Here is a 57,671-nt window from a genome sequence, read left to right as displayed (position 1 = left end):
ACGCGGCAGTTCAAGTCGTTGCCGTTGATGCGCAGGGTGTCGTTGGCTTTGTCGCCAACATCGGCATCGGTTTCATCGGAGCCCTTCACATAGGTACCGATACCGCCGTTCCAGATCAAATCCACCTTGGATTTGAGCATCGCACGGATCAATTCGTTCGGCGACAGGCGGGTTTCCTGGATGCCAAACACCTGCTGCATTTCCGGGGTAATAACGATTGATTTAGCACTGCGGCTAAAGATACCGCCACCGGCAGAGATCAGCTCCTGACTGTAATCTTCCCAGCTGGAGCGTGGCAGGGCGAACAGCCGTTTGCGCTCGGCGAAGGAGGCTTCAGCGTCTGGATTGGGGTCAACAAAGATATGCAGATGGTTAAAGGCACCCACCAGCTGAATCTTGTCGGAGAGCAGCATGCCGTTACCGAACACATCACCGGCCATATCACCGATACCGACCACGCTGAACAGATCCCGCTGGGTATCCACATCCAGGTTCTTGAAGTGGCGCTTAACTGACTCCCAGGCGCCGCGTGCAGTAATGCCCATTTTCTTGTGGTCGTAACCGTTGGCACCGCCAGAGGCAAAGGCATCGCCCAGCCAGTGGCCGTACTCCAGGGAAATCTCATTAGCGATATCCGAGAAAGTCGCCGTGCCTTTATCGGCGGCTACCACCAAATAGGCGTCATCGTCATCGTGACGAACGACATTTTCCGGCGGCACCACAGCGCTGCCCACCAGGTTGTCGGTAACATCCAGCAGCGCGCGGATAAAGATTTGATAGCAGGCGATGCCCTCTTTCTGCACAACGTCGCGGCTGGCATTCTCCGGCATGCGCTTACAGACAAAACCGCCTTTTGCGCCAACAGGGACGATCACGGCGTTCTTAACCTGCTGCGCTTTCACCAAGCCCAGCACTTCGGTGCGGTAATCTTCAAAGCGGTCAGACCAACGTAGGCCGCCACGGGCGACTTTACCGCCGCGCAGGTGGACACCTTCAACCCGTGGCGAGCAGACAAAAATTTCAAACATTGGCCGCGGCTTGGGCATGCCGGTGACTTTGGAAGGCTCAAGTTTGTAAGCAATATAGTCTTTAAAGCGTCCGCCCTCGCCGAGCTGGTAATAGTTGGTACGCAGCGTGGCTAGAATCAGCTCCATAAAGCGACGCAGCAGTTGGTCATCATTAAGGCTGGCAACGCCTTCCAGGCGCTCGTTTATGCTCGCTATGCATGCGTCCGTGGCGTGGTCCTGCTGCTCAGGATCAAAACGCAGGCGGAATAGCTCAACCAACTCGCGCGTAATGGCCGGGTAGTTGGCCAGCGTCGCGGCAATGTAGTCCTGAGACATGCCAAAGCGGATCTGCTTCAAATAGCGCGCATAGCCGCGCAGCATCGCCACTTCGCGCCAATCCAGCCCTGCGCCGATAATCAGGCGGTTAAAGGCATCGTTATCGGCTTCGCCTGTCCAGATGCGTTTGAAGGCTTCGGTAAATACGTCGCGCATATCACCCAAGCTGACATCCGCACCGCTGTGTTCAAGCTCGAAGTCGTGAATCCAGTAGCGCTGCTCAGGGGAGTTGATATCGTAGGGGCGTTCGCCAATCACACGTAGGCCGAGATTTTCCATCATCGGCAGCACGTCGGAAAGCGGAATCTGGGTGCCGCGATGGAACAGCTTTAGATTAACGCCACCGCCCTCCTCTTCCAACGGACGGTAGAGCGACAGCGATAAGTCGTCGCCGTTGTTCAGCGTTAACAAGTGCTGGACATCAAACACCGCGGTGCGTGCGGAAAAATCTTCACGATAGCTCGCTGAGAATGCTTCGCGGAAGTGATCCATCAGGTGGTTGGCACGCTCTTCGCCAAACCCTTCCACCATGGCGTTGTGCAGGTCGTCGCTCCAGCTACGCGCCAGCCGCGCCACCTTGCTCTCCAGGCGCTTAAGATCGTAATCGCTGGGCGCATCGCCGTTGAAGCGCAGAATCAGCTGAATGCGTGCCAGTACCGACTCGGATAGGTAGGTATTGAAATCGCCAAAGTGGGCATCCAGCTCATCGCACAACACGTTTTGAATTCGCTGGCGCAGATCCGTCGAGAATACGTCGCGGGGCACAAACACCAAGCAGGAGTAGAACTTGCCGCTGATATCGGCGCGGATAAACAGCCGCACCTGGCGGCGCTCGCGGATATTGAGAATACCCAGCGAAGTGCTCGCCAATGATTCGGTGTCGATTTGAAACAGGTCATCGCGGGGGTAAACTTCCAGCACCTGCAGCAACTGCTTGCCGTTGTGGCCCTGAGGATTAAACCCTGCGATATCCATCACCGCTTTTAGTTTGCGACGTAGCAGCGGAATATTACGCGGCGATTCGTTATAAACCGTTGAGGTGAACAGACCAAAGAAGCGCCGTTCTCCGATCACATTGCCATCGTCATCGTAACGATCAACGGTAATGTAGTCAGGATAGGTAGGGCGATGCACGCGGGAGTGATGGGCACTCTTGGCAAACGACAGTAGCTGCGGCACCAACACATAGTCGTTGTGCTCATCCACGCCCTCTTCGGTACGAATCCGCTCGCAGTAGCGCGGCTGATCCAGGCGGAATACGCCCAGTACGCTATCGGCATCGCGCTGCAGTTCGTTACCTACCAGTAGGTACTCGTCGTAGCCTAGGAAGGTGAAGTTATCCTTGAGCAGCCACTCTAAGAAAGCAATCGCCTCTTCGTGGTCATCGGGGTCAATCTGCGGCGGGCAATTTTTCTCGAGCTCTTGAATCGACGCGGTAATTTGCGCGCACATAGCATCGTAATCGCCCACGGCGGTGCGCACATCACGCAGTACGTCGTTCAGGTTGCTTTCGATTTTCTCAAGCAACTCCACATTAGTGTGTCGATCAACTTCAATAACAATCAGCGACTCGCGGGCTTCCGGCGCGTTCTCATCGCGAGGAGAGGTCTGCGCCTGTAACTGGTGGCGGTCATCACGAGCAACCGCCAGCACGGCGTTTTGAATCGCGTGTACCGTTAAGCCGCGACGGTTGAGCTCGATACGCACCGAGTCGACCAAAAACGGCATATCCTCATGCAGCACGGCCACAAAGGTATGCGTTGACTGCCAGCCGTGCTCTTCAAAATCTGGATTAAAAACGCGCACTTTAGGTTTTTTGGGGTCGTGGTGCTGTAAAAACTGCCAGATTGACAGCGTTGCACCATACAGGTCGTCCAGGCGACGATCGACGAGATCCTCCACCGGCACGGTGGCATAAAAGTGTCGAGCAAAGGCGTCAATGGTCGCGGCTCGAGCAGGCTCCAGACGCGCATATAATCGCTCCTGAAGCTGCTTCAAAAGATCCTGACGACTCTCTTCAATCGCAACGTAGTGCATCCATCACCTCGACTGCCTAGGCCATTAATCGGCCAAAAAACGAAGGACAATAGGCCTTTAGGCCAACATAGCGTCTAGCTTACGCTACCTATCGTCGCGTCCCTAATCACATGACATGTTGTTCATGGCGCATACCGTTTACGCATTAGGCCGTTAGAACATTAACTTTTTGCTTAAACGTCCCGCCTCGTTAACAACACCCCGCATTCACAGTGATCGGTAAACGGGAACTGGTCAAATAGCGCAAAGCGCTCTATCCGATGAGTGTTGGTCAGTATGGTCAAGTTTTCAGCCAATGTGGCCGGGTTGCATGAAATATAGACGATCTGAGCATACTCGCTGAGCTGTTCACAGCTCTGTTCATCTAGCCCGGCGCGGGGCGGGTCTACCAGCACGGTGGAAAAATCGTAATCATCCAGTCCCATTTCCGCCACGCGACGTCCGGCCTTTTCGCCCTTCAGCGCCTGCGAAAACTCTTCTGCGGACATGCGACCAATCTGCGCGTTCGCGACCCCATTGGCTTCTAAGTTGACGTTGGCACTGGCGACCGACGTGCGGGAAATTTCCGTGGCCAACACGCGGCGGAAATTCTCGGCGAGCGCAATGGTGAAATTGCCGTTTCCGCAGTAGAGCTCGACCAGATCTTTCTTTGCGCCTTCATCTTGCTGCTTAGCGGTCACTTCCCGCGCCCAGCTGAGCATTTTTTGGCAGATATGCGCATTGGGCTGGGTAAAGCTGTTTTCGACCTGCTGATAGTGCAACGTGCGGCCATCTACCTCTAGGCGCTCCCAGACATGGTCACGGGTCAGCACAATGCGCTGCTTGCGGGAACGACCAATGATCATGATGCCGAGTTCAGCTTCTAGCGTGCGCGCTTCGCGTTCCCACTCGTCACCTAAGGGGCGATGATAAATCAGTGTGACCAGCGCTTCGCCAGAGAGCGTGGTTAAAAATTCCACCTGAAACAGCTTGCGGCGCAGCTCGTCAGACGCGAGACAGGCCTCACGCAGCTGTGGCATGAGCTGATTGATTCGCTCGCTGGCCACGGCGTACTGATCCAGCCGAATGACGCGCTTATTTTTCGGGTTCTCAGGATCGACCTCAAACATGGCATAGAAGAGATCGTTCTCTTCATGCCAAATGCGAAACTCGCAACGCTGGCGGTAGTAGCCGGGCGGCGATTCAAACACCTCCAGTACCGGTGGCTGGAAAGGCGCAAAGGTACTTTCCAGATAGTCGCGCTTGGCGGCCAACTGCTCGGCATAACGTTCAGGTTCTACGACGGGGATAGCCAAGGCTGCTCCTCTTGAATGGGTTCAGAAATAGTAGCGACAAATAATGTTCATTAACGCACGTTTAGCAATTGGGGCGCTTTAAACCCATAGCGCGCTAAACCAGCGGTCAGATTCGCAGCGGGCGCAGTTGTATAACAGCGACCATCGTGGTGATCGCTGGATAGCTCATCAACCACTTGCGCCACACGCCGAGCGATAGCATCACCAGAATCAATCCAATGTAAAGGCGCAGGGGCAAGCTGCTCTAGCCAGGGTTTCAAAAGCGGAAAATGGGTGCAGCCGAGCACCACGGTATCTAGTTTGGGATGCTCGACAGGAGTAGTGACGGCTTGCCATAACGGCGCCAATGCCGCCTGCATACGTTCTGTATTGGGCGTGATGCCAGCCAGATAGGCTTCTGCTTCCACCACTAAGGCATCGGCGGCAACGCGCGTGATGGCACAGTCACTGGCGAAGCTATCAATTAAGCGCTGGGTATAGGGCCGCGCTACCGTGGCCCTGGTGGCCAATAAACCGATATGCCGCGTTTGGCTAATCGCAGCCGCAGGTTTGATAGCAGGCACAGTACCTACCACGGGAATAGCTAACTGTTGGCGCAGATGCTCCAACGCCAAGGTGCTTGCGGTGTTGCAGGCGACAACCAGCACGCTCGGTTGGCAAGCGTCGACGGCGGCCTGACAGACCGCCACGATGCGCTCGGTTAGCGCGGCGTCTTCGCGCAGCCCATAAGGCAGCCAAGCATTATCGCAGGCGTAGCACATAGCAGCATCAGGGTAGTGTTGACGCAGCGATTGTGCCACCGACAGGCCGCCGACACCGGAATCAAAAATTAATACGGGGCCTTTCATGGCTCTCTTTGCATCACTATCCTGCTTCATTCATCAGCGCCGGGCTGGTCGATGGTTAAACTGACACCCAATAAAAACGGGGCCGCCAGTTTAGCATGCCCCGCCTATGAATTTATTGATTGTCGCTACCCGCTTAAGTCGTTTTTCCTGGCTATACCGCGGGCACATCAGCCCCTCGCAGTTCGGCGTAGAGTTCGGGGTAGGCTTGCTGCAGGCGCTCTAACTCTTGTTCCGCACCGGCGGGAAGCGCCTCGCGAAGCTTTTCCATATCTTCTTGACTAAAGTGCTCATCAATTAGTGGGAACAGCCCTTCACGCTCGTGCCGCAAGTAGGCCCGATGCGCCTCTAAATAATCTTTTAGATCTTCAGCAAAACGATCCATGGGCAGCACATTGTCCATCAGAATCATGTCGATATCGCTGGAGAGACGCTGCAAGCGAGGCTTTAACTCACGATAATCATTGGCCATCTGTTCGGTAAGCGCACTATGGTCGGGCGCTTTAGCCTGTAACCGCTCAACGCAGACCTTTTCCAGCGGGGCGGCAAAACCATCCATGTAGGATAAAATGTAATCGACTACCTCACGCATCAGCTTGAAGTTGGGCCGCTCTCCCTGTACTAACGTTTTTTGCTTCAGCTGTAGCACATGAAGCATCCGAGCCATGTTGGCATGATCTAGACGCAGTTGGTTTAACATTGAGCCGTCTCCTTTATCGTGTCATGCCTGCCGTTTTGCCTGATTAAGCTGAAGGCATGCAATCATAGGGGCATAGCAACTAACAGGCGTTACCATTAACAATGCCTCTATGGCGTTATCCTAGCAAGCGCATCTTTCTGTTAGGTTACGCCAAAGGTAGTTCGACAAGCTGCGCTTTACCACCCTTAACCCGCAGGGTGACCGCACCGGCCAAGGTGTGAGGTGAATGCGGTGCGGGCGTCAACCCCGCTGGTTTTGGATGTACTGTGCCACGACTGCCAGTGGTGCCCCACCGCACGATCCCACGAAGTACGACCGGCTCCAAAGCACCGGCTTGGTGTAGGCACCCCGCAGGTCGTTGAACTCCGCTCGCATCCGACGAGACGTTACCGCCTTCAAGGAGTTGACCAGCTTCGTAAGCTGCACCTTGGGGGTGTACTCGACCAGCAGGTGTACATGATCACTTTCACCATGACACTCACGAAGCTCGGCCTCGAAGTCAGCGCAAACTTCGCCAGCAATTTGCTGGAAGGCTTCATGGTGAAGCTCACCGAGAATCTTACGGCGGTATTTCGTCACGAAGACAATGTGGACGTGGAGCAGGTAGGCGCTGTGACGCGCCTTGTTGATCTTGTGCATACTGATGGTTGAACTTCGCTAAAATAAACTATTATGGTGGTTTATCAATCACCACACACTGAGTTGACCATGAAGGTCTTGAAAGCCTACCGATTCAAGCTGAAGCCAACACCGGAAGCAGAAGCGCTGCTCTACCGGATGGCGGGGTGTGGCCGGTTGGCGTACAATAAGTCTCTTGAAATAATGCTCGACATCGCGCAGAAAGACTTGGCCTTTGAGGGTGATCGTAAGTCGTTGTACAAGACTCTCAATGACCTTCCCCCGAAGGAGCGGATCACTCTGGCTAAGAGCTTCCCAAGCGCAGCGGGCCTGAACAAGCAACTGACGCAGTGGAAAAAGGCGCCAGAACTGACCTTTCTGAAAGAGGCCTACACGGACAACCTTCAGCAGCGTCAACGCGACCTGCGAGACAAGGCCATCAAGGATTGGTGTACGGGGAAGCGGGGATTCCCGGTTTTCAGGACGAAGCGCATCGCGCATCACTCGACCATGCGCTTCGTCAACTTCCCCAAGTATTGCGCCCTCGATCAACGCCGCATCAAACTGCCCAACAAGCTGGGCTGGGTGCGGATGTACCAGTCACACGTCATCGAAGGCGAGCCACGCAACGCGACCGTCTCACTCGATGCATGTGGTAACTGGCACGTAGCTATCATGTGCGCAGTCGACGTCAAGCCTCCCCGCGCGCCTGATCAAGGCGCGGTCGGCATCGACATGGGCATTGCCAAGAACATGACGCTGAGTGACGGTACGGCGTTCGCCGGGGTGCACAGCTTCGCTACCTTAAAGGGTCACCTGGCGACTTCCCAACGCCAACTGAAGCACAAGGAACGCGGTTCCGCTAACTGGAAAAAACAGAAGCGCAAGATTGCGCGTATTCACCAGCGTATTGCCGATATACGGCGCGACTACCAACACAAGGCCACAACGACGATCAGCAAGAACCACGCCATGGTCGCCGTCGAAGACCTCCGAGTCGCCAACCTGTCGAAGTCTGCGAGGGGCACGATTGCCCAACCGGGACGTCATGTCCGGCAAAAGTCAGGGCTGAATCGCTCAATCCTCGACCAAGGCTGGTACGAGATTCGTCGCCAGCTTGAGTACAAGATGGCATGGACCGGGGGCCTATTTGTGGCGGTACCACCGCACCACACGAGCCAGACTTGCCCAGCCTGCTTGTACAAGTCGCCGGACAACCGCCAGACACAGGCCCGTTTCCTGTGTACGCATTGCGGGTATGTCGAAAACGCCGATGTCGTAGGAGCTATCAACGTGCTTCACCGAGGCCTCGACCTTCTCGAAGCCTCGAACCAGTAAAACCTGATCAGGGCGGGACGACGCCCGTAGCGCCTGTGCAGTGAGTGGTGCAGTAGGGCCGCCAGCAGCAGGAACCAGACCACCGGGCGACCAGTGGTCACCCGAGAGGGAATCCTCTTCCTGAGTCGCGCCAGCGCGAAGGAGGGGAGGATGTCAAAGACACTTGTAACCAATAAGTAGTTCTACGCCCCGATTGACAACGGAAGTTTACATGGACCTTTTTGATAGCGCCCACGCAGCACCTTCAGAAGACGCCCCGCTAGCCTTTCGTATGCGCCCACGCCAATTGGACGATTACGTAGGCCAACAGGCGTTGGTGGGGCCGGATAAACCGCTACGCCGTATGGCGGAATCTGGTGTTGTGCGTTCGATGATTCTATGGGGGCCGCCGGGGGTGGGCAAGACCACGCTGGCAGAGCTTTTAGCCCGCGCCTCTCAAGCCCAACTGGAGCACCTCAGCGCGGTGATGGCTGGGGTGAAAGAGATTCGTGCCGTCGTAGAACGTGCCCAGCAAATGTCATCCACGGTCATCCTCTTTTTAGATGAGATTCACCGTCTCAACAAGAGTCAGCAGGATGCCCTACTGCCCCATGTGGAGTCGGGGCTGCTCACGCTGATTGGTGCCACTACCGAAAACCCATCGTTTGAGGTCAACTCGGCGCTGCTCTCCCGTGCACGGGTTTACGTATTGAAATCGCTCACTCAGGATGAGTTGATTACAGTGATGCGCCAAGCGCTTAACGACGCTGAACGCGGGCTGGGAAAACGCGATATTCACGTTGAAGACGAAGTGTTAAGCGCGCTAGCCCATGCCAGCGCAGGTGATGCTCGCCGGGCGCTTGGGTTATTAGAAACCGCGTGTGATTTCGCCACCCAGGAAGCGGGCCGTGAAGTACTCCATAAGGACGTACTGGCGGATGTGATTGGCCACCAAGCCAGCGCTTTCGATAAGCAGGGTGACGCCTACTACGACCTGCTCTCGGCCATCCACAAATCCATCCGCTCTTCACGGCCTAATGCCGCGCTGCTGTATATGGCGCGCTTCATGCAGGGTGGCGGCGACCCGCTGGACGTGGTGCGCCGACTGACGGCCATTGCCTCAGAGGATGTCGGCAATGCCGACCCTCGCGCCCTGCCGCTGGTGATTGCTGCTTGGGACGCCTACCTGCGCCTGGGGGATTACGAAGGCCAGCGAGCGATTGCCCATGCAGCGATTCATTTGGCGGTGGCGCCCAAAAGCAATCGTATCGACCGAGCCTGGAGTGATGCCAAGCGCTACGTGCGTGAGCAACCTCAGGTGGAAGTGCCAACCTACCTGCGCAATGCGCCCACCAAACTCATGGAGCAGTTGGGCCATGGTGAAGGCTATCGCTATGCCCACAACGAGCCAGACGGCTATCCGGCGGGTAGCGTCCATGACTGCTGGCCTGAAGAGCTACCTAAAGCCACCTTCTTTAAGCCGAGCCCTTTCGGTCAGGAGAAGCGCTTTGGAGAAATAATGGCGTGGCGTGAAAGCCGTGATCAGGAAGCAGATGAGGCGCCCTAGGGCGCCTGACGGTTATTGCCTAACGACCAATCTCTATAAACAACTTACCGCTGACTGTCCCGCTCGGTGCCTTGATCACTGCTGATCGCGCAATGAATTGGGCTCCTACAACACCCAACACTTGTACCCAACCAATGTAGGAGCCCGACTTGTCGGGCGATCAGGCTATCTAGAAGCAATGACCCTCGGCACCCCGACCACTCTGCTGATCGCGCAATGAATTGCGCTCCTACAATGTACCACTAACCTTCTTCGTTAAAGCTCTTCGCGGATAACGTCAGTGCCTTCGGGAATCTCGAAGTCAAACATGCTCTGGTCGATGTTGCCGTTGCTGGTAATGTTGCTGAAGGTAATAGCCGTGCGCTGCCCGGTGCTGTCCATCATCCACAGCTCGGTCAATGTGTCAGCATCGAATACCATGCTTAACTCTTCGAAAAGCGTATCGGCTGAGATAGGCACCAACGTAAAAACGTCTTCGCCGTCATCTTGCTCGTAGAACACCTCATAGCTCTCGGTTAACTCATCCACGCTGCCCGACAGCAGCAGCGCGGGCGTGTGGGTGACGCGATCATCCATCGCTTGAACGGTGACTTGTTCAAGGTCGGGATCATACATATACACATCGTCGCCATCCGACACGACGGTTTGCGAATACGGCGCTTCCACTTCCCAACGCAGCAACCCAGGGCGCGAAAGCCACATCTCGCCACGCGCGCTCTGTAGACGCTCGCCACTGCCATCAAGAATCTGCTGCTCAAAAGTAGCCTGATAGCTCTCAAGCGGATCCAGGCGCTCAGTTAACCGTTCAGCGGCATCATCCGCCCATACCGGCGCACCAAAGGTCAAACCCAAGGCGCTTGCGGCAAATGCCAGTGATGAAGGTCGTCCTTTTAGCGTATCGCGCATATGATCTCCCTAGGCAATCGTTGCCAGATAACGGTTGCTCAATAATTAAAGGTAAAAACAAAGAAAAAAAAATCGAATGTGTAACGTCAGTTTAACCGTCCGACCGCTCATGTATGACTGCTCATGTACAACTGTTCATGTAGGACTAAGACGTGAAAAACGCCGCAGGGTTTCACCCGCGGCGCGACTTCCACGCTTATTGCATAATTGTGCCCCTTACCAAGGGTTAATGGCCTACCGGAGGTGGCGCAAGCACTTCCCGGGCGCCGTTGGAACCCATTGAGGTCACTACACCAGCGCCCTCCATGGCCTCAACCAAGCGAGCGGCCCGGTTGTAGCCGATCTTGAAGCGGCGCTGGACAGCAGAAATCGAAGCTTTGCGTGTTTCAGTGACAAACTGGATAGCTTCATCATAAAGCGCATCCTGTTCGGCATCGTCACTATCGCCCCCTTCGGCTTCAAGGCCGGTCAAGGCATCGGCTGAGACGCCCCCTGAGAGGATCTCTTCGATGTACTCCGGTGTGCCCCGACGCTTCCAGTCATCGACCACCCGGTGCACTTCATCATCATCCACAAAGGCACCGTGGATACGATTAGGCGGCCCAGAGCCGGCAGGCAGATAGAGCATATCACCGTGCCCGAGCAGACTTTCAGCACCGCCCTGGTCAAGAATCGTGCGCGAATCGATGCGCGATGACACCTGAAAGGCCATCCGCGAAGGAATATTGGCCTTGATCAAGCCAGTCACAACGTCCACCGAGGGGCGCTGGGTAGCCAGAATCAAATGGATACCCGCGGCGCGGGCCTTTTGTGCCAGGCGGGCAATCAGCTCTTCGACCTTTTTGCCGACGATCATAAACATGTCGGCAAATTCGTCGATCACCACCACGATATAGGGCAGCTTCTCCAATACCGGGTGCGGCTGATGCACTTCCCATGGCTGTGGCTCCCACAACGGATCTGCCACTTGGGCACCAGCGCGCTCCGCTTCATCCAGGCGGCCATTAAAGCCTGCGATATTACGCACACCCATGGCCGCCATCAGCTTATAGCGGCGCTCCATCTCGGCCACACACCAGCGCAGGCTGTTGGCCGCCTCTTTCATATCGGTGACCACGGGCGCCAGCAAATGAGGGATACCATCGTAGACCGACAGCTCCAGCATTTTGGGGTCGACCATGATGAGCTTCAGCTCGCTGGGCTTCGCCTTGAGCAGCATCGAGATCAGCATGGCGTTAACGCCCACTGACTTACCCGACCCGGTGGTGCCGGCTACCAACAAGTGAGGCATCTTACCCAGGTTGGCCACCACGGGGCTGCCGCCAATATCCTGGCCCAGCGCCATGGTCAGCGGTGAGGTTTCCTGCTGGTAGCGATCAGAGTCGATCACTTCGCGCAGGCGGATCATGGCGCGGTTGGGGTTGGGTATTTCAATCCCTACCGTGGGTCGCCCAGGAATAACCTCCACCACCCGCACACTCTTCACCATCAGTGAGCGCGCCAAGTCTTTGGCAAGATTGCTGATCTTGGAGACCTTCACGCCCGCAGCAGGCTTGATTTCAAAGCGGGTAATCACCGGCCCAGGCCAAGTATCGACGACTTCCGCCTTAACACCGTATTCGCGCAGCCGCACTTCAAGCAGTTCCGCCATATCGGCCAACTGTTCATCGCTGTAATTGGGCTGATGCGGTTCAGCAGGTGTCAGCAGTTGCAGGCTCGGCACATCGCCTTCGGGCTCGTCCAGGGTCTCAAAGGCAGGCCGCTGGCTCTGCAAATGCTCCACGGTCCACAGCGCGGGGCCTTCGTCAGATTCTTGCGCTTGAACATCGGGCGAGAAAGTGGGCTCTTGGCGTGCAGCTGGCGTAGGCACTGGCGCTGGTTCGCTTGGCTCCTCTGGCTGGTATAACTCGTCGTCCATCTCTTCGTCGTCCCACACTGGCTCCGGGACGACTTCAGCCACACGCTCAGGCTTACGTGCAGGCTCAGGCTCCATGGCGCGCCTAGGAATAGCTTCAGGTGACTCGCTGAGCGTCGGCTCACTGCGGCGTTCAGCAGGCGCTGATTGAGTATGCGTTTTCTCATCAGGCGCTTCGTCGTTGACAAAGAAGTTACTTGCAGCAGGTGCCGGCGACTCTTCCTGACGCGAGGCGTGTAGCGGGAAGGAGACGTCGGCCTCCTTGGGCTCATCGTTTTCCTTGGGAACGGGCTCAGGCGCTTTTGCCGGCTCCTCTGCCTGGACAAAGGCATTTTCTCGCGGCGCTGGGGGTGCCGACACCTCCGCCTCTTCTGCGGCTTTATCTACTGGTGGCACTGACGCCTTTGCAGGCGCCGCCACTGCTGGCTCCTCGGTAGCGGCCGGTGATTTAGCAGGCACGTGCTTATTGCTTGAAAAAGCCGCAGTTTCCCAGGGAATCGAGGTGTCGGTGGTCTCGCTGCTGTATTCCGTAGCGGCTGAATGGTCGGTGACACTGTTATCAAGCGGCATTGAGAAACCTGGCTCGCGCCGTTCTCGACCCGTGGCGCTTTTACCTACACCTACCGATTCAGCAGTCGGCTTAGCTTCAGTCGACTTAACGTCAGCAGGTTTATCCTCAACATATGAAGCTTTGGGCGCTAGCTCGGGTTTGACTTGAGACTTCGCCGTGGGCGCGGGTTTCGCGGCCGCTCGCTGCGCTGCGCGCATGCGGCTTGCCTGCCGACGAGCCGATAGCCAGCCACCCAGCCGGCATATGCGCTTACCGAGCTCATCCGCCACCTGCAGCCACGACATGCCGCTAAATAACGGAAAGCCGCTTAAAATGAGTGCTGCGGCGATTAAGCCAACGCCGCCACTCCCTACTAAAGGCCTTAGCGCACCGACCAAGCCTTCCCCTAAAATGCCGCCAGAGGCGTAGGGCAGCATACTGTCAGGATGATAAAAGTGCAGCGCACCTAACATGGTGGTGCCAAAAATAAGGAGTACTAAGCCACCCGCGTGCACAGCAATCGCGACCGGGTCGAGTTCAAAACGTACCTGGCGCGATCGAATCAGCCACCAGGCGGCAAAACCAAACATCCCCGGCCACCACAGCGCACTGGCCCCTAGCAGTGAATAGAGAACATCGGCTAACCAGGCCCCCACCTGCCCCATCCAGTTACGTATGTCCGTTTCCGGCCCTTGGTAAGACCAGCCTGGATCAGAGGGGTGGTAACTAAATAAGGCTAATAATAAAAACACACACAGCGCTAGCAGTAACACCACTACGCCTTCGCGCACGGAGCCTTGTAAGCGCAGGCCAAAACGGCGAGCCTTATCCTTTGCGGCGTTAACACGCGCAGAAGAAGCCGATGGTGGTGTTTGACGCGCGCTACGCTGCGTTCGCTTGTTAACTGCTTTATTCACTTTCAAGCGACTCTCCCTTTACACCTCAATGGCGTCTTTAATCCACTTGCGAGTTTGCATGATACCGAGCATCCTTCCGCCGTCACAGAGCTGTTATCTAAGCGCTCGGTACAAGAGCTCAGCACAAGAACTCATCTCAAGAGCTTAGTAAAAGCACGTAGCAACAGGAGCAAGTAATGCTACCTTGGCTTTCCTCGCCATATCCCAACTTTCCAACCACCGCTACGGCCCTGGATTCCCCCAACGGCCTGCTGGCAGCCGGTGGAGAGCTTTCCCCCGTTTGGCTGGTAGAAGCCTACCGGCGGGGAATCTTTCCGTGGTTCAGCGATGACGACCCCATTTTATGGTGGAGTCCAGACCCGCGCATGATACTCCTACCCGAGCAATTTAAGCAGCGTCGTAGCCTGACCAAGCGATTACGCCATGGTGGCTTCCATATCACCCTGGATCAACACTTCGATCAGGTTATTCAGGCCTGTGCCGCCCCCCGCGACGAAGAAGGCGGCACCTGGATCACTGCCGAAATGCGCGACGCTTACAGCCAGCTAAATGCACTCGGCATTGCCCATAGCATTGAAGTCCATCAAAACGGACAGTTGGTAGGTGGCCTGTATGGTATCGCAATGGGGCCGGTGTTTTTTGGCGAATCGATGTTCTCCCGCACACCAGACGCCTCCAAGGTAGCGCTAGCCCACCTAGCCAGGGCTATGCGCGAGCATGATGGTAAGCTCATCGACTGCCAAATGCATACCCCTCACTTGGCCAGCCTGGGCGCTATTACAGTCGCTCGCGAGGCATTCATCAACTATCTTAAAAACTGGTTACCCGATAAGGCGTTTACGTTACCCTCATCACCCGTTGAAATACCGGCTGTTCCTGCATCGCTGTGGCTGAAGGCGATTGCTACTGAGGATAACGATTAGAGATGAACTCATTCTGTTTCACCCAGGAGGCAAGCTGTGAGTAGTAACACTCCGCGTCGCCCGGTGCGGGATTTGCGCTTCTTCCTTACCGTGCCTCATTCTTGCAGCTATTTACCCGACAGAGAGGCGACGACGCTGTTCCTCGACCCTCAGGAGTCACCTGTGCCTGGCGTCTATGACTCGCTGGCACTGCTAGGGTTTCGTCGCAGCGGGCGTCATCTATACCGTCCTCACTGCGAAGGATGCAACGCCTGCCGCTCGGTGCGTATTCCGGTTGAGCAGTTTGAGTCTAATCGCACACAGCGTAAAATCTGGCGTCGCAATGCCGATATTAGCATCCGCATCATGCCCGCTTACTTTGCATCCACCCACTACTCGCTTTACGCTGATTATATTCGTCAGCGCCATGCTGACGGTGATATGTATCCGCCCAGCCGTGAACAGTACCGCACGTTTCTCACTCTTGATGAGCCCTATGCTCATCTCATGGAAATGTACCTTCACGACGAACTGGTCGGCGTGGCTGCCTTTGACCAACTGGAACATGGCCTATCCGCCATCTACACCTTCTTTGCCGTTAGCGAGGAACTGGATAAGCGTTCACTCGGCACTTTTGCCATTCTCAAACTGGTAGAGCTCAGCCGACAAAAAGAGCTTCCGCACCTATATTTAGGGTATTGGATCGAAGAGTGCCGTAAGATGCGCTACAAACAGGCTTTTGCGCCGCTAGAAATTCTTGATGGGCGCCATTGGCGGCAGTTAATTCGCTAAAGACGTAAGCTTTTTTGCCTTGACGGCAGGCTTACGGCACAATATAGCGCTGTTTCTTGAGTGCCCACCTAGCAGCACTCAAATTCTGACCGATTATTACATTACTAACTCATAAGTGAGGACATGCCTATATGGCACGCGAAGATCATATTGAAATGGAAGGCGTTATCGTCGATACCCTTCCGAACACCATGTTTCGTGTTGAGCTGGAAAACGGTCACGTTGTTACCGCTCACATCTCTGGCAAAATGCGCAAAAACTATATCCGCATTCTGACTGGCGATAAGGTAAAAGTAGAGCTAACACCTTACGATCTTTCTAAAGGCCGTATCGTATACCGTTCGCGCTAAGTCGTTACACCGTTAACGCGTTCGGCTGATCTCAACTGTTCCAGCCCGACTGTCTTTAACGACAGCTTCTAACGACAGCGCCGATCAGCGTCAATGGCTGTTCACTAAAAACGACAACGCCCCGTCGATGACAGGGCGCTGCGTTTTGTTGCATGTAAACAAGCATGGCTGGCTTTAGAGCGCCTTAGCGCCCTTTTCAGGGCGCATCGGCCATTTCAGTCTCTGTGGAAAGGTGTAGCTCTCCCTCTTCCAGGCTGACATGCACAATGCCGCCCTGATCGGCCAGTTCGCCAAACAGAATCATCTCGGCTAATGGCTTCTTAAGCTTCTCTTGTATGAGGCGCGCCATCGGGCGTGCGCCCATGTCAGGATCGTACCCTTTGTCGGCCAGCCAATCCCGCGCCATGTCGTCCACATCCAGCTGAACACGCTTCTCATCCAACTGCGCCTGCAATTCGATCAAGAACTTGTCGACGACGTTGCGTACGACCGAGACCGGTAGCGCGTGGAATTGAATAATGCCATCCAAGCGGTTACGGAACTCAGGCGAGAAGGTGCGGCGAATCACTTCCATCGCATCGGTAGAGTGGTCTTGATGCTGGAAGCCAATCGAACGACGCGACGCCTGTTCTGCACCGGCGTTAGAGGTCATGATCAGGATAACGTGACGGAAGTCCGCTTCGCGTCCGTTGTTATCCGTTAAGCGGCCATGATCCATCACCTGCAGCAGCAGGTTGAAGACTTCCGGGTGCGCTTTTTCAATCTCATCCAACAACAGCACGCAGTGCGGCTGTTTGGTGACGGCTTCGGTCAACAGGCCGCCTTGGTCATACCCAACGTAACCAGGAGGCGCACCGATCAGACGCGATACGGTGTGACGCTCCATATACTCCGACATATCAAAGCGAACAAGCTCAATGCCCATGATATGCGCCAGCTGTTTGGCCACTTCGGTTTTACCCACACCGGTGGGACCAGCAAACAAGAAGCTACCCACAGGCTTGTCAGGCGCTTTGAGCCCTGCACGGGACAATTTGATAGCAGCAGAAAGGCTATCAATCGCCTCATCCTGACCGAACACCAACATTTTCAGGTCACGGTCCAGCTTCTCGAGCAGCTTGCGGTCTGAGCTTGAAACACTCTTCGGCGGAATGCGCGCAATAGAGGCCACCACGGCTTCCACTTGCTCAACGTCAATCGTTTTGGACCGTATTTCCGGTGGCAATAGACGCTGGTGAGCGCCCGCTTCGTCGATCACATCGATCGCTTTATCGGGCAGGTACCGATCGTTGATATAGCGATCCGCCAAGCGCGCCGCGCTTTCTAAAGCGCCGTCGGTGTACTTAAGCTCATGGTGCTCCTCAAAGCGAGAGCGCAATCCCTTAAGGATTTTGATGGTGTCATCAACAGACGGCGCCATTACGTCTACTTTTTGGAAGCGGCGTGCCAACGCGCGGTCTTTTTCGAAGATGCCACGGAATTCCTGGAACGTAGTGGAGCCAATGCAGCGCAACTCGCCCGAAGAGAGCAACGGTTTGAGCAGATTGGAGGCATCCATCACCCCACCGGAAGCGGCGCCAGCGCCGATGACCGTATGAATCTCATCAATGAACAGCACAGCATTAGGCTGTTTGCGAAGTTCGCTCAACAGACTCTTCAGGCGTTTTTCAAAGTCGCCGCGATATTTGGTGCCGGCAAGCAGCGCGCCCATATCGAGCGAGTAAACCACTGCATCGGCAATGACATCGGGCACGTCTTCTTCAACGATACGCTTGGCCAGGCCCTCAGCGATCGCCGTTTTACCTACACCCGCCTCGCCGACTAGCAATGGGTTATTTTTACGGCGCCGCGCTAAAATTTGCACCACGCGCTCAAGCTCGTGATCCCGGCCAATTAGCGGGTCGATTTTGCCCAGTCGCGCCTGTTCATTCAGGTTAGTGGCATAGCCTGTCAGCGGGTGAGCAGCGCCTTCACTACCACCCTCTTCAGCATCTTCACTTTCAGACGAGGACGGAGAAGGTGAGGGACCGTGCCCAGCCACTTTAGAAATACCATGGGCGATATAGTTAACCGCATCAACGCGGGCAACACTTTGCTGTTTAAGGAAGTAAACCGCCTGGCTCTCTTGCTCAGAGAAGATAGCCACGAGCACATTGGCGCCGGATACTTCACTCTTACCAGATGACTGAACATGGAAAACCGCACGCTGTAAGACGCGTTGAAAACCGAGCGTGGGCTGTGTTTCGCGATCACCCTGACCTTCTGGGATCAGTGGCGTGGTCGAGTTAATAAAATCCTGCAGATCGGACCGCAGCTTGTCGAGGTTAGCCCCACACGCCTTCAGTACGTCTACCGCTGAGGCATTATCCAGCAACGCTAGCAGCAGGTGCTCAACGGTCATAAACTCGTGGCGCTTAGAGCGCGCCACAGTAAAGGCCGTGTTCAGGGTCATTTCAAGTTCTTTGCTCAGCATGGCAGTCCCCTTTTCGCTACTACCTAGGGCGTATCGCCACCTAGGGCTTGCGTCGGATCAGTTTAATCGACCGGCACTCTCAACATCGGGTACAAATGGCACGGTTGCAAGCCTCACCGTCAATTATTTCTCAACGTTTTTAATTGGCGGCCTCAATATCACTTATCAACGGGTGCTCACACTCACGGGCGTACTCGTTTACCTGATAGCTTTTAGTCTCTGCTATATCACGCGTAAACACGCCACAGGTGGCCTTTCCTTGGGTATGTACGGCGAGCATCACCTGAACGGCTGTCTCGCTATCCATGTTGAAAAAACCTTGCAGTACTTCAATGACGAACTCCATCGGCGTGTAATCGTCATTATGAAGCACCACCTTATAAAGCGGCGGTTGCGCCAGCGCTGGTTCTGCTGACTGAACCGCTAAATCGCCATCTTCATCGGGCATATTTGGCCGTGTCATTCCCGAAAGCATGGGTATGTCGGACAAGTATGGTCTCTCTTGGTTGGACATAAGCAGCACGGTTGGTTGTCTCAAGACTGACCGATGTAAGCATCGCTACGTTTCACTATAGCTAATTCACAGCGATGGCGAATTTACAGCTATAACGAATTTACTAGAACGTAAGACGCTGCCGATCAGCAAGGGTTCATGGAAAAAGTAAAATATCACAGGATGTAGTAGCGAAGGCAGTGTAAAACCCCGCCCACCAAGCCAAGCGGGCGGGGGTTCAGGCTTAAATCGAAGACGGGCGCGATTAGCCTTTAGCGACGATGGATAACGTCTCGTTGAGGGTCTTGCTGGGACGCATCACTTTGTCCGTCAACTCATGGTCAGGATGGTAGTAGCCACCAATATCGGTAGGCTGGCCCTGCACACTATTAAGCTCATCGACAATCGTCGCCTCTTTGGCTTTTAGCGCTTCGGTTAAGCGACCGAACAGTTCCTGCATTTCGGCATCACCACTCTGCTCAGCCAAGGCTTCTGCCCAGTATAGCGCTAAATAGAAATGGCTACCGCGATTGTCGAGTTCACCCACTTTGCGTGAAGGTGACTTGTTACTATCCAGGAACTTACCGTTGGCCTGATCGAGCGCCTTGGCTAACATTTTCGCTCGGGCGTTATCGAACGTGCTGCCCAGATGCTCAAGCGAAGCGGCTAAGGCTAAAAATTCACCCAGTGAGTCCCAACGCAGGTGGTTCTCTTCCAACAGCTGTTGAACGTGCTTAGGGGCAGAGCCCCCAGCGCCAGTTTCAAACAGGCCACCGCCATTCATCAACGGTACGATCGAAAGCATCTTGGCGCTGGTACCGAGCTCCATGATCGGGAACAGATCGGTCAGATAGTCACGCAGAACATTACCGGTCACGGAGATGGTATCTTCGCCCTTGCGGATACGCTCCAGCGAGAAGCGCATCGCGTCTTCCGGCGTCATGATGCGAATATCCAGGCCAGCGGTATCATGCTCTTTCAAATAGCTTTCTACTTTCTTGATCAGCTGAGCATCGTGGGCGCGCTGCGCGTCCAGCCAGAAAATAGCCGGGGTGCCGCTTTCACGAGCGCGGTTCACCGCCAGTTTCACCCAATCGCGAACCGGGGCATCTTTGGTTTGACACATACGCCAGATGTCGCCCTGCTCTACGCTGTGCTCAAGCACGACGTTGCCATCGGTATCCGTGACCCGCACGGTGCCGTCGGTGGGAATCTGGAAGGTCTTGTCGTGAGAACCGTACTCTTCAGCTTTCTGCGCCATAAGGCCGACGTTAGGCACGCTGCCCATGGTGGTCGGATCAAACGCACCGTGCTGTTTGCAGTCTTCGATCACGGTTTGGTAGATACCGGCGTAGCAGCGATCAGGAATTACCGCTTTAACATCGTGCAGTTGGTCGTCGGCACCCCACATCTTACCGGAGTCGCGAATCATTGCGGGCATTGAAGCATCAATAATCACGTCGCTGGGCACGTGCAGGTTGGTGATGCCTTTATGAGAATTCACCATTGCAAGGCGTGGACGCTCGGCATACAGCGCCTGGATCTCGTCCTCAATTTGCTTCTGACGCTCTTCAGGCAGCGACTTAATCGCCGAGTAGAGATCGCCAATACCGTTATTGGGATCAAAGCCTGCCTGCTTCAGCTCATCCGCGTGCTTGCTAAGCACGTCCTGATAGAACTCACTAACCACCATACCGAACATGATCGGATCAGAGACTTTCATCATGGTCGCTTTGAGGTGCAGCGAGAACAGCACATCTTTCGCTTTGGCGTCGGCCACTTCTTCCGCCACGAAACGACGCAGCGCGTTACGGCTCATTACCGCACCGTCAACGACTTCGCCTTCCAGTACGGATGTTTTCGGCTTGAGTACGGTGGCGCTGCCATCGTTAGCGATCAGCTCGATCTTAAGATCGGTGGCTTTTTCAATCAGCGCCGACTTCTCACTGCCGTAAAAATCGCCATCACTCATATGCGCTACGTGGGACTTGGAGTCGCTGCTCCACTCGCCCATGCGGTGCGGGTATTTACGCGCATAATTTTTAACCGACAGCGGTGCGCGGCGGTCTGAGTTACCTTCACGCAACACCGGGTTAACGGCACTGCCTTTGGTTTTGTCGTAACGCGCCTGAATGTCTTTCTCTTCGTCAGTCTGGGGCGCTTCCGGGTAGTCAGGAAGCTTGTAGCCCTGCTGCTGCAGCTCTTTAATCACCGCTTTCAACTGAGGCAGTGAAGCACTGATGTTGGGTAATTTGATGATGTTAGCTTCTGGGGTCTTGGTCAGTTCGCCAAGCTCGGCCAGGTGATCGCCGATCTGTTGCTCTTCGCTCAGGTAATCAGGAAACTGAGAGATAATCCGAGCGGCCAGCGAAATATCGCGCGTCTCTACCTGGATACCCGCTGAATCGGTGAAGGCATCGATAATCGGCAACAGGGAGTACGTCGCAAGCGCGGGGGCTTCGTCGGTGAGCGTATAGATGATCTTCGGCGTTTTGGTCATTTTTGCGTTAACCTCTCTTGTCACTACGATTGCAAGAAATCTTGAGCGGAGCGCGAGTTCACTAATGGCCGGGTCTCTAGCCTGTTTATAACGATGACGCCCCCAGCACGCCCCAGCAGCTAGGCCGGAGTATACCAGCGCTGTCCGCCATGCGCATTGTCGACATGTCCCGTCCAAAGAGCGCATAGAAAGTAAAAAGAGTAACGAGATGTCATGAGCAACCTCTATCTATTGCATAAGCCGTTTCAAGTATTAAGCCAGTTCAGCGACCGCGAAGGACGCCAAACACTGGCTCAATATATTGATGTCAAAGACATTTACCCTGCTGGGCGGCTTGACTACGACTCTGAAGGCCTGCTGCTGCTCAGCGACGACGGCGAGTTGATTCATCGCATCTCTCATCCACGCCACAAACAGCCCAAAACCTACTGGGCGCAGGTCGAAGGGCAAATAGATGACACGGCCCTCAAGGCACTGCGTCAGGGCATTACCCTCAAAGATGGCCCGACCCAGCCAGCGAAGGCTCGCCGAATGGAGCCTCCCACCACCGCCTTGCGCCAATCTCCTATCGACCCCAAGCGCCACCCGTCGACTAGCTGGCTGGAGCTAACCATTAGCGAAGGGCGCAATCGCCAGGTTCGCCGTATGACCGCTCACGTAGGCTTTCCTACGCTGCGCTTGATTCGCGTCTCCATTGGCCCCTGGACATTGGAAGGGTTAGCGCCTGGCGAGTGGCGTAAAGAGACCCTGCACGCACCCCGACCGGCGAATACAGCCCCAAATAAGCGAACGGCTCAGCGAGCACGACCCGCCGCTAAACGCAGGAAGCCATCATGAGCCTTATTCACAGCACGGCGGCCTGTGTTATACAGCGAGGCGAGCACTTCTTAATGGTGGAAGAGCAGCGCGGCGGGCCGCATAGCGTGTTCAACCAGCCCGCCGGACATATCGAGCCCGGTGAGGGGCCCATCACAGCCATTCTGCGCGAGGTACAGGAAGAGACCGCCTGGCGCGTGTCGCTTACCGGTTATCTGGGGCTATATATTTTTCATACCGATGACGGGCGAACGTTTCATAGCCACGGTTTTATTGCCGCGCCTCTGCATCAGCTCGACCTTGCTTTGGACCCTGACATCGTCGCCACACATTGGCTGACACTTGAGCAACTGCGCGAATTAGATCAACAGTCACGCCTACGTAGCCCACTGGTACTCAAACGTATCGAAGATGCGCTCAGCGGGCCGTGTTATCCGCTGACGGTGATTCGCGAGTGAAGCACTCGAAGCCATTACCCCGCATCGTGTATAATCTTTCCCCAATTGCACACTACATCTACTGAGGATGCTTATGCCATCCACTACTGCGCCAAACGCTAACGGCAAAGTGATTGTCGGTATGTCCGGCGGCGTTGACTCGTCCGTTTCTGCCCTTCTCCTCATGCAGCAAGGCTATGAGGTGGAAGGCCTGTTTATGAAAAACTGGGATGAAGACGACGGCACCGAATATTGCACGGCCAAAGAGGATCTCGCCGACGCCGAGGCTGTCTGCGAAAAGCTGGGTATTAAGCTGCATACCGCTAATTTTGCCGCCGAGTACTGGGATAACGTATTTGAGCACTTTTTAGCCGAATACAAAGCGGGCCGCACGCCCAACCCGGATATTCTGTGTAACCGGGAAATCAAGTTTAAGGTGTTTCTTGAGTACGCCGAAATGCTCGGGGCCGACAAAATCGCTACCGGCCACTATGTTCGCCAAGGCGTTCGTGAAGGCAGACCGCGCCTATTGAAAGGGCTCGACGGTAATAAAGACCAAAGCTATTTCCTGCATGCGGTGCCGGAAGCCGCCATTGCCCGCACCCTGTTCCCCGTGGGCGAACTGGAAAAGCCCGCCGTGCGTGCGCTGGCAGAACAGCACGGACTGATTACCGCCAAGAAAAAAGATTCTACCGGTATCTGCTTTATCGGCGAGCGGCGCTTTCGCGACTTCCTTCAGCAGTATCTACCCGCCCAGCCTGGCACCATTGAGACACCGGATGGCGATGTCATCGGCAAACATATGGGGCTAATGTACTACACCCTTGGCCAGCGCCAGGGGCTAGGCATTGGCGGGCTTGCCAACTACTCAGAAGAACCATGGTACGTGGCAGCGAAAGACTTGGATCGCAATGTACTGATCGCGGTGCAGGGTAAGCACGATCAACTGCTTTACTCCGATACATTGACCACCGAGGCGATGGACTGGGTGGCAGGCGAGCCGCCGGTTCAGCAGGGCCGCTTTACCGCCAAAACGCGTTACCGGCAAAGTGACTGCGGCTGTGAAATATGCGTACTGCCCGACGGCGGCGTAGAGGTCACCTTCGATGACCCGCAGTGGGCCGTCACGCCTGGTCAGTCGCTGGTGCTTTACGATGGCGACATTTGCTTGGGCGGCGGCGTTATTCGCGCTACCTGGAAGAAAGCCGCGGAGGCTGCTGCATGAACCCCACTACGCCGATTCATCGCGCGCCTGATTCCCCGGCAGCTCGCCAAGCGCTGGCGCTGGCGGGTGTGTTTCAAGCCGCCAGTCTGGTGGACGAGCTCGCCCGCACCGGTCAGGTAGACCCGCGCGCCTGGGAAACGTTGATTGAAGCCACCGTGGATACCAATCCGGCAAGCTTCGAAGCCATCTATGGCGGTCATCCCAACAACCTTCGCCGCGGCCTGGATACGCTGGAAGCTCTGGTGGGTCGCAAACAGGCGAACCCGGTGGTACTGCGTTACGGTTTTTCATTGCTCATGCTGATGAATAAACTGCGCACCAATACCGGCATGATGGATTCCCTGGGCCAAAAGCTCACCCGCATCCAGGGTCAGGCCGAGCACTTCGGTCCCACCCATGAAAACGTGGTCGCCAGCTTAGGGGAAGCGTACCAAGAAACGATCTCCACCTTTAAAACCCGCATTGTGGTGCAAGGCGACCCATCCCTGCTGCAAAGCCGCATGATGCCTGAACGCGTTCGCGCCTGCTTAATGGCTGGCATTCGCTTTGGCTTATTGTGGCACCAGCAAGGCGGGCGTCGCTGGAAGCTAGTATTCCAGCGCAAAGCGCTACGCCGGGCGCTGGACAGCCTCAACTAGTCCGCCGATCTATTTGACCGACTTGTTATCGATTAATCTGCTCTCGACTAATTTTCTTTCGAACTTCCTGGAAAAGATGCCATGCAACTCTCTGCTTTGACCGCCCTCTCCCCCGTTGACGGCCGCTACGCCTCTAAAGCCGCCGCCCTGCGCGAACACTTCAGCGAATTCGGCCTGATCCGCGCCCGTGTGATTGTGGAAGTTCGCTGGTTGCAGCGCTTGGCCGAGCACACGAACATCGTCGAAGTGCCGCCCCTCTCCGCTGAAGCGACGGCGTTTCTTGAGCAGTTGATTCGTGAGTTTTCGATTGCCGATGCCGAGCGGATCAAAGAGATCGAGCGCACTACCAATCACGACGTCAAAGCGGTTGAGTACTTCCTAAAAGAGAAGATCGCCGGTCAGGCCGAGCTCCACGCAGTCACCGAGTTCATTCACTTTGCCTGCACCAGCGAAGATATCAACAACCTCTCCTACGGTGTGATGCTCAGCGACGGCTTAAAAGCCATGCTGCCCACCATGCACGAAGTGGTTGACGAGATTGCCAAGCTGGCGGTTGCCCATGCCGCGCAGCCCATGCTGTCACGTACTCACGGTCAAACCGCCACCCCGACCACGTTAGGCAAAGAGATGGCCAACGTCGCCTACCGCCTTAAGCGCCAGCTTAAGCAGATTGAAGCGGTGGAAGTGCTTGGCAAAATCAATGGCGCCGTGGGTAACTATAACGCCCACCTGACCACCTACCCTGAGATCGACTGGGAAGCCAACGCGCGCACTTTTGTGGAAGGTTTGGGCCTAACGTTCAACCCTTACACGACTCAGATCGAACCTCATGACTATATCGCCGAACTGTTTGATGCCATTTGCCGCTTCAATACGATTTTAATCGACTTCGATCGCGACGTATGGGGTTACATCTCACTGGGCTACTTTAAGCAGCGCACGGTCGAGGGCGAAATTGGCTCATCCACCATGCCGCATAAAGTTAACCCAATCGACTTTGAGAACTCCGAGGGCAACCTGGGCCTGGCCAACGCAGTACTTAGCCACCTGGCGCAAAAGCTGCCGATCTCCCGCTGGCAACGCGACCTCACCGACTCCACCGTACTACGCAATCTAGGTGTCGGTTTGGCATATGGCTTAATTGCTTATCACGCCAGCTTGAAAGGTATCAGCAAGCTCGAAGCCAACCCCGAGCGTTTAGACGCTGATCTGGATAACAGCTGGGAAGTGCTCGCCGAGCCGATTCAAACGGTGATGCGCCGCTACGGCATTGAGAAGCCCTACGAAAAACTCAAGCAGCTGACCCGGGGCAAACGTATTGACCAAGCAGGCTTTGCAGCGTTTATTGATACGCTTGAACTACCCAGCGACGTCAAAAACGAATTGAAGGCGCTCTCACCGGCCAATTATATTGGTAATGCCCAGGCACAAGCCGAAGCACTGACACATCAGCTAAACTCGCTGTAACCCATTTGTTGTGACCAACGTTACTGCGACCACTACACCAGGACACGCCATGAACCATCACGATAAGCCGCTAACACTGCTGGGCGATCTTACCGCCGCAGACTTTCTGGCCAATTATTGGCAGCAAAAGCCGCTGCTGATTCGTGGCGCAATGCCCGATTTCATTAGCCCGATTGAAGCTGATGAGCTGGCGGGACTCGCCTGCGAGCCTGGCGTAGAGGCACGCCTGGTAGAAGAAGAAGGCCCCGACGGGCCTTGGCAGGTCTCCCATGGCCCCTTTGATGAAGCCACCTTTGAACGGCTGCCAGAGAACAACTGGAGCCTTCTCGTGCAGGCCGTTGACCATTACGTGCCTGCGGTCGCCGCGCTAATGGACGAGTTTGACTTCCTGCCACGCTGGCGGCTCGATGACGTGATGATCAGCTATGCGCCTCCTGGCGGCAATGTGGGCGCGCATATCGATCAATACGATGTCTTTTTACTCCAAGCCAGCGGCCACCGCCGCTGGCAGCTGGGCGGCAAGCTTACGGAAGATGCGCCGATCATCCAAGGCATTGATCTTCGCATTTTGAAAGAATTCACCGTAGAACCAGATTCAGATTGGGTGCTTGACCCCGGCGACATGCTCTATCTACCCCCTGGCTGGGCACATCACGGTGTGAGCCAAAGCGATGATTGCATGACGATCTCGATTGGCTTCCGCGCGCCCTCCGCCGATGAGGCAATTACCTCCTATGCGGATTATTTGGGCGAGCAGCTTCCTGCCTCACAGCGTTATAGTGATGCGGGCATGGCGCCTGCCGAGCAGGTCGGTGAGCTGGACGACGCCGCCGTTGAACGTATGCGCCAGTTGATCATGTCAACGCTCGACAACCCCACTCAGATTGCCCAGTGGTTTGGCCGGGTAATGACCCAGCCCAAGTATGTGGATCAAGTAGTGCCACTTGAAACGCCGCTAACCGAAGCAGCGCTTGTTGCTCAACTACAAGAGGGTGAGCCGCTTTACCATATGCCTGGCTCACGCTTTGCCTGGCGCCGCGATGCCAGCGGTACCACGCTATTTGTGGATGGTGACGGCCATGCCTGTTCAACTGAATTAGCCAAACGCCTAGCCGATACCACCCCACTCTACGCCGAAGACCTTGAGATTGACGGTGCCGCAGCGCTTATTACCCAGCTGGTTAACACCGGCAGCTTGGGCTTTATGGGCGATGAAGGTGAGGACGACGAGGCGTATTAATGGCGATTACTCAGATTAGTAGTGGCAACTGGGAGACACTTGGCCCGGCAGCTAGCGAGATCCGCCGCAAGGTGTTTATCGACGAGCAGAACGTGCCACAGGAAGAAGAGTGGGATGGACTGGATCCGGCGTGCCAGCACTTTCTCGCTATGCTTGACGGCCAGCCAGTGGGCACCGCACGCCTGCTACCCGATGCGCACATTGGCCGTGTCGCGGTACTCGCTAATGCCCGCGGCACCGGTATTGGCGTACTGCTGATGCAGGCTGCGATTGAGGCGGCACGTCATGCGGGCCACCCCCAGGTGGCCCTCAGCGCTCAGGTGCATGCGCTGGCGTTTTATGAGCGGCTGGGCTTCGTCGCTCATGGCGATGAATTTCTGGATGCGGGCATTCCCCATCGAGAAATGACACTTTCGCTCGATTAATAAGCCCTCTTGATTGATCTCTAGCACTGCCTCGGCAGTGCTTTTTTGTGCGCTCTTGCCGCCATCTTGACGAAAAACGACTACACAAACCCTCCCTTCCTCTACCCCGTTGTCGTCGGGCTACAACCCCCTGTGCCCCGAAGTGTCAATTGTTGAGTGAGCCATCCTCGTGGATAGTTATTGCATTGCAGCGTTAAGCCGATTTGATCAAGCCATCAAGCCCGCGCTCAACGCTGTAGCTGAAGTCTCTAGCGCTGCTGCTTCTAGCTTTCAAGACGTTTGCATGAGAGACGATTGGCTGAGAGACGATTGACCTAGAGACACAATCACGAAATTCAATAATGCTAAATACAACTTCGCAGGTGCAGCATAAGCAAAAGCTGATTTGCGAAACACTATCCAGCCCGAAGAGGATAAGCTCATGACAGGACTGCTCGACGATATCAAAGCAATGGCCCAGTTACGCGAAGCGCAAGGCGGCAAATGGGACGCCATCAAACCGGAATACGCCGCCCGTATGCGTGCACAAAACCGCTTCCACACAGGCCTGGACATCGCTCGATACACCGCCAAAATCATGCGCGAGGATATGGCTGCCTATGACGCTGATACCTCAAAGTACACCCAGTCGTTGGGTTGCTGGCACGGCTTTATTGGTCAGCAGAAGCTGATCTCGATCAAAAAGCACTTTGGCACCACCAAGCGTAGCTACCTCTACCTTTCCGGCTGGATGGTTGCCGCGCTGCGCTCTGAGTTTGGCCCGCTTCCCGACCAGTCAATGCACGAAAAGACCTCTGTCGCGAATCTCATCGAAGAGCTCTACACCTTCCTGAAACAAGCCGATGCGTGGGAGCTTAACCACCTGTTCCGCGCCCTAGATGAAGCCAAAGAGGCTGGCGACAGCGGCAAAGAACAGGAACTAATCAGCAAAATCGATAACTACGAAACCCATGTCGTTCCGATCATTGCGGATATCGACGCGGGCTTTGGTAATGCAGAAGCCACCTACCTGCTCGCCAAGAAGTTTATTCAAGCGGGCGCCTGCTGCATTCAGCTGGAAAACCAGGTTTCCGATGAGAAGCAGTGCGGTCACCAGGACGGTAAAGTCACCGTGCCCCACGAAGACTTCCTGGCTAAAATTAACGCCGTGCGTTACGCCTTCCTCGAACTCGGTATTGAAGATGGCGTGATCGTCGCGCGTACCGACTCACTCGGCGCAGGCTTGACGCAAAAAATTGCCGTCACCAATGAGCCAGGCGATCTCGGCGATCAGTACAACAGCTTCCTCGACGGAGATGTGATCGAAAACGCCGCCGACATCAATAACGGCGACGTTGTCATCAAGCAAAACGGTAAGCTGGTTAAGCCCAAGCGCCTCGCCTCTGGCCTTTACCAGTTCAAGGCAGGCACTGGCGAAGACCGCGTCATTCTGGACTGCATCACCAGCCTGCAAAACGGCGCCGACCTGCTTTGGATCGAAACCGAAAAGCCCCACGTGGGCCAGATCGCCAGCATGGTAAACCGGATTCGCGATGTCGTGCCGGATGCCAAACTGGTCTACAACAACTCGCCGTCGTTCAACTGGACGCTCAACTTCCGTCAGCAAGTGTTCGATGCGTGGCAGGAAGAAGGTAAGGATGTTTCTGCCTACCAGCGTGACAAGTTAATGAGCGCCGAGTACGACGACACCGAACTGGGTCAGCTGGCCGATGAGTGGACACGTAATTTCCAGCGTGACTCGTCTCGCGAAGCAGGCATCTTCCACCACTTAATTACGCTGCCGACTTACCATACGGCCGCCCTCTCCACCGACAACCTGGCGAAAGGCTACTTTGGCGATGAAGGTATGCTGGCTTACGTGAAAGGCGTCCAGCGCCAGGAAATTCGTCAGGGCATCGCCACGGTTCGCCACCAGGATATGGCAGGCTCCAATATCGGTGATGATCATAAAGAGTTCTTCCACGGTGATGCCGCGCTCAAGGCCGGTGGCAAAGACAACACCATGAATCAATTTGGGTAATAATCACCACGTTACTTTTTGATCCCTGCACAGGAGGCCTAACGGCCTCCTGTTTTGGTTCATTCTAGGTATTTGCACACTGTTTTCTTAATACGCTGTTACACTTTCCGCTATGATCGCCGTTATGATGTTTCGTGACTACTGTGCTGTCAGCTTTGACCTTTTCCATCGATTGCTGGTCAAAACGGTTTACATCAGCTACCTTTAACGAACACCGTTTTATAACTACGATTGCTCTTCACTTTGCCGTTTAACGATGGCGGTGTAGGCGACAGTTAATTCAATAGACACTCTGGAGGTTTTAATGAAACGTCTTCTTCTACCGGCTGTAGCTTTAAGTATTCTCACGTTGGCTGGATGTGCCAACACCTCGGGATACTCGGGTGATGTTTATCGCGGCAACCAAGCAAAAACCGGCCAAAGCGTTACCTACGGCACTATCGTGGCGGTTCGCCCGGTACAGATTCAAGCCGACAGCCGCGCTGGAGGCCTTTTAGGCAGCGGTGGTGGCGCCATTATCGGCGGCCTTCTGGGTAACCAAGTGGGCGGTGGTTCAGGCCGTCAATTGGCAACCGTGGCAGGCGCACTCGGCGGTGCCGTCGCGGGTACGGCAGCTGAAGACGCGACTAACCGCGTTGACGCCCTTGAAATGGAAATTCGTCGTGACGACGGTACCGATATTGTTGTCGTTCAGCGTGCAGACCGCCAGTTCCAAGCTGGTCAGCGTGTACGCTTAATCGGTAGCGGCGCTAGCATAAGTGTTGCACCTTACTAATTGATTGCTGTCGATCAATAGTATTTTGTTATCAAAAAAGCCCGGCCATCTTATTAGATGGCCGGGCTTTTTTATGGCAACTGACTTTTTATGGCGGCTAACTTAATGATGGGTCTTGTTACTTGCCCAATTAGCCAGTGCCATGATGGCCCAACCAATAAGGGCTAGCAGAATGACCACCAACAGCATTTCTACGGGCTGGATCAGGGTGGTGGCTCCCAGTACTGCCAGCGAAATCACCCATAAGTAGCGATTGTTGCCATGACTCTTCAGCACACTGGGCAACATCTTATCCAACCCTTGGCTAACGCCCTTGTTCCAGCGGTCATTGACAAAATAAGCAATCAGGCAAAAGGCGACAAGCCAAATAATCAAGATCGTCATTGCATGCTCCAAAATGATAGGGCAAAGAAAAAAGTGATGGCCGTAGGGTATCCCTGGTCACCCTAGCGCGCAATACCGTCGAAAGTGGTGGGTAGGAAAAAGCGCCCTTACCCCCTGACAAGTCAGCCTACACGCGTTACCATGTTGGAACATGCACTCACCGAAAGGTTATTCCATGCAAATTGCGCAAAACTCGGTTGTCGCGTTTCACTACACCCTGACTAACGATGCAGGTGAAGTGCTAGACAGTTCTGAAGGCCGTGAGCCGCTTACCTACCTCCATGGCGCCGGTAACATTATTCCGGGCCTTGAGAAAGAGCTGGAAGGCCGTGCTGCTGGCGAAAAGCTGAACGTTAGCGTTTCACCTGAAGAAGGTTATGGCGAGCTGCAAGAGCAGCTAATGCAGGAAGTACCGCGCGATGCGTTCCAGGGCGTTGAAAGCATTGAGCCGGGCATGCAGTTCCAAGCCCAGACTCAAGGTGGCCCGTTGATGGTTACTGTTAAGAAAGTTGAAGGCGATACGGTCGTTGTTGATGGCAACCACCCGCTGGCAGGCCAGCAGCTCAACTTTGACGTTGAGATCGCGGAAGTACGTGAAGCCAGTGCTGAAGAAGTCGAGCATGGCCACGTGCACGGCGAAGGCGGCGTTGAGCACTAAGACGCTCCCGCTACCGATAGAAAAAGGTGACCTGCGGGTCACCTTTTTTGTGGCTAACGAAAAATTTGCTTATTCATCGGGTATCAGCACTAGCTGGCCGTGGCGCACGCTTCGCGACGAGGTAACTTCAGCGGCGAACTGCTTAAGCGCACGCCCCTGACCTTTGAGCAGCGTTACTTCCAGGCAACTGTCATGATTGATATGCACGTGCAGGGTCGAAAGCGTGAGTTCATGATGGTCATGGGAATGACGGGTCAAGCGCTTAGATAGCTCGCGAGCGGCATGGTCGTAAACATACACCAGTGCGCCCATGCAGGGCGAATCCGGTGCAGCCTCTTCTCTCACTTGTTTTAAGCCACTGCGGGTTAAATCACGAATCGCTTCTGAGCGGTTTTGGTAGCCGCGCTCGTGCATCAACGCATCTACTTCTGCCACCAGTTCCTCATCAAGCGTTACCGTTACACGCTGCATTCACGCCTCCTCTTATAAGACCTGCTTTCCATGTGCTGCCGCCACCGTTAGTATGATGTTATTGTAAAAACATCATACTAAATAGCGTAAAGGATAAAGCGATGGCTCCACCAACTCGGCCTATCTTACTGGGTATTGTGCTAAGTTGTTTAGCTGCCATCAGCACCGCCGAGGCAAAAGAGCAGTTAATTCTGGCCATTGGTGGCGAACCCGAACAGGGCTTCGATCCACTTTTAGGCTGGGGGCAGTACGGTACTCCGCTGTTTCAGTCGACGCTACTCTCGCGGGGCAGAGACCTTTCACCCCAGCCAGAATTAGCCACCGAGTGGTCGCTCTCTGAAGACCGCCTCACCTGGACACTGACGCTACGTGAAGATGCCCGCTTTGCCGACGGCACAGCGCTGACCGCCGAAGACGTAGCCTACACTTTCAATACCGCGGCAGAGGCAGGCGGGCGGGCAGACTTAAGCGCGCTCGAAGAGGCCAATGCCGTTGATGATCAGACCGTCGCCCTTCACCTTCATGCCCCGCGAATTACCTTTATAGACCAACTGATGACGCTGGGCATTGTGCCCCACGCCGAGCGGGATAACGGCTATAGCGAGCAATACGGCCGACATCCCTTAGGCTCTGGCCCCTATCAACTGATGGAGTGGCAGGAAGGCGAACAGCTGATAGTTGAACGAAATCCCTATTTTTACGGCCCTGCCCCCGCCTTCGATCGCCTGATATTTCTGTTTACCAATGAAGACGCCACGCTCAGTGCGGCCCATGCAGGCCAAGTCGATATCGCATCCATTCCACCGGCGTTGGCGGCCAATGTGCCTGGGCATATGCAACGGGTCACCATGGAGAGCGTCGATAATCGCGGCATTCTTTTCCCCATGCAGCCTGTAAATGGCGAACACGCCGCTTCCGGCGCACCGATTGGCAACGACGTGACCGCGGATCTTGCGATTCGTCAGGCGATTAACCTCGCCGTGGACAGAAAGACATTGGTAGAGGTGGCGTTGCATGGCTACGGCCGCCCCGCTTACGGCCCTGCCGATGGGCTCCCTTGGAGCAGTGAAGAAGAGCGAGTTGAAGCACCTAATATTGCCCGCGCTGAGAAGCTTCTCGACGCAGCAGGCTGGAACCTGCGCGACGACGGCCTGCGCTATAAAGATGGCCTACCCGCTCGCTTTCGGCTTACCTACCCCTCAAGCGATACCACCCGTCAACTGCTTGCGGAAGTGAGTGCCGAGATGGTTCGACCATTGGGCATCGAGATGCAGCCAACAGGCCGCCACTGGGATGAAATCCAGCGTGAAGCGCTTCATCAGGACGCCATCCTATTCGGTTTTGGCAGTCGCAGCCCCCAGGAGGTCTACTACCTTTTCCACAGTCAGCATGCCGGTAACGGTTTTTATAACAGCGGCCTCTACGCCAACGCTGAAGTGGATACATACTTAGATGCCGCCCAGGCTGCGAAGAGTATTGAAGAAGCTAACCAGTACTGGCGCGCTGCCCAATGGGATGGCACCACTGGCTATGGCGTACGCGGCGATAGCAGCTGGGCGTGGCTGGTTAACCTTGAACACGCTTACTTCGCCAACACCTGTTTAGACGTTGGCGAGCTTGGCATTGCGCCCCACGGCCACGGCTGGCCCATCACCGCTAATCTGCTTGAATGGCGCTGGGCATGCAATTAATCCCGCGTATCGCAAGGCGCCTGAGTCGCCTGACGCTGGTGCTGCTATGCGTCGCCCTGGTGTCATTTGGGCTGATGATGGCCTCGCCCGTCGACCCCGTGGATGCCTACCTTGGACCACAGATGGCCCAAGTCAGCCCGGAACAGCGTGCACTGATTGCCGAACGCTGGGGATTCGATGCGCCACCCGCCGTTCAGTTTGGGCACTGGTTGCGCCAGCTGGTAAGCGGTGATCTAGGCTGGAGCCATGTTTATAACCAGCCGGTCAGCGAGGTTATCGGTCAGCGATTTCAGCGCTCAATCATGCTGCTGGGCAGCGCCTGGCTACTCGCAGCGCTGCTGGGGTTTAGTCTCGGCGTTGCGGCAGGCGCTAAAGAGGGCTCCACGCTGGATAACCTCATTAGTACCTATGCCTATATTACCGCCTCTACGCCTGCTTTTTGGCTGGCGATAGTCGCCGTGCTGCTATTTTCGGTCACCTTGGGTTGGGCACCCACCTGCTGCGCGGGCCCCACTGGGGTCTTGAATCAAGATGTCACCCTCGCCTCCCGATTGCATCATCTGCTGCTGCCCGTCATCACTCTGGCACTGCTGGGCATCGCCAATATCACCCTGCATACCCGTGCCCGCATGCTGGAACTAATGCGCTCTGAGGTGGCGACCCACGCCTTCGCCCAGGGCGCTAGCCGGTTTGATATCGCTTGGCGGCACGGCCTCCGTCACGCCAGCTTACCGGCGATTACGCTTGCGTTTGCCTCGCTGGGGGAGCTCTTTGGCGGCTCGATTCTCATCGAGCAAGTCTTTGCTTACCCCGGTTTAGGGCAAGCCACGGTAGCAGCGGGCTTGCGTAGCGACATTCCCCTACTGCTGGGCATTGCGCTCTTTACCGCGCTGTTTGTTAGCGTCGGTAATATGATCGCCGATAGCCTGTATAGCGCTATCGATCCGCGCATGACGTCAGGTGGCCTATGAACTCAGGCCAACCACCCAGCTATCCACCACCCAATATCTATTCACAGCCACGTCTTCGTGCCGCACTCAGCCTGTTCGTTACCACCCTGCTGGTGATGGGGTTAATCGCTAGCCAATGGCTGCTAGGCGATGCGCCGCAGCAGATGCAGTTTGATGCCCGGCTAACGCCGCCCAGCGTTGATCACTGGCTCGGCACTGACGCGTTAGGCCGGGAGCTCTGGGCGCGCACGCTGGCGGGGCTGGCACTTAGCTTTTGGGTGGGCTGCCTGGCCGCTCTACTGAGTACACTGATTGCGCTGAGCTTGGCTGCCCTAGCCACGCTGTCGTCCCGGCTGGATACACTGGTGAGTTTGCTGATTGATACGCTACTTAGCGTACCGCATCTCATTTTATTGATATTGATCGCCTTTGCGCTGGGCGGCGGCACCCAGGCGGTGATTATTGCCGTGGCGGTGACCCACTGGCCAAGCCTTGCCCGAGTGCTGCGCGCGGAGCTTTGGCAATTGCGCCAGGCCCCCTATGTGCGAATCTCCCGGGCGCTAGGTAAATCACGCTGGTTTGTACTCCACGGACACCTGTTACCCCATCTGCTCCCCCACTGTTTGGTCGGCGCCCTGCTGCTGTTCCCTCACGCCATTCTCCACGAAGCGGCATTGACCTTTTTGGGCTTTGGCTTGAGCCCCAGCCAGCCCGCTATTGGCGTACTGTTGGCCGATGCCATGCGCTATTTAAGCGGCGGCTACTGGTGGCTGGGGGTATTTCCCGGCCTGGGGCTGCTGTTGATGGTACTGGGATTCGAGCGCCTTTCCAATCATCTACGCCGGGCCCTTTAGCGCTTTTAAGGAGATTTCTGATGGAGACTTACCGTGTTAACGATTAATCGGCTGTCGCTACAGCTACCGTTATATGTCTCCTGGTGGAAGCGGGAATGGGCCACCTGCCTGAATGAATTTTCGCTAACGTTTTGCTCTGGCGAGGTACATGGCGTGGTGGGCGCCTCCGGCGCCGGAAAAAGTCTGTTGGCCTATGCGATTATGGGCTTACTACCCACAGCTGCGCGTTTGAATGGACAGCTTGCCTACCAAGGAAAACCGCTCGACGAAGCTCGCCAACGCCAGCTTCGCGGCCGGGAGCTGGCGCTTATTCCTCAGTCGCTTAACGCACTAGACCCACTGGCGCGCACCAAGCGCCAAGTGGCCTGGGCGGCCCAGCGCGCCGGACAATCGTCACGTCATGCCCTGCAATCCGCCCAACGAGCCCTAGACCACTACCAGCTAGATGCTCGCGCCCAGCAGGCCTACGCCCACGAGCTTTCCGGCGGCATGGCCCGTCGCGTGTTGACGGCCATGGCCCATGTCAGCCAGGCCCGACTGGTGATTGCCGATGAGCCCACCGTGGGCCTTGACCCTCTTCAGCGCCAGCGTGTTTTGGATGCGCTGCGCGGATTGGCCGACCAAGGAAAAACGGTGATATTAATTACCCACGACCTGCGCCACGCCCTGCCGATTGCTGATCGCGTTACCATTATGCGCGACGGCCAGCAGGTCGAAACAGCCTCCGCCCGCGCCTTTCACGGCAGCGGCGCTTCGCTTGCCAGTGCTTATGCCCGGGCATTGTGGTTAGCACTGCCCGACAATGGCTTTTTGAGCCACGCGGTTAGCCAAGCTCAACCGACGGAACAGGAGATCACCGTTGCTTGAAGCGCGCCAGCTCAGCTTTCATTTCTCACCCGATGCGCCTTTGTTTGATTCCATCTCACTCACGCTGAACGCGGGCCAGTGGGTAGGATTGAGCGGTGACTCGGGGGCAGGCAAATCGACGTTAGGCAAACTACTGGCAGGCTACTTAGCTCCGTTTGAAGGAGAGGTAAGCTTAGATGGTAAGGCTCTGCCGAAAAGCGGTATACAGCCCGTTCAACGGCTGCCGCAATCGCCGGAGCTGGCGGTTAACCCCCGCTGGCGAGTCGGCAAGATTTTACGCGAAGCGTGGACGCCTACTGAAACGCAGTGCCAAGCGTTTGGCGTGCAGCCAAGCTGGCTATCTCGCTTTCCACAATCGTTATCAGGGGGAGAGCTACAGCGCGTATGTGTATTGCGCGCCCTTGTACCAAAGGTACGCTTTCTAATCGCCGATGAAATCTCAACGATGCTCGATCCCATCACTCAACTTGAACTTTGGCAGGCGCTAAAACAGGAAGCGGAACAACGCCAGCTTGGCGTGCTGGTGATTAGTCACGACAACGCACTACTGGAACGTCTTTGCCCACAGCGCTTGCATTTAAGCGGTAGTCAATTGACGCCATGGTAGTTGATGCGAGGGTAGGTTGAAGCGAGGGTCTTTCGACATGGCCGGAAAATGTTCCTGACCATTCCGGCATTTCCGCCATCCATGGCGGTCAGATGTCGAAAGTAGCGCCCAGGGATGGGTTCACAGCGCCCTCGCGGAAACCTGCACTCGTCATCAATGCGTGCAACTGTGGAAGTTAGCTAACCATTTGGCGGCGTTCAAAACGCCAGAGGCCGAAGGCAATCATTAGCGTAATGCTCAGCAGTAGCCACGAACCAATACTCACCCCCGCCCAACCGGCCCAGCGCCAAAACGGCTCCAGCCAGAAGCCACCCAAACTGGCGCCCACATAGTAAAACACCAAATAGAGCGCCGAGGCGCTTCCCCGGGCGCCCTGGGCATAACGCCCCACCCAACTGGAAGCCAACGAGTGAGCCAGGAAAAAGCCAAAGGCATTGACGGTTAAGCCGACAACAATCAGCACTAGCGACTCAGGTAAGGTGATTGCCGTGCCCAGCATTAAAATCACCACCCCCATCATCATGCATGCCGCTGGCGAAAGACGTCCTGCCAATCGACCGGAAATCATCGACCCAAAAGTGCCGCCTAGATAGGTTAAGAAAATCAGCCCCAAACCGCTGGCCGCCAGTTGATAGGGGGCCGCCGCTAACCGGAAGGTGATGTAACTGTATTGGTTGATAAATATCAGGAAATTAATGCCACCCAAGCAGTACGCGGCAAGCAGCACCGGGTTGCGCAGATGACTGACTAAATCGCTTGCCGCTTTACGCAGCTCAAAGCGCTGGGGAGTAAAGGAGCGACTATTGGGCAACAACCGCCAAAATACGACGCAGCCGATTAGCGTCATGATGCCTACCGCTAAAAATGCCGCGGTGGGGCCACCTATTTCGGCAGCGCCCCCACCGACAACACGCCCACTGATTCCGCCGAGCGAGTTAGCGCCAATATAGAGCCCTACCGCACTTAATAGCGCTGGCTTCTCAAACTCATCCCCCATCCAGGCGATCGCCACGGCAGGCAAGCCGCCCAGCACAAAGCCCTGCACCAGGCGTAGCAGTAGCAAGCTTTCAAAGGTGGGCGCGAAGGCCAAAGCAAGGGAGCAGCCGCCTGCCAGCAGCAGGGTAATGCGCATAATTCCTTCGCGGCCAATGGCATCCGAAAGCGGGCCGAATACCAGCAGTGCAATGGCTAAGGAGAGGGTCGAGACCGACATGAGCAGGCTAACGCCCAGGGTGGAGACATCATAAGTGTCCTTTAACCCAGGCAACAGCGGCTGCGGTGCATAGAGATTAATAAAAACAAGAAATGAGCCGAGGCAAAGCGCCAAGGTGGCGCGCCACCAGGCGCGCGTTTTGGCTTCAATCATGCCGTTCCTAACTAAAAAGTGAGAGGCCTGACGGCTAGAAAACACTTCCGCTTAGCTGGGCCAAATGAGTTGGCTGCAGGGCACGACGCGCCTGCCAGTAGTAACGTCGCCAGTAACTATTATCCAAGCTGGAAATAATCACCCCTTTCGAGGTCGAGGCATGCAGAAAATAGCCATTACCGACATAAATGCCGACATGGTTATATCGACCTGGGGGGCTGAAGAACACCAGATCGCCCGCCTGCAGCTCTTGGCGGTCGATCGGGCGTCCCTCGTGTATTTGCCCCCTAGTGGAGCGCGGTAACTCTAAATTAAAGGTGTCACGGTAAACATTGCGAACCAGCGCCGAACAGTCAATCCCTCTTTCTGTCGTGCCGCCAATCCGGTAAGGCGTTCCTGCCCAGCGCTGGTGCTGGGCCAGCAGCGCCTCACGAATCACTGTTGGCGGCGGGACTTGCATACTGCGCAATTGCGCATCGATGGGATCAACCGGTGACATTTGCGGGTTAGCGCCCATTCCCGGTAGCGTCATCGAAAAGTAATTCTCTGGGGCCTGCATGTTGCTCTGTCGTGTCGAGCCTGCGCAACCAGCCACCAATGTAACTATAAAACAAACACTTACAACACGTACAGCGGTCACAGCGGGGCGTGGCAACGCAACCATGCGATTAACCTCGACACATAGAATAAAGGGATGGTATGACAAAAATCATTTTTCCTCGCACGACTATAAGCTAGTTATCCTATGCTTGGCGAGCCTCAATGTAAGGTGCGCTGATCACCAGGCAATGTATCTATATGCAACGGCGCAAAATGGCGCGGTTTATTGCCGGGAAAATCCAGGCTCACCCACGGCCCAGCTAGCACCGGCGCACCGCATACCCAGGCCACCAACGCCTGACGAAAACCGGCTAAAAAGCTCTCTCGCTCTGGGGTTTCTCCCATAAAAAATGAGAAGCCAGCGTACATGCCCATGGCATACTCTTGCCACCCGGCGTAGTGATCCGCCGCAAGCTGATAAGCGCGATCCAATACGGTGGCAAACGCAGCGCTATCTAGCCAACCAAGCTGCCGTGCGGCAATCGCCAGATCGACCAGTTGGGCAATATCCCAGGCCGCCATATCGACGTCATTACAGCCATCTTCGTTGTCGCGTACCCGACGTAAACGAAGCAGGTGGTGGCGCTCATCTTCAGCACAGTCACCAGATTCAAGAATGGCGATTTCAGCGCTTAAACGCTCTGTATTGAGGGTGTAAGGAGCGTAGTTAATTTGATACTCCTGGCGATCCCCCGCCTCGAGCATGTAGGTCAAAAATTCCTGCATATCCCCAGCACTGCTCAAGTGGTAATGGCTCTCTACCCACTCGCGGATTTCAGCGCACTCACGGGCGCTTTCGGGCTGTGGTTCACTCCATACGGCACTGTTTAAAGGCCCGACCAGCGACATGGCCGTGAAGTGGCTTAAAGTGGGCCGACTGCCCGGCTCACGCCAGGCGTCGTGGCGCCAATCCAACCAGTGGAACAGGCTGCCTGGGTCTTCAATATGCCAAATAATTTCGTTAATTAACGATGCATGCTCGGGCTCAGGCAGGCAGCTCTCCCACGCAAACCAGGCGTCTAACAAGCGCTTGGCATTGGGGTAAAATCGACACAGGCAGCTGCGCAGCGCACTGGCATACTCCATCAATGGCCCGCGATCCAATAAGCCGCTATCAAGGGACATATGCAGATAGAAGGCGAACTTCTCAGCCATATGGATAGTCGCCGCGTGGCGGCTCACACCCTTAACGGCATTACGCTGCTTAAGCTCTTCCGGAGTCGGCTGGCCGAACCAGCTTTGTGAGGGTGGCAAAACGCCATGCACCGCGTCGGCTGCCAGTTGATTAAGATGATGCGCCTGAGCGGGTAACCAGTAGCGCGCCAATGCATGGGCACCTTCGTCGGCGTGCAGGCCCAATGACTCCTGCAAATAAAGCGCCGCATCGGCTCGCTGCTCTTCCGGTAGTGCGGCTGACGGGTTTATTTGGCGCAGCATCACATCCGGTTCACGCACGCTGGCCAGCGCCAGCAGCCAGTGATGGGGCGTATTACGCCATTGGCGAATGCGCGCTTGAGAGGCCTTCCGCGTGGGCTCATCCAACAGTTCCCCCGGCGGACGTTTCCAGGGGCTATAAGCGCTGTGCAGCAGTAGCTGATGCCGCTCGCTGGGTGTTTTCCCTCGGCGGTCAATACCATCAAACAGACTCTGTCCCCGACCGTAAGCGTTAAGAACCGCGTGCCAGTCATGGTAGCGGCGGCTGATCAAATCGGCGGCATGTCCCGCCAAGTCATCGGCTTCCTCTTGGCTGAGCCAACCACAGCAGGCGCCTGCCCAGGCAAGCTCGACAAGCCGTAGCCAATCCCAGGCAGCCCACTCCAGCGGCTCACCCTGGCTAACAAATTTATTCAGCACCGGCGCATAGGGCGACTCTTCCACCACGCTGCGCTGCCACTCCATACGCTGGGCGGTGTCCATGCTCAATAGCTCACGGGCTTCGATATCCCAGCGCTGGCGCTCGCCCTGAGCACCTAGCCAAAGCATGGCCCCTAGCAGGGCATCACGGTCATGAACATCCCACACGTGGGCTAGCCATTCGGCGGCTTCAGGCCAGTCGGTGTGGCTGGCCGGATACACAATAATCGGGCGAAATAGTGCACATAGCCGCCAGCTCTGTGCCTGGGGCTGTTGGGGCCATAGCGACGCTGGCGGAGGGAGTTTAGCCAAGGCATTTTCGAGCGCCTCCCAGGAAATGCCCTCACCTTCGGTTTCGAGATTGGCCAGCGCCTGGCAGGCATCAATAAACCGATCGTCGGCCCCTGACTCCCAACCACGGGCGCCAAGAGCTCGGCGTAAATCGGCAAGCCATGCGCGCAAATCGCTGTAATCACTGGTAATACGACGGGTTAAATGGTGCGCCCAGGCGCGTGACTGTTCCGCCTCTAACCAGCCTGCTGCCCCGGCTAGCGCGGCCCACTCTAGAGCCGCCAATAGACGATCAGCTTGGCCAGCGGGGGCCCCCAGCCCATGAAATAGCTGTTCGGCCAGCTCTCCCCGGTCGGTGATTCCCAATTGCAGCAGGCGCTGTTCCGCCGCGCCTGCATCGACCGCCAGCGGATGAGGAGTAAACGCCCAATCACACAGCACAAGCTGTTGAGCCCACCAAGCATTTAACGCGTCGATCAAGAGGCACCTCGAAAAAGCATAGTATCACCACCAACTAACACAGGGTCACCACCAGCAAAGCGCCGGAATAAAGCCGCCTAGTGTAACGGAAAGTGGCCCGAACACCGATAGCATCTGTATAAACGACACCGCCCGGCACAAGGCCGGGCGGTCGTCAAACGGGCACAGCTAAACAGCTACGCTTTTTTGACCTTACTAATCACCCACAAGAGCACCACGGCCCCTACCGTTGCAGTGACCAGCGAACCGATAAAACCACCGGAAGAGAGGCCTAAAAGGCTGAACAAGAAACCACCCACAAGCGCACCAACGATGCCCACACCAATATTACCCAGGATGCCGAAACCGCCACCGCGCATGATGTTGCCAGCAATCCAACCAGCCAGGCCACCAATGATTAACCATGCAATAAAGCCCATATAGTCTCCTTACTATTTCATTTACGGGATTTCATTTACGGGTTTTAGCTACGTACATTAGTTACGTATGTTAGTACGCGTTTTACCTATCAGTCGTGCTTGTTCTACCATAGCACACAGCGTTACTGTTCGGCGTCTATCGGTGTAGATGCTTGGCAACTCTTAAAGGAAAATTCATGATCCCCGACTCGCTCAAACAACTGCTTAAAAGCACAGATGGTCAGCAAACGGCCAACTGGGAAGGCCGCGACGTAGTGCTTTTCAACATGCCTTGGGGAGAGTTAGCGATTAGCCTACAGGGTGCTCAGGTGCTGCATTTCTGCCCACAGGGCGACACCGATTGGCTATGGCTGACACCGACCCCACAAGCGCTGCCAGGGGCTATCCGCGGCGGTATTCCGCTCTGCTGGCCGTGGTTTGCTGACGAGCGCTATGCCGATGAGAGCCCCAATCGCGACGGCCCGTTTCATGGCCTCGCCCGTCACGCGGCCTGGCGTCTGGATGCTGTCGATGAGCATGCCGAAGGCATTGAAGTCCATCTCTCTCCCGAGCAGCGCCTGCATACTCAGCTCACGGCACGTTTGGTGGTGCAAGCCAATGCACAGCGGCTTAACGTTGAGTTGATCAGCGAAAACATCGGCGAGACGCCCGTTAAAACCAGCGGCGCACTGCACACCTACCTCGCCGTTGCCGATATCCATCAGTGCCGCCTGGAAGGTCTTTCCGGCGCCCGCTATCTCGACAAACTGCGCGACTTTGCCGAAAGTGAACAGCAAGGTACGCTGGCCGTTCAAGGTGCCATTGACCGCATTTACCATACCAATGAAGCCGTGCTGCTCAACGATGGCGAGCGCAGCCTGCGCATCGGCAAGCAGTCCAGCGACTCCACCGTGGTGTGGCACCCCAACAACGACCTTCCTGGCGATACACCCGCTGACGCGGCACGCCATTTTATCTGCGTTGAAGCTGCCAATACGCGCCTAGACCCGGTTTGGTTGGTACCCGGTGCGCAACACTTATTAGGTACTACCCTAAGCCGCGGTTAACCTTCGGTTCATCAATATTTTGCTATCATGCGCTCACTTTCATTTGAGCTAGGGAGATCCGATGGATCCGCAGCAATGGCTAGAGGCCGCTACGCTAGCCTTTAATTTAATCGGCATGGTGGTGTGTTTAGTGGGTCTTACCTTGGCACAAAAAATGACTCGCCGCTGGCCGGGCTACACGCTGGCGGGGGTCGGCTTTTTGATTGCCACCCTACCGATGCTTTCACAGTTACTATTAATGTTTCGCCAGTAATGGTCATACAGCCCTGCTTGTTTTGAAAGAGAGCTGATTTTGAAGAGACCCAGTTTTAAAGTGAGCCGGGACCGCGTTAAGTTGGCAAGAGCCATAAAGGGATCGAAAGGATGCGTCAGCCGTTAAGTCGCGAACTGAGCAATTTGTTAGAGCGAGGCCGGGATCGCCAGTTGCGCTTAGCGGTAACGGGCCTCTCGCAAGCAGGCAAAACCGCTTTTTTGACCTCGCTGGTCAATCAACTGCGCCATGCCGGCGTAGAAGCGCGTCTCGATTTACTGCCCGCTGCCCGTGAAGGCCGCCTGCTGGGTGCCCAGCGGCTCAACCAGCCCGATTTGGGCGTGCCACGCTTTCCTTACGACCCGGGCATGGCTGCCCTACGCGATACACCGCCCCGCTGGCCGGAGCCCACACGCGGGATTAGTGAACTGCGTTTGCAACTGCGTTACCGCCCTGCCCGCAGCGGCTGGCTAACCCCTGAAATTGCCCACCTTACCCTGGATCTATTTGACTACCCCGGCGAGTGGTTGCTCGACTTACCGCTGTTGCAGCATGACTTTTACAGCTGGAGCCAGGCTCAGGCGCTATACGCAGGCGAACAGCGGCGCGGCTTGTTTAGTGAATGGCTGGCAGCAGTGGAACAGCTCGACCCGGCAAGCGAGGCGGATGAGGCCCAGCTCGCCGCTCTGGCCGAGGAGTACGCCCAGGGCCTGCGCCGTGCCAAAAAGGCAGGCTTCTCCGACCTGCAGCCGGGGCGTTTTTTGCTGCCGGGCGAGCTGCAAGGTGCGCCGGTACTGCAGTTTTTCCCACTACCGCAGCTTAATTCATCTCAACTCAATACCTCCAGAGAAGCGCTGGAAGCACTGCCCGCCAACAGCCTTTACGCTACCCTGGCGGCGCGCTTTCGCTACTATCAGCAGCAGGTGGTGAAACCCTTTTACCGTGATCACTTCCGCCGCTTTGACCGCCAGATTGTGCTGGTGGATGTGCTGGGTGCGCTGAATGCTGGGCCGGAGCGGTTTGAAGACCTTTCCCGCGCACTGCGCCAGTTAATGCACAGCTTCGACTACGGCAAACGCAGCCTGCTCACGCGCCTGTTCGCGCCCAAGATTGACCGGCTGGCGATTGCGGCCACCAAGGCCGACCATGTCACTCCTGACCAACACGGCCATGTGGTACAACTGGTAGAGGCCTTACTGGCAGAACCATTGAAAGACCTGCGCTTTGCCAATGTCCCGGTCAAAGCGTTTTCTCTGGCCTCCATTCGTGCCACCGAGGCTCGCGAAGTCACCCACGAGGGTAAGCGCTCACCTGCGCTACGCGGCACGACCCTTGAAGGGGAGGATGTACTGGTATACCCCGGCGATGTTCCCGCCCGGCTTCCCACTGCCAATTTTTGGCAGCAGCAGGGCTTCGACTTCCCCGGCTTTCGCCCGATGCAAACCACTTCGGAAGCGCTGGATCATATTCGCATGGACGCCGCCATCGACTGGCTGATTGGAGACAAACTGACATGACCACCCCACAGCCACGGCGCCACTTTACGCTGGATGACACGCCTGAAGATGCCACAGAACCAGCTTCGGCTTTGCGACAACGTGAAGCCTTTGCTGGCACCAGCGAGCACCAGCCATTAGCACCTCTTCCAGAGGATAAAGCCTTACCTGCTGCCAGTTTAGGTGCGCCGCGTAAGCGCCGCTGGGGGCTGCTATTCGCTCTAGTGGGTGGTGCCGGACTAGGCACGGCAGAGCTGGTCACCGGTATTCCCGACGCCCTGGCTCAGTCCCAGTGGCTCGCCATTGCCTGGAAGTTATTCGGGATCAGCCTGATTGGATTAGGTGGAATATCACTGCTCAAAGAGCTGGGCCGTTTGCGGCGTCTCAAGCGCCACGACAAACTACGCGTTGATTTAGCCGAGCTGCCGCTGCGCTCACCCAAACAGGCCCGGGCCATGGCCGAACAGTTGAGGCGCCAGCTCAAACTTGCCGACGATGACCCGCATTGGCTGGCGTTTCAACGCGCCAGCCAGCCGCACCATAGCGGGGAAGAGATCCAAACACTGCTGCGCTACCACCTGCTAGCCCCCCGCGACCGTGAAGCCCAGCGCTTGGTTACCCGCATGTCCGGTGAAACCGCTATTATGGTGGCCATTAGCCCACTAACGCTGGTGGATATGGCACTGGTGGCCTGGCGCAGCCTGGCGATGGTAGACAGGCTCTGCCGCCTGTATGGCCTTGAGCTGGGCTACGCCAGTCGCCTACGACTATTTCGTAACGTTCTGCACAATATGGCGTTTGCCGGTGCCAGTGAACTGGCCACCGACGCCAGCATGGATATGCTCTCGCTGGATTTAGCCGGGCGCCTCTCCGCCCGTGCCGGCCAGGGCCTAGCTACCGGGCTGCTTAGCGCGCGCCTTGGGCTTCGTGCCCAGCGTCTGTGCCGCCCAGTGCCCTTTACACCCAATGAGCAGCCAAAGATCGCCGATTTACGTCAAGACCTCTGGCGGCAGATCAAGCGGCTGGATAAAGAACCTGCCCCCGCGACACGTGCAAAAGAGTAACGCTGGCGCACTGGAGGTTAAGCAATACGCTGCTCGGTTTCAGCATCAAATAGAATCGCTCTGCCCATATCGACACGCAGCGCTAAGCGCTCCCCAGCAGCCACCGCGCATTTCGGCCCAACACGGGCTGTTACTTCCTGTTCGCCCAGCGGCAAACGCAGCAGGATATCCGCCCCGGTAGGCTCTACCACCGCCACATTGGCACTCAATAGTGTTCCCTCAGCTTGGGACGTTAACCGCTCGTCCTCTTCGCTGAAGTGCTCCGGCCGCAGGCCCAGGATGACCGGCTGATTAAGCCGTTCAGCCATACCTGCGCCGATACGCGCTTCCGGCCATGGCAGCACCAAGTCCGCCTCTTCCGGCGTGGTAATGCGCAGTTGATAGCCACCGTTGCCATCCTCCAGCGTAGCGCGGATGAAGTTCATCGACGGCGAGCCCATAAAGCCCGCCACGAACATATCCACCGGGTTATTGTAGACTTCGTCCGGCGTGCCGAGCTGCAGGATATGCCCGTCGCGCATCACTGCAATGCAGTCCGCCAGGGTCATGGCTTCGACTTGGTCGTGGGTGACGTAAACAATGGTGGTGCCCAGGCGCTGGTGGAGCTTTTTGATTTCGGTGCGCATGTCCACGCGCAGCTTGGCATCCAGATTAGAGAGCGGCTCATCGAACAGGTACACCTTGGGCTCCCGGGCCAGGGCCCGACCCATCGCCACCCGCTGTCGCTGCCCGCCAGAGAGCTGGGCAGGCTTGCGATCCAGCAGATGGGTGATCTGCAGTAGATCGGCCACCCGCTCCACGGCGGCTTCCCGCTCAGGTTTGGGCACCTTGCGCATTTCAAGCCCGAAGCTGATGTTCTGGCGTACGGTCATGCTGGGGTAAAGCGCGTAGGACTGAAACACCATGGCGATGTCCCGATCTGCGGGGGTGCGCCAGGTGACGTCTTCACCATCAATATAGATATTGCCAGCGGTCACCGGCTCTAGCCCGGCAATGGCGTTCATCAGCGTGGACTTGCCGCAGCCCGAGGGGCCAACCAGAATCAGGAACTCGCCAGAATCGATCGAAATGCTGACATCTTTGAGCACCCGCTCGCTGCCGAACTCTTTGCGTACATTGTGGATTTCTAACGCTGCCATAATGAAAATCCTATTATTAGACTGCTGACAAAGTTGTTAGCCCGGTCAGAACAACCCTTCGCGGGGGCGCTGTAAATCCCTCCCTGGAAGCTACTTTTTCCATCCCTGGAAAAAGACCCCCGCTACGGGTTGATCTGACCTTACCAAGGTAATCTTTAGAAAGTTGTCATCAATCTGATTATTATTAGCCTTTCACGGAACCGGCTGTCAGCCCGCGCACGAAGTATTTTCCCGCCAGCACGTACACCACCAGGGTGGGCAATGCGGCAATCATGGCCGCTGCCATATCCACGTTGTACTCGCGCACGCCGGTGGAGGTATTCACCAGATTGTTGAGCGCCACGGTAACGGGCTGGGTGTTGTGGGCTGAAAACGCCACGCCAAACAGGAAGTCGTTCCAGATTTGGGTGAACTGCCAGATCACCGACACCACGATAATCGGCGCGGAAACCGGCAGTAGAATGCGCCAGAAGATGCGGAAAAAGCCCGCGCCATCCAACTTCGCCGCCGATACCAGCTCGTTAGGGATACCCACGTAGAAGTTGCGGAAAAACAGCGTGGTGAAAGCAATGCCAAAGACCACGTGAACCAGGATCAACCCGGCGCGGGAACTGGAGATCCCCAGCCAGCCGAGGGTTTGCGCCATGGGCAACAGCACCACCTGGAAAGGAATAAAACAGCCAAACAGCATTAATGCGAAGACTAATTCAGAGCCTTTGAAGCGCCACTTGGTTAGCGCGTAGCCGTTGAGAGCGCCAATGGTGGTGGAAATCAGCACCGCTGGAATCACAATCGCAAAGGAGTTCCAGAAGTAGCCGCCCACCCCCTCGCAACGCATCCCGGTGCAGGCTTCGCCCCAGGCTTTTGTCCACGGCGTCAGGGTCGGGTTTTGAGGCAATGAGAGCAGCGACCCAGCGCTGATTTCGCTCAGTGGCTTCACCGAGGTCATTAGCATCACGACCAGTGGCAAGATATAGAACAGCGCGGCGAGTATCAGTACGCCGTAAAGCAGACCACGAAAAAGCCGCGCAGCGGGCGTCTGACGACGAATCACATTAGCCATGCTTGCGGCTCCTTAATTCGGAATAGAGATAAGGAATCAAAATCGCCAACACACCCCCCAACATCAGCATGGCGCTGGCAGAGCCCAAGCCAATCTGTGCCCGGGTAAAGGCGTGAGCGTACATAAAGGTGGCGGGTAAGTCGGTTGCGTAGCCAGGCCCGCCGCCAGTGAGCGCGACGACTAGGTCAAAGCTCTTGATGGCAATATGGGCTAGTATCATCACCGCGCTAAACACGACCGGGCGCAGGCAAGGCATCACTACGCGCCAATAAATCCTCGGCAGGCTGGCACCGTCCAACTGGGCTGCTTTCACAATACTGTCGTCGATGCCCCGCAGGCCGGCTAAAAAGAGTGCCATCACAAAGCCTGACGCCTGCCATACGGCGGCAATCACCAGGGTATAAATCGCCATATCCGGGTCAGTGATCCAATCAAAGCGAAACGACTCAAAGCCCCAACTCTGGACCATGGCCTGGATACCCAACTGCGGGTTGAGTAGCCACTTCCACACCACCCCGGTCACGATAAACGACAGCGCCATGGGGTAGAGATAGATCGTGCGCAGCGCACCCTCTTGGCGAATTTTCTGGTCGAGCAGAATGGCCAGCAGCGAGCCAATCGCCAGGCATATCACCACGAACAGCACGCCAAAAATCATCAGGTTGGTCGAGGCGACCCACCAGCGCTCATTGGCCATCAGGCGTGAATACTGGCCAAAGCCGACAAAGTCGTAGCTGGGCAGCATGCGCGAGCTGGTCAGCGAGAGCACAAACGTCCACAGCATGAAGCCGTAAACAAAGAACAACGAAATCGCCACCGACGGTGCCAGCACCAAGCGCGGCAGCCACGCCTGCAAACCACCGGAGGGCGTCGACCGCTTAGCGCCAGCCCCTAAAGGCGTCGCAGAGGTATTTTTCATGGGGAGGGAATCTCTCATCGGAGAAGTGTCCTTGCCAAGCAGCATAATGTTCTTACTAAGCAAAATAGTGTTCTTGCTAAGCAGAATAGACGCCGCCGTTGCGGCGGCGCCTAGAGAACGCAAGCGCTAGAAAATCTAGAAAGAAGCCGCTTCGGCGGCGCTCACCATACGTTCTGCTGCTTCTTCAGCAGGCATATCGGCGTCGTTGAAGTAGTTAGTGACCACATCGAAAATGGCGCCCTGCACGTCCGCACGCACGGCCATGCCGTGAGCCATACTCGGCACTAGGCCACCCTCTTCGGCGGTGCGCTGAAAATCAGCCAACGACTGCTGGGCACAGCTATCGAATTCGCTCATGTCCAGGTCAGGACGCGCCGGAATCGAGCCCTTGGCAAGGTTAAACGCTTCCTGGAAAGTAGGTTCAAGCACCAAGCGGGCAAGCGCCTGTTGTGCTTCCAGCTCTTCGTCGTCGGTGACCCGGAACATGGCCAGGCTATCGATGTTGAAGGTGAATGCATCTTCGGTGCCCGGCGCGGCGGCACAAAGGTAATCTTCCCCGGCGGTAAGCCCTGCCGCGGTGAATTCACCTTTTGCCCAATCGCCCATCAGCTGAAAGCCAGCCACTCCCTCAATCACCATCACTGTGGCAATGTTCCAGTCGCGACCGGGCATGCCCTCATCCATCAGCTCACGCGTACGCTTGAAGTCTTCAAGGGCATCGATCATCTGTTCACCACCCAGGGCTTCAGGATCCAAATCTACCAATGCCTGCTGGTAAAACTCGCTGCCCTGGCCACCTAGCAATACGCTTTCGAATACCGTTGCGTCCTGCCAAGCTTGACCGCCGTGAGCCAGCGGTACGAAGCCCGCTTCACGAATCGCTTCGCCTGCCTCGAATAGCTCATCCAGCGTGGTGGGCATCTCCACCCCTGCCGCTTCGAGCACTTCCGGGTTGGCCCACAACCAGTTGACCCGGTGCACGTTGACGGGCACCGCTACGTATTGGCCGTCGTAGCGCATGATGTCGGCCACAACTTCCGGCAGCAGTTCGTCCCAGCCTTCGGCGTCGGCAACGCCGTTCAGGTCACCCAGCAGGCCCAACTCGCCCCACTCCTGAATCTCGGGGCCTTTGATCTGTGCCGCTGAAGGCGGGTTGCCCGACATGGCGCGGGACTTGAGCACCGTCATGGCGGTTTCACCACCGCCACCGGCCACGGCAAAATCCTGCCAACCGTAGCCTTCGGATTCCATTAAGTCTTTAAGCACATTGGCGGCGCGGGCTTCGCCACCGGAAGTCCACCAGTGCAGCACTTCGACTTCATTCGCTTGAGCGGTACTGGCGAGCGCGGCGCCTGCCAAAGCTAGCGCGAGGGTTGTCTTCTTAAACGTCGACATGGAGTCACTCCTTATATTGTTATTGTCCTCTCGGACATGCGACCTCCATGAGATTACGCCAAGGGCTGCGTCAACGGGAGTTACCGAGTACTGCAAAGTATTGGCGGTTTATTACAAACCTGTAATAGTTTTCTGGCGGGGTAGCGTGAGCGTTACCACCAGCCCACCCTGGGCATGGTTAGCAAGGGTGATATCGCCGCCGTGGGCGCGAGCAATATGCCGGGCGATACCTAGCCCCAGACCACTACCGCCAGTATGTCGGCTGCGCGAGGGTTCTAAGCGCACAAAGGGCGAAAACACCCGCCCCAGCTGCTCTTCGGGAATACCGGGGCCGTGATCGCGAATATGCAGAGTGACCGCGTTACCGTGATCGACGAGCGCTACCTCGGCCTGCTTACCATAGAACACGGCATTCTCAAGCAGATTCGCCAGGCAGCGCTTAAGCGCCAGCGGTTTGGCAATCAGCGGTGCAATAGCGTGGCCGTTTTTAATCTCGATAGTGATCTTACCGCCCTGAAGGCTTAGCTCTTCAGCTAGCTTTTCGACCATGTGCGTTAGATCAACCGATGCCGGTTCTTCGTGCAGATCCAAGCCTTTTACCGAAGCCAAAGCACCTTTAACGAGGCTGTCCAGTTCATCCAATGAAGCGCAAAAGCGCTCCCGCTGGTAGTCGTCATCGAGCATTTCGGCACGCAGACGCATCCGGGTTAACGGCGTTTTTAAATCGTGAGAAATTGCTGAGAAAAGCCGCTCGCGCTCCTCAATCTGCTCGCGGATGCGCCGCTGCATCCGGTTAAACGCTACGGCGGTGGCGGCGACTTCTTTGGGGCCACTCTCTTTGAGCGGCGGCATATCCAGGTCATCACCCAACTGATTGGCTGCCCGTGAAAGCCGCGCCAGTGGACGGGTCACGCTGGTAATGCCCAATAGCGAGAGCGCCAGCACGCTCAGCAGCACCAGCAGCCCGACCAGCAAACGCTCTTCAGAGAGCCAGCGATAGCCGCTGAAAATATCCGGCACCCCCAGCAGCGTGGCGACATACAGCCAGGTGCCTGGGGCTAGTTCCAGTTGCACGACCAGAATCGGCGGTGAAAGCGGTTCCATCAGCAGGCTGTGCTGCCCCCAGCGCGGCGGCAGATCATAGAGCAGCACTTCATTATTGAGCACCCGCAGGTTTTCCGGGCGGGAGAACTCGACAATCACATCATCGATATTGAGCTGCTGGGTGAGCACCGAGCGCACGTTGTTCACCACGACCTCTTTCTCCGGCCCCGAGCCGATATCGTCGATGGTAAGCCTACGTTCGTTAACGCTGACGAAAAAACGTGTGCCGCCCATGTTACGCAGTTGATCGAGCACGATATGGCGGTAGTCCACAGGCAGCGAGCGGAAAAACTTCATGGTGGAGGCGATGCTAAACGCCATGTTGGTGGACAGTTCATCCAACTGTGCCAAATGGCTGGAGCGCACCTGGGAAGTCCAGATCGCGTAGCTGGCCCCTTGGGCGGCCAGCACGCCGGCGATCATGATGATCACAAAGCGCCCGCGCAGCGACGCCGGCAGCCAGCGGGCCACTCGTCTGGATAAACGCCGCCTAGTCTCGGCCCACCCCACTTGTTTCACGTTAATGCGTCTACCTGGGCAGTTAACACATAGCCCGCGCCGCGCACCGTGCGAATCAGCTGCGAGTGCTGAGCATCTTCACCCAGCCGTTGGCGCAGTCGACAAACATGAACATCAATAGAGCGGTCTAGCGGCGGCGCGTCCCGTCCACGGGTAAGCGCGTAGAGATCATCCCGTGTCAGCACCTTGGCCGGGTGCTCTAAAAACACCTGCAGTAGCTGAAAATCAGCCCCCGAAAGCGCGGCGCGCTCCCCCTGCAGATCAATCAGCTCGCGGGTCATGCGGTCGAGTTGCCAATTGCCAAAACTGACCCAGCGCGCCTGCCCTGCTGGCAACGCTGGCGGAGCGCTGCGAGTGCGGCGCAGTACCGCTTTGATGCGCGCCAGCAATTCGCGAGGGTTAAATGGCTTGCCCAAATAGTCATCCGCGCCCAGTTCCAGACCAAGAATACGGTCGGTCTCATCGGCACTGGCGGTCAGCATGATAATCGGCACATCGCTGTGCTTTCTAACGTCGCGGCAGATGGTAAAACCGTCGTCACCGGGGAGCATTAGATCGACAATCAGCAAGTCAGGGGCGTGTTCAGCGCGCAGAGAATGCAGCGCTTGGGCGCCGTCCGCCGTAAATACCCGGTAACCGTGCCGACCCAGGTAGTCAGCGAGCAGCTCACAAATTTCCGGGTCATCGTCGACCACAATCAAGGTAGCAGGGGTTGTCGTCATCGCAGCGGGTTCAGCCCTACGTTGTTGTCTTTATTGGGCCTTGATGATGGTCGAGGGGCTAGGCAGTAGCAATACCGCTACGACCAAGGTTGCATTAGTGTTTACCAGTAACAGTTAAAGCTCAAAGCGCTTTTTTAACCATTCGGCAACAGCCGCTTCACCGTGATGACCGATACGCTCGGCGCCTTTTATACGGTCGAATAGATCAAGGTGGGCATTGGCCATTACCTGGGCTTCCCCGGCTAACACGAGCATTTCGGTATCATTGAGGTTGTCACCAAACGCCATGCATTCGGCTGCTGTTAATTCTAAGCGTTCAAGCAGTGAGGCTAACGCAACGCCTTTGTTAACGCCGCCCGCCATGATCTCCAGGGAGTCAATCGTCGAGTAGGTGATATGCAGCGCATCGCCATGGGCCTTATGAGCCTGTTCTTCCAGCTGTTTCAGCGCCTCAGGGTCGCCTAGATAGAGCACTTTGCCAACACCGTTAATGTCCATCTGATCAGGCGGCACGACGTCATAACCAAACCCGGTAGAGGCGTGAAGAGATAATAGATGCGGGGCTTCCGCATCAATATGCCAGCCGCTTTCACGGTAGAGGTTCAAGCGCACCTGAGGCGGGCGCGGGAGATTAATCAGCGTTTGTGCATATTCAGGGTCGACATGGGTCGCGGCCAGCAAGGTGCCTTGTGGGTCGTGCACATAGGCGCCGTTGGTACTGATCAGGTGCGCGGGAATGTCCAACTGATCACGAAATACTTGCATATCGTGATAGTGGCGCCCCGAAGCAAGCGCGACATGGTGGCCTTGCTTCACCAGCGCCCGCAGCACGTCAACCGTGCTTTCGTGCAGGGTATGGTCGCTTCCTAATAGGGTTCCATCCAGGTCAGAAACAATCAGGCGGGGTGTCATAGTGCGCTCCATCGGCATGGGCATTTAGCTTAACCGATTCTTTTGAGCGCATGTAAGCCTTTGACGCGCCGTATACCAGTGCCGACTTCGCATGGCGGCAATTGGCGTGGCAAGCGGGAATCCGTATAGTGGCACCCTAACTCTCGCCAACTGATTGAGCTCATGCTTCAGAATAACGCCATGCTTGCCCAGCTCAAGCAACAGATTCGTCAAACCACCCCCCGTGCTGAAGGGGTGATCAAAGCCACCGACAAAGGTTTCGGGTTTCTCGAAACCGACGACGGTGAATCCTATTTCGTGCCGCCGCCCGCCATGAAGCAAGTGCTTCACGGTGACCGTGTAGAAGCGGTTATCCACGAGAACGGTGACAAAAAATCCGTTGAGCCCGAAAAGCTGATTGAAGCTGGGCTGGATCGGTTTGTTTCCCGCGTGCAGAAGCGCGAAGGCCGCTTGGCCGTGGTTCCAGACCATCCGTCGATTAAAAACGTTATCAAGGCGCGGATTAAGAATAGCCTTGATGAAGACACCATTGCTGACGGCGATTGGGTCGTTGCCCGCCTGGTGCGCCATCCGCTAAAAGCCGATGACCGCGCTTTCTTTGCCCAAATTGATGAGCTGGTCGCCAAAAGCGATGATCCGGCAGTACCGTGGCGCGTCACACTTGCCCGCCATGCGCTGGAGCAAGAGTGCCCCGATGCGGGTACCGATTGGCCGCTGATGGATGAAGGCCTGATTCGCGAAGATTTAACGTCCACGCCCTTCTTCACCATCGATGGTGAGAAGACCCGCGATATGGACGATGCGCTGCACGTCGCTACTCGCGCTGAAGGCGGCTGGCAGTTGAGTGTCGCGATTGCCGACCCCACCGCCTATGTGGAAGAGGGCCATGCGGCTGATTTAGAAGCCCGCACCCGCGCTTTCACCGTTTACCTGCCCGGTCAGAACGTCACTATGCTGCCAGAGCAGCTAGCGGATGACCTCTGCTCGCTGTGGGAAGATAAAGAGCGCCCCGCGCTGGCCTGCACGCTGGATATCAATGCCGACGGCAGCCTGGGCGAGTATCGCTTTTTTGCGGCTAACGTTAAATCTCACGCCAAGCTCGTTTACGACAATGTCTCCGACTGGATCGAAGGCCAAGGCGATTGGGCCCCGGCGGATGATATTGCCGAGCAGCTCACCGCGCTGCGTGATTTGACCGAGGCACGTACCGCTTGGCGCAACGAACACGCGCTGGTGTTTAAAGACCGCCCCGACTACGTGTTTGATCTTGACCCTGCTGGCAACGTATTGGCCGTGCGCACCGAAGAGCGCCGCATTGCCAACCGCATGATCGAAGAGTCGATGATTGTGGCGAATGCCTGCTGCGCGGACTTCCTGGCCCAGCATATCGGCCACGGTATCTTTAACGTGCACCGTGCGTTCGAGCCCGAGAAAGCCGAAGCTGCCCAGGAATTCCTGGCAGGCCAGGAGATCGTGGTCGAACGCGAAGCGCTGACTGAGCTTGCCCGCTACACCGAGCTGAAGCGTGCGCTGGAAAGCCGCGATGATGCCTGGTTGGATGCGCGCCTGCGCCGCTTCCAGGGCTTCACCATGATGTCCGCACAGCCCGGCCCGCACTTTGGCCTCGGCCTGGCCGCCTACGCGACCTGGACCTCGCCGATTCGTAAGTATGGCGATATGGTCAACCACCGCCTGATCAAGCGCGTGCTGAAAGGTGAGCAGGCGCCCGCCGAAGCTACCCAGCAGCTCACCGAACAGTTGACGGAGCGTCGCCGCCTGAATCGTATGGCCGAGCGCGACGTGAAAGACTGGCTCTACGTGCGCTACCTAACGCCTGCCGCACAGAACCAGATTACGTTTGAGGCCGAAATCATGGCCATCAACCGTGGCGGTATGCGCGTTCGCCTGCTGGAAAATGGCGCGACCGCCTTTGTTCCCGCCCCTTTAATGCACAGTGACCGAAGCAAAGTGGTGATTGATGATAAAGAGGGACGTATCCAGATCGAAGGCGAAGAGCGCTACAAGCTTGGCGACCCGCTTCGCGTCATCTTGACCGAAGCTCGCGAAGAGACCCGCTCGCTGGTAGCTAAACCCGCTGCATAAACCGCGCGTGTTCAACCGCAATAACCGACAACGGCGCCCTAGGGCGCCGTTGTTGTTTCTATCGTTCTGGCAGTATTTTGAATAGCTTGTAGATTTACTTCCCACAGGAATACGCAAACGCATTAGCTTATTAAAACGCTGCCTGTGTGGCTCTCGAAGGTAAAGCCATGGCAGGCGTGCGTGCTGATAGTTTGTTCAGCTTCGCATCGTCAATTTGAAACGCCGCTACTAGCTCGCGAAGCCGCCCAGCCTGTTCCTCCAGAGAAAATGCTGCTGTCGTCGACTGTTGGACCAGCACACTATTTTGCTGAGTCGTTGAGTCCATTTCAGTGATCGCTGTATTAATCTGCTCGATACCACTACTTTGCTCACGCGTAGCAGAGGACACCTCAGCCATCAGCAGGGCAAGACGTTGGATCATCGTTTCCGTTTCTCCTATAGTCGTTGCTCCTCGCTCCGCTTGATCAGAACACAGCTTTATTTTGTTGCGTGTATCATCCAGCATGCCGCGAATTTCGCTGGCTGACGCGGCACTGCGGCTTGCCAGCGAACGAACTTCGGTAGCCACTACCGCAAACCCACGGCCTTTCTCACCAGCACGCGCCGCTTCCACGGAGGCGTTCAGGGCCAGAATATTGGTTTGAAAGGCAATCGCATCGATGGCTTCGACGATCTTGTTCATACTGAGTGAGGCCGCCGTCACTTCACGCATCAACTCCACGCTGCGTGTCACTTCTTCACCGCCATTGTGCATCTGCTGTGATGAAGCATGGGCCAGCGTATCAGCCTCTTTGGTTGCATCGCTGTTCTGGCGAACCGTTGCCGTCATTTCTTCCATACTTGAAGCCGTTTCCTGCAAGGCAGCTGCTTGCTGCTCAGTACGAGAGGCGAGTTCCTGGCCGCCTTGGGCAATCTCATTGGCGCCATGCAAGATATTTTCGCTTGAGTCACGTAGTGAGGCGACCAAGGTAGTGAGCGCTTTACTCATTTCGGCCATGGAGGTTAATAATTGAGCCGTTTCATCACGCCCTGTTGCTACGATATCGTGTCGCAGATCTCCTTCCGCTACGCGCTGGGCAACCTCAACGGCCCGCCGCAAAGGCAGTACGATGCTGCTCGTAATAGCAATGGCCAGCGCCAGCGCCATCAATAACGCCGCCCCCGCGAAGATACAAAGCTGCCAAATAGCTAAACGATACTCGGCATCTATTGCCTCATTAGCAACCTTTACTCCCGCGTCAGCCACTAGGCTAATTTCATCAGCCAATTCCTCAAGCTGGTAGATACTATCTTTATGCTCACCGAAAGCTAGATTGGCTTGAGAGGTTTCGGTAATAGCGCTCTGTTCAATTTGACGATAGACCGTCATAAACCCTTCTTCATACCCCTGGAGGGCGCTTTCTGCCTGCTGGTACAACACATTGAGGCTATCTTTATCGGCAATTTGGCTTCCCGCTTGGAAGGCAGCCTGAATTTTCTCGATGGTCGCCACCCAACGCTGCTGATAGTTCGCTACCCGCTCGGGACTGTTGATGTTGATAAAGATATCTTTTTCAAAGCGTCGCGCTTGCAGCGAAAGGCGCTGAATTTCCGCTGCATTGCTTGCTAGCGCGACATCCGTGTCCAAGGTTTTTTGGGCAGTATCCTTGGTAAAGGTGATACCCATAACTCCCGCTATTAAAGTGCCCAAAAGAAATAGCGATACCAGGCCAAAAGCCAGTGCGAGCCGTGTACCGATCTTGAACCGTGAAAGCATGGAAACTTCCTAGGGCCTGTTGACGTTTTGAGGGATAGCATTGGCAGGATAGGGGCAAACTCACAGAATACAGGTTCCGACACCAACAAACTGCGAGCTTGCCATGCCCCGACTGATGCTCACAGATG

At 56.2% G+C, this 57,671-nt stretch carries 49 protein-coding genes (1 of these 49 running past the window's edge); 25 read left to right on the top strand and 24 right to left on the bottom strand.

Translation table 11 applies throughout. From position 1 onward, the window contains the following. The 5 genes from HUO07_RS05380 to tnpA form a co-directional block, all read right to left on the bottom strand. A protein-coding gene (locus HUO07_RS05380; protein ID WP_176302708.1) for an NAD-glutamate dehydrogenase crosses the window boundary here: on the bottom strand, positions 1-3,380 show its 5' portion. It extends 1,444 nt beyond the left edge of the window; the window shows 3,380 of its 4,824 coding nt (coding positions 1-3,380); the start codon lies at positions 3,378-3,380; its stop codon lies beyond the left edge, outside the window. 173 nt (positions 3,381-3,553) lie between these two features. Continuing rightward, positions 3,554-4,675, bottom strand: a complete 1,122-nt coding sequence (gene trmA, locus HUO07_RS05375) for a tRNA (uridine(54)-C5)-methyltransferase TrmA (RefSeq protein ID WP_176302707.1) — start codon at positions 4,673-4,675, stop codon at positions 3,554-3,556. A gap of 50 nt (positions 4,676-4,725) precedes the next feature. Further along, positions 4,726-5,523, bottom strand: a complete 798-nt coding sequence (gene murI / locus HUO07_RS05370; protein ID WP_176302706.1) for a glutamate racemase — start codon at positions 5,521-5,523, stop codon at positions 4,726-4,728. A gap of 151 nt (positions 5,524-5,674) precedes the next feature. Further along, on the bottom strand, positions 5,675-6,220 hold the full coding sequence (locus HUO07_RS05365; protein WP_176302705.1) for a hemerythrin domain-containing protein: 546 nt from the start codon (positions 6,218-6,220) through the stop codon (positions 5,675-5,677). 240 nt (positions 6,221-6,460) lie between these two features. Next, positions 6,461-6,859, bottom strand: a complete 399-nt coding sequence (gene tnpA / locus HUO07_RS05360; protein ID WP_176302704.1) for an IS200/IS605 family transposase — start codon at positions 6,857-6,859, stop codon at positions 6,461-6,463. A 69-nt stretch (positions 6,860-6,928) separates the two neighbouring features. On the opposite strand from tnpA, the gene HUO07_RS05355 reads away from it, so the two are divergent. Together HUO07_RS05355 and HUO07_RS05350 are read left to right on the top strand one after the other, a co-directional pair. Continuing rightward, positions 6,929-8,176 (top strand): RNA-guided endonuclease InsQ/TnpB family protein, encoded by a 1,248-nt coding sequence (locus HUO07_RS05355; RefSeq protein ID WP_176302703.1) that lies wholly within the window; start codon positions 6,929-6,931, stop codon positions 8,174-8,176. Positions 8,177-8,387: 211 nt separating this feature from the next. Further along, positions 8,388-9,722 (top strand): replication-associated recombination protein A, encoded by a 1,335-nt coding sequence (locus tag HUO07_RS05350; RefSeq protein ID WP_176302702.1) that lies wholly within the window; start codon positions 8,388-8,390, stop codon positions 9,720-9,722. Between the two features lie 255 nt (positions 9,723-9,977). Here the strand turns inward: HUO07_RS05350 and lolA are convergent, their stop codons facing one another. Together lolA and HUO07_RS05340 are read right to left on the bottom strand one after the other, a co-directional pair. Continuing rightward, on the bottom strand, positions 9,978-10,628 hold the full coding sequence (gene lolA, locus HUO07_RS05345; RefSeq protein ID WP_176302701.1) for an outer membrane lipoprotein periplasmic chaperone LolA: 651 nt from the start codon (positions 10,626-10,628) through the stop codon (positions 9,978-9,980). A 226-nt stretch (positions 10,629-10,854) separates the two neighbouring features. Beyond that, entirely contained in the window at positions 10,855-14,016 is a 3,162-nt protein-coding gene (locus tag HUO07_RS05340) for a DNA translocase FtsK (RefSeq protein ID WP_176302700.1), read from the bottom strand. A gap of 170 nt (positions 14,017-14,186) precedes the next feature. On the opposite strand from HUO07_RS05340, the gene aat reads away from it, so the two are divergent. The 3 genes from aat (at position 14,187) to infA (ending at position 16,054) form a co-directional block, all read left to right on the top strand. Next, a complete protein-coding gene (gene aat, locus HUO07_RS05335; RefSeq protein WP_008958430.1) occupies positions 14,187-14,933 on the top strand; it encodes a leucyl/phenylalanyl-tRNA--protein transferase in 747 nt (248 codons plus the stop codon). Positions 14,934-14,969: 36 nt separating this feature from the next. After that, on the top strand, positions 14,970-15,704 hold the full coding sequence (locus tag HUO07_RS05330; protein WP_176302699.1) for an arginyltransferase: 735 nt from the start codon (positions 14,970-14,972) through the stop codon (positions 15,702-15,704). A 131-nt stretch (positions 15,705-15,835) separates the two neighbouring features. Beyond that, entirely contained in the window at positions 15,836-16,054 is a 219-nt protein-coding gene (infA, locus tag HUO07_RS05325) for a translation initiation factor IF-1 (protein WP_007111068.1), read from the top strand. A 196-nt stretch (positions 16,055-16,250) separates the two neighbouring features. Here the strand turns inward: infA and clpA are convergent, their stop codons facing one another. The 3 genes from clpA to HUO07_RS05310 form a co-directional block, all read right to left on the bottom strand. Further along, positions 16,251-18,527, bottom strand: coding sequence for an ATP-dependent Clp protease ATP-binding subunit ClpA (gene clpA / locus HUO07_RS05320; protein ID WP_176302698.1), 2,277 nt, complete (start codon positions 18,525-18,527; stop codon positions 16,251-16,253). Between the two features lie 139 nt (positions 18,528-18,666). Further along, positions 18,667-18,975 (bottom strand): ATP-dependent Clp protease adapter ClpS, encoded by a 309-nt coding sequence (clpS, locus tag HUO07_RS05315; RefSeq protein WP_176302856.1) that lies wholly within the window; start codon positions 18,973-18,975, stop codon positions 18,667-18,669. Between the two features lie 310 nt (positions 18,976-19,285). Next, a complete protein-coding gene (locus HUO07_RS05310) occupies positions 19,286-21,520 on the bottom strand; it encodes an NADP-dependent isocitrate dehydrogenase (RefSeq protein ID WP_176302697.1) in 2,235 nt (744 codons plus the stop codon). Positions 21,521-21,733: 213 nt separating this feature from the next. Here HUO07_RS05310 and HUO07_RS05305 point away from each other — a divergent pair, with 213 nt between their 5' ends. The 9 genes from HUO07_RS05305 to HUO07_RS05265 all read left to right on the top strand — a co-directional run bounded on the left by HUO07_RS05305 (position 21,734) and on the right by HUO07_RS05265 (position 30,563). Further along, positions 21,734-22,357, top strand: a complete 624-nt coding sequence (locus HUO07_RS05305) for a pseudouridine synthase (protein ID WP_176302696.1) — start codon at positions 21,734-21,736, stop codon at positions 22,355-22,357. Then, positions 22,354-22,794: an NUDIX domain-containing protein gene (locus HUO07_RS05300; RefSeq protein WP_176302695.1), complete on the top strand. Its 441-nt coding sequence runs from the start codon at positions 22,354-22,356 to the stop codon at positions 22,792-22,794. Before HUO07_RS05305 ends, HUO07_RS05300 begins: the two co-directional genes overlap by 4 nt. 73 nt (positions 22,795-22,867) lie before the next feature. Next, the gene (mnmA, locus tag HUO07_RS05295) at positions 22,868-23,998 is read left to right on the top strand and encodes a tRNA 2-thiouridine(34) synthase MnmA (RefSeq protein ID WP_176302694.1); all 1,131 of its coding nucleotides are present in this window, start codon (positions 22,868-22,870) and stop codon (positions 23,996-23,998) included. Further along, entirely contained in the window at positions 23,995-24,636 is a 642-nt protein-coding gene (gene hflD, locus HUO07_RS05290; protein ID WP_008958438.1) for a high frequency lysogenization protein HflD, read from the top strand. Before mnmA ends, hflD begins: the two co-directional genes overlap by 4 nt. An 81-nt stretch (positions 24,637-24,717) precedes the next feature. Continuing rightward, on the top strand, positions 24,718-26,103 hold the full coding sequence (gene purB, locus HUO07_RS05285) for an adenylosuccinate lyase (protein ID WP_176302693.1): 1,386 nt from the start codon (positions 24,718-24,720) through the stop codon (positions 26,101-26,103). A gap of 49 nt (positions 26,104-26,152) precedes the next feature. Further along, a complete protein-coding gene (locus HUO07_RS05280; RefSeq protein ID WP_176302692.1) occupies positions 26,153-27,343 on the top strand; it encodes a cupin domain-containing protein in 1,191 nt (396 codons plus the stop codon). Continuing rightward, positions 27,343-27,768: a GNAT family N-acetyltransferase gene (locus HUO07_RS05275; RefSeq protein WP_176302691.1), complete on the top strand. Its 426-nt coding sequence runs from the start codon at positions 27,343-27,345 to the stop codon at positions 27,766-27,768. The genes HUO07_RS05280 and HUO07_RS05275 overlap by 1 nt, the downstream gene beginning before the upstream one ends. A 421-nt stretch (positions 27,769-28,189) precedes the next feature. Continuing rightward, a complete protein-coding gene (locus HUO07_RS05270; RefSeq protein WP_176302690.1) occupies positions 28,190-29,788 on the top strand; it encodes an isocitrate lyase in 1,599 nt (532 codons plus the stop codon). Between the two features lie 304 nt (positions 29,789-30,092). Further along, on the top strand, positions 30,093-30,563 hold the full coding sequence (locus HUO07_RS05265; protein WP_176302689.1) for an outer membrane lipoprotein: 471 nt from the start codon (positions 30,093-30,095) through the stop codon (positions 30,561-30,563). A 102-nt stretch (positions 30,564-30,665) separates the two neighbouring features. On the opposite strand, the gene HUO07_RS05260 is transcribed toward HUO07_RS05265, so the two are convergent. Continuing rightward, positions 30,666-30,947: a hypothetical protein gene (locus HUO07_RS05260; protein ID WP_176302688.1), complete on the bottom strand. Its 282-nt coding sequence runs from the start codon at positions 30,945-30,947 to the stop codon at positions 30,666-30,668. Between the two features lie 175 nt (positions 30,948-31,122). On the opposite strand from HUO07_RS05260, the gene HUO07_RS05255 reads away from it, so the two are divergent. Continuing rightward, positions 31,123-31,605 carry an FKBP-type peptidyl-prolyl cis-trans isomerase gene (locus HUO07_RS05255; protein ID WP_071695751.1) on the top strand — a complete coding sequence of 161 codons (483 nt, stop codon included), beginning with the start codon at positions 31,123-31,125 and terminating at the stop codon, positions 31,603-31,605. Positions 31,606-31,674: 69 nt separating this feature from the next. Here the strand turns inward: HUO07_RS05255 and nikR are convergent, their stop codons facing one another. Then, a complete protein-coding gene (gene nikR, locus HUO07_RS05250) occupies positions 31,675-32,076 on the bottom strand; it encodes a nickel-responsive transcriptional regulator NikR (protein ID WP_176302687.1) in 402 nt (133 codons plus the stop codon). Positions 32,077-32,177: 101 nt separating this feature from the next. Here nikR and HUO07_RS05245 point away from each other — a divergent pair, with 101 nt between their 5' ends. From HUO07_RS05245 to HUO07_RS05225, 5 genes are read left to right on the top strand one after another with little or no spacing between them, the layout of a single operon-like run. After that, the gene (locus HUO07_RS05245) at positions 32,178-33,767 is read left to right on the top strand and encodes an ABC transporter substrate-binding protein (protein WP_176302686.1); all 1,590 of its coding nucleotides are present in this window, start codon (positions 32,178-32,180) and stop codon (positions 33,765-33,767) included. Continuing rightward, positions 33,758-34,738, top strand: a complete 981-nt coding sequence (locus tag HUO07_RS05240) for an ABC transporter permease (RefSeq protein ID WP_176302685.1) — start codon at positions 33,758-33,760, stop codon at positions 34,736-34,738. Before HUO07_RS05245 ends, HUO07_RS05240 begins: the two co-directional genes overlap by 10 nt. Next, positions 34,735-35,571 carry an ABC transporter permease gene (locus HUO07_RS05235; RefSeq protein ID WP_176302684.1) on the top strand — a complete coding sequence of 279 codons (837 nt, stop codon included), beginning with the start codon at positions 34,735-34,737 and terminating at the stop codon, positions 35,569-35,571. The genes HUO07_RS05240 and HUO07_RS05235 overlap by 4 nt, the downstream gene beginning before the upstream one ends. Before the next feature lie 33 nt (positions 35,572-35,604). Beyond that, positions 35,605-36,438 (top strand): ATP-binding cassette domain-containing protein, encoded by an 834-nt coding sequence (locus HUO07_RS05230; RefSeq protein ID WP_176302683.1) that lies wholly within the window; start codon positions 35,605-35,607, stop codon positions 36,436-36,438. Then, positions 36,431-37,045 carry an ABC transporter ATP-binding protein gene (locus HUO07_RS05225; RefSeq protein WP_176302682.1) on the top strand — a complete coding sequence of 205 codons (615 nt, stop codon included), beginning with the start codon at positions 36,431-36,433 and terminating at the stop codon, positions 37,043-37,045. The genes HUO07_RS05230 and HUO07_RS05225 overlap by 8 nt, the downstream gene beginning before the upstream one ends. 175 nt (positions 37,046-37,220) lie before the next feature. On the opposite strand, the gene HUO07_RS05220 is transcribed toward HUO07_RS05225, so the two are convergent. The 4 genes from HUO07_RS05220 to HUO07_RS05205 all read right to left on the bottom strand — a co-directional run bounded on the left by HUO07_RS05220 (position 37,221) and on the right by HUO07_RS05205 (position 42,055). Further along, a complete protein-coding gene (locus HUO07_RS05220) occupies positions 37,221-38,411 on the bottom strand; it encodes an MFS transporter (protein WP_176302681.1) in 1,191 nt (396 codons plus the stop codon). Between the two features lie 34 nt (positions 38,412-38,445). Next, entirely contained in the window at positions 38,446-38,970 is a 525-nt protein-coding gene (locus HUO07_RS05215; protein WP_176302680.1) for a C40 family peptidase, read from the bottom strand. A gap of 200 nt (positions 38,971-39,170) precedes the next feature. After that, the gene (locus HUO07_RS05210) at positions 39,171-41,636 is read right to left on the bottom strand and encodes a DUF1266 domain-containing protein (RefSeq protein ID WP_176302679.1); all 2,466 of its coding nucleotides are present in this window, start codon (positions 41,634-41,636) and stop codon (positions 39,171-39,173) included. Positions 41,637-41,812: 176 nt separating this feature from the next. Further along, complete coding sequence (locus HUO07_RS05205) at positions 41,813-42,055, bottom strand: GlsB/YeaQ/YmgE family stress response membrane protein (protein ID WP_101146084.1); 243 nt, start codon at positions 42,053-42,055, stop codon at positions 41,813-41,815. Positions 42,056-42,231: 176 nt separating this feature from the next. Between HUO07_RS05205 and HUO07_RS05200 the strand changes: the two genes are divergently transcribed. From HUO07_RS05200 to HUO07_RS05185, 4 genes are all read left to right on the top strand, one after another. Further along, positions 42,232-43,101, top strand: a complete 870-nt coding sequence (locus HUO07_RS05200; RefSeq protein WP_101146083.1) for a D-hexose-6-phosphate mutarotase — start codon at positions 42,232-42,234, stop codon at positions 43,099-43,101. 61 nt (positions 43,102-43,162) lie between these two features. Continuing rightward, positions 43,163-43,354: a hypothetical protein gene (locus tag HUO07_RS05195; RefSeq protein WP_008958538.1), complete on the top strand. Its 192-nt coding sequence runs from the start codon at positions 43,163-43,165 to the stop codon at positions 43,352-43,354. Positions 43,355-43,464: 110 nt separating this feature from the next. Further along, positions 43,465-44,868, top strand: coding sequence for a YcjX family GTP-binding protein (locus tag HUO07_RS05190; RefSeq protein ID WP_176302678.1), 1,404 nt, complete (start codon positions 43,465-43,467; stop codon positions 44,866-44,868). Further along, the gene (locus HUO07_RS05185; protein ID WP_176302677.1) at positions 44,865-45,911 is read left to right on the top strand and encodes a YcjF family protein; all 1,047 of its coding nucleotides are present in this window, start codon (positions 44,865-44,867) and stop codon (positions 45,909-45,911) included. The genes HUO07_RS05190 and HUO07_RS05185 overlap by 4 nt, the downstream gene beginning before the upstream one ends. Before the next feature lie 17 nt (positions 45,912-45,928). Here the strand turns inward: HUO07_RS05185 and HUO07_RS05180 are convergent, their stop codons facing one another. The 7 genes from HUO07_RS05180 to HUO07_RS05150 form a co-directional block, all read right to left on the bottom strand. After that, on the bottom strand, positions 45,929-47,050 hold the full coding sequence (locus tag HUO07_RS05180; protein WP_176302676.1) for an ABC transporter ATP-binding protein: 1,122 nt from the start codon (positions 47,048-47,050) through the stop codon (positions 45,929-45,931). 184 nt (positions 47,051-47,234) lie between these two features. After that, a complete protein-coding gene (locus HUO07_RS05175) occupies positions 47,235-48,113 on the bottom strand; it encodes a carbohydrate ABC transporter permease (RefSeq protein WP_176302675.1) in 879 nt (292 codons plus the stop codon). Then, positions 48,106-49,032, bottom strand: a complete 927-nt coding sequence (locus HUO07_RS05170; protein ID WP_176302674.1) for a carbohydrate ABC transporter permease — start codon at positions 49,030-49,032, stop codon at positions 48,106-48,108. Before HUO07_RS05170 ends, HUO07_RS05175 begins: the two co-directional genes overlap by 8 nt. Positions 49,033-49,167: 135 nt before the next feature. Further along, positions 49,168-50,427 carry an ABC transporter substrate-binding protein gene (locus HUO07_RS05165; protein ID WP_176302673.1) on the bottom strand — a complete coding sequence of 420 codons (1,260 nt, stop codon included), beginning with the start codon at positions 50,425-50,427 and terminating at the stop codon, positions 49,168-49,170. A gap of 111 nt (positions 50,428-50,538) precedes the next feature. Further along, positions 50,539-52,050: an ATP-binding protein gene (locus HUO07_RS05160; RefSeq protein ID WP_176302672.1), complete on the bottom strand. Its 1,512-nt coding sequence runs from the start codon at positions 52,048-52,050 to the stop codon at positions 50,539-50,541. After that, complete coding sequence (locus tag HUO07_RS05155; RefSeq protein WP_176302671.1) at positions 52,047-52,772, bottom strand: response regulator; 726 nt, start codon at positions 52,770-52,772, stop codon at positions 52,047-52,049. The genes HUO07_RS05160 and HUO07_RS05155 overlap by 4 nt, the downstream gene beginning before the upstream one ends. A 114-nt stretch (positions 52,773-52,886) precedes the next feature. Then, entirely contained in the window at positions 52,887-53,684 is a 798-nt protein-coding gene (locus tag HUO07_RS05150; protein ID WP_176302670.1) for a Cof-type HAD-IIB family hydrolase, read from the bottom strand. Between the two features lie 162 nt (positions 53,685-53,846). On the opposite strand from HUO07_RS05150, the gene HUO07_RS05145 reads away from it, so the two are divergent. Further along, positions 53,847-55,787: an exoribonuclease II gene (locus HUO07_RS05145; RefSeq protein WP_176302669.1), complete on the top strand. Its 1,941-nt coding sequence runs from the start codon at positions 53,847-53,849 to the stop codon at positions 55,785-55,787. A 130-nt stretch (positions 55,788-55,917) separates the two neighbouring features. Here HUO07_RS05145 and HUO07_RS05140 read toward each other — a convergent pair whose 3' ends face one another. Beyond that, positions 55,918-57,543, bottom strand: a complete 1,626-nt coding sequence (locus tag HUO07_RS05140; protein WP_176302668.1) for a methyl-accepting chemotaxis protein — start codon at positions 57,541-57,543, stop codon at positions 55,918-55,920. Positions 57,544-57,671 lie beyond the last annotated feature (128 nt).

The sequence above is a fragment of the Vreelandella maris genome (genome assembly GCF_013371085.1).
Taxonomy (GTDB): domain Bacteria; phylum Pseudomonadota; class Gammaproteobacteria; order Pseudomonadales; family Halomonadaceae; genus Vreelandella; species Vreelandella maris.
This window is presented reverse-complemented; position numbering and strand designations above follow the sequence as displayed.

Bases quoted from the DNA above. Each gene is read 5' to 3' on its own strand.
- murI (WP_176302706.1), bottom strand. From the start codon at position 5,523: ATGAAAGGCCCCGTATTAATTTTTGATTCCGGTGTCGGCGGCCTGTCG.
- HUO07_RS05365 (WP_176302705.1), bottom strand. From the start codon at position 6,220: ATGTTAAACCAACTGCGTCTAGATCATGCCAACATGGCTCGGATGCTT.
- tnpA (WP_176302704.1), bottom strand. From the start codon at position 6,859: ATGCACAAGATCAACAAGGCGCGTCACAGCGCCTACCTGCTCCACGTC.
- HUO07_RS05355 (WP_176302703.1), top strand. From the start codon at position 6,929: ATGAAGGTCTTGAAAGCCTACCGATTCAAGCTGAAGCCAACACCGGAA.
- HUO07_RS05350 (WP_176302702.1), top strand. From the start codon at position 8,388: ATGGACCTTTTTGATAGCGCCCACGCAGCACCTTCAGAAGACGCCCCG.
- lolA (WP_176302701.1), bottom strand. From the start codon at position 10,628: ATGCGCGATACGCTAAAAGGACGACCTTCATCACTGGCATTTGCCGCA.
- aat (WP_008958430.1), top strand. From the start codon at position 14,187: ATGCTACCTTGGCTTTCCTCGCCATATCCCAACTTTCCAACCACCGCT.
- infA (WP_007111068.1), top strand. From the start codon at position 15,836: ATGGCACGCGAAGATCATATTGAAATGGAAGGCGTTATCGTCGATACC.
- clpA (WP_176302698.1), bottom strand. From the start codon at position 18,527: ATGCTGAGCAAAGAACTTGAAATGACCCTGAACACGGCCTTTACTGTG.
- clpS (WP_176302856.1), bottom strand. From the start codon at position 18,975: ATGCCCGATGAAGATGGCGATTTAGCGGTTCAGTCAGCAGAACCAGCG.
- HUO07_RS05310 (WP_176302697.1), bottom strand. From the start codon at position 21,520: ATGACCAAAACGCCGAAGATCATCTATACGCTCACCGACGAAGCCCCC.
- HUO07_RS05305 (WP_176302696.1), top strand. From the start codon at position 21,734: ATGAGCAACCTCTATCTATTGCATAAGCCGTTTCAAGTATTAAGCCAG.
- HUO07_RS05300 (WP_176302695.1), top strand. From the start codon at position 22,354: ATGAGCCTTATTCACAGCACGGCGGCCTGTGTTATACAGCGAGGCGAG.
- mnmA (WP_176302694.1), top strand. From the start codon at position 22,868: ATGCCATCCACTACTGCGCCAAACGCTAACGGCAAAGTGATTGTCGGT.
- hflD (WP_008958438.1), top strand. From the start codon at position 23,995: ATGAACCCCACTACGCCGATTCATCGCGCGCCTGATTCCCCGGCAGCT.
- purB (WP_176302693.1), top strand. From the start codon at position 24,718: ATGCAACTCTCTGCTTTGACCGCCCTCTCCCCCGTTGACGGCCGCTAC.
- HUO07_RS05280 (WP_176302692.1), top strand. From the start codon at position 26,153: ATGAACCATCACGATAAGCCGCTAACACTGCTGGGCGATCTTACCGCC.
- HUO07_RS05275 (WP_176302691.1), top strand. From the start codon at position 27,343: ATGGCGATTACTCAGATTAGTAGTGGCAACTGGGAGACACTTGGCCCG.
- HUO07_RS05270 (WP_176302690.1), top strand. From the start codon at position 28,190: ATGACAGGACTGCTCGACGATATCAAAGCAATGGCCCAGTTACGCGAA.
- HUO07_RS05265 (WP_176302689.1), top strand. From the start codon at position 30,093: ATGAAACGTCTTCTTCTACCGGCTGTAGCTTTAAGTATTCTCACGTTG.
- HUO07_RS05260 (WP_176302688.1), bottom strand. From the start codon at position 30,947: ATGACGATCTTGATTATTTGGCTTGTCGCCTTTTGCCTGATTGCTTAT.
- HUO07_RS05255 (WP_071695751.1), top strand. From the start codon at position 31,123: ATGCAAATTGCGCAAAACTCGGTTGTCGCGTTTCACTACACCCTGACT.
- nikR (WP_176302687.1), bottom strand. From the start codon at position 32,076: ATGCAGCGTGTAACGGTAACGCTTGATGAGGAACTGGTGGCAGAAGTA.
- HUO07_RS05245 (WP_176302686.1), top strand. From the start codon at position 32,178: ATGGCTCCACCAACTCGGCCTATCTTACTGGGTATTGTGCTAAGTTGT.
- HUO07_RS05240 (WP_176302685.1), top strand. From the start codon at position 33,758: ATGCAATTAATCCCGCGTATCGCAAGGCGCCTGAGTCGCCTGACGCTG.
- HUO07_RS05235 (WP_176302684.1), top strand. From the start codon at position 34,735: ATGAACTCAGGCCAACCACCCAGCTATCCACCACCCAATATCTATTCA.
- HUO07_RS05220 (WP_176302681.1), bottom strand. From the start codon at position 38,411: ATGATTGAAGCCAAAACGCGCGCCTGGTGGCGCGCCACCTTGGCGCTT.
- HUO07_RS05215 (WP_176302680.1), bottom strand. From the start codon at position 38,970: ATGCAGGCCCCAGAGAATTACTTTTCGATGACGCTACCGGGAATGGGC.
- HUO07_RS05205 (WP_101146084.1), bottom strand. From the start codon at position 42,055: ATGGGCTTTATTGCATGGTTAATCATTGGTGGCCTGGCTGGTTGGATT.
- HUO07_RS05200 (WP_101146083.1), top strand. From the start codon at position 42,232: ATGATCCCCGACTCGCTCAAACAACTGCTTAAAAGCACAGATGGTCAG.
- HUO07_RS05195 (WP_008958538.1), top strand. From the start codon at position 43,163: ATGGATCCGCAGCAATGGCTAGAGGCCGCTACGCTAGCCTTTAATTTA.
- HUO07_RS05190 (WP_176302678.1), top strand. From the start codon at position 43,465: ATGCGTCAGCCGTTAAGTCGCGAACTGAGCAATTTGTTAGAGCGAGGC.
- HUO07_RS05185 (WP_176302677.1), top strand. From the start codon at position 44,865: ATGACCACCCCACAGCCACGGCGCCACTTTACGCTGGATGACACGCCT.
- HUO07_RS05180 (WP_176302676.1), bottom strand. From the start codon at position 47,050: ATGGCAGCGTTAGAAATCCACAATGTACGCAAAGAGTTCGGCAGCGAG.
- HUO07_RS05175 (WP_176302675.1), bottom strand. From the start codon at position 48,113: ATGGCTAATGTGATTCGTCGTCAGACGCCCGCTGCGCGGCTTTTTCGT.
- HUO07_RS05170 (WP_176302674.1), bottom strand. From the start codon at position 49,032: ATGAAAAATACCTCTGCGACGCCTTTAGGGGCTGGCGCTAAGCGGTCG.
- HUO07_RS05165 (WP_176302673.1), bottom strand. From the start codon at position 50,427: ATGTCGACGTTTAAGAAGACAACCCTCGCGCTAGCTTTGGCAGGCGCC.
- HUO07_RS05155 (WP_176302671.1), bottom strand. From the start codon at position 52,772: ATGACGACAACCCCTGCTACCTTGATTGTGGTCGACGATGACCCGGAA.
- HUO07_RS05150 (WP_176302670.1), bottom strand. From the start codon at position 53,684: ATGACACCCCGCCTGATTGTTTCTGACCTGGATGGAACCCTATTAGGA.
- HUO07_RS05145 (WP_176302669.1), top strand. From the start codon at position 53,847: ATGCTTCAGAATAACGCCATGCTTGCCCAGCTCAAGCAACAGATTCGT.
- HUO07_RS05140 (WP_176302668.1), bottom strand. From the start codon at position 57,543: ATGCTTTCACGGTTCAAGATCGGTACACGGCTCGCACTGGCTTTTGGC.